The 56,609-nt window shown below is 64.8% G+C and carries 51 protein-coding genes and 2 pseudogenes (2 of these 53 cut by a window edge); 27 read left to right on the plus strand and 26 right to left on the minus strand.

Annotated elements, in window-relative coordinates; genetic code table 11:
* Together AB3X96_RS11775 and AB3X96_RS11780 are read left to right on the plus strand one after the other, a co-directional pair.
* Positions 1–1,142 carry the 3' portion of an SRPBCC family protein gene (locus tag AB3X96_RS11775; RefSeq protein ID WP_368589860.1) on the plus strand. The gene continues 145 nt to the left of window position 1, outside the view, so 1,142 of the gene's 1,287 nt are visible here — the last part of the coding sequence; its start codon lies beyond the left edge, outside the window; it ends in the stop codon at positions 1,140–1,142.
* A 34-nt stretch (positions 1,143–1,176) separates the two neighbouring features.
* Positions 1,177–2,370: a 2Fe-2S iron-sulfur cluster-binding protein gene (locus AB3X96_RS11780; RefSeq protein ID WP_368589861.1), complete on the plus strand. Its 1,194-nt coding sequence runs from the start codon at positions 1,177–1,179 to the stop codon at positions 2,368–2,370.
* Between the two features lie 150 nt (positions 2,371–2,520).
* On the opposite strand, the gene AB3X96_RS11785 is transcribed toward AB3X96_RS11780, so the two are convergent.
* Positions 2,521–2,634 carry a hypothetical protein gene (locus AB3X96_RS11785; RefSeq protein WP_368590143.1) on the minus strand — a complete coding sequence of 38 codons (114 nt, stop codon included), beginning with the start codon at positions 2,632–2,634 and terminating at the stop codon, positions 2,521–2,523.
* On the opposite strand from AB3X96_RS11785, the gene AB3X96_RS11790 reads away from it, so the two are divergent.
* A complete protein-coding gene (locus AB3X96_RS11790) occupies positions 2,599–3,411 on the plus strand; it encodes a glycine betaine ABC transporter substrate-binding protein (protein WP_368590144.1) in 813 nt (270 codons plus the stop codon). The two genes, AB3X96_RS11785 and AB3X96_RS11790, sit on opposite strands and share 36 nt — an antisense overlap.
* A gap of 56 nt (positions 3,412–3,467) precedes the next feature.
* On the opposite strand, the gene purU is transcribed toward AB3X96_RS11790, so the two are convergent.
* Together purU and AB3X96_RS11800 are read right to left on the minus strand one after the other, a co-directional pair.
* Positions 3,468–4,343, minus strand: coding sequence for a formyltetrahydrofolate deformylase (gene purU / locus AB3X96_RS11795; RefSeq protein ID WP_368589862.1), 876 nt, complete (start codon positions 4,341–4,343; stop codon positions 3,468–3,470).
* Positions 4,344–4,479: 136 nt separating this feature from the next.
* Positions 4,480–5,394, minus strand: coding sequence for a LysR family transcriptional regulator (locus AB3X96_RS11800; protein WP_368589863.1), 915 nt, complete (start codon positions 5,392–5,394; stop codon positions 4,480–4,482).
* Between the two features lie 109 nt (positions 5,395–5,503).
* Between AB3X96_RS11800 and AB3X96_RS11805 the strand changes: the two genes are divergently transcribed.
* Positions 5,504–6,145, plus strand: a complete 642-nt coding sequence (locus AB3X96_RS11805) for a glutathione S-transferase family protein (protein ID WP_368589864.1) — start codon at positions 5,504–5,506, stop codon at positions 6,143–6,145.
* A 43-nt stretch (positions 6,146–6,188) separates the two neighbouring features.
* Positions 6,189–7,145: pseudogene (locus tag AB3X96_RS11810) on the plus strand (pyridoxamine 5'-phosphate oxidase family protein); the annotation flags it as partial.
* 70 nt (positions 7,146–7,215) lie between these two features.
* On the opposite strand, the gene AB3X96_RS11815 reads toward AB3X96_RS11810, so the two are convergent.
* Positions 7,216–7,620 (minus strand): helix-turn-helix domain-containing protein, encoded by a 405-nt coding sequence (locus tag AB3X96_RS11815; protein ID WP_368589865.1) that lies wholly within the window; start codon positions 7,618–7,620, stop codon positions 7,216–7,218.
* Positions 7,621–8,325: 705 nt separating this feature from the next.
* On the opposite strand from AB3X96_RS11815, the gene AB3X96_RS11820 reads away from it, so the two are divergent.
* From AB3X96_RS11820 to AB3X96_RS11845, 6 genes are all read left to right on the plus strand, one after another.
* Positions 8,326–8,748, plus strand: a complete 423-nt coding sequence (locus AB3X96_RS11820; protein WP_368589866.1) for a hypothetical protein — start codon at positions 8,326–8,328, stop codon at positions 8,746–8,748.
* Between the two features lie 633 nt (positions 8,749–9,381).
* Positions 9,382–10,197 (plus strand): hypothetical protein, encoded by an 816-nt coding sequence (locus tag AB3X96_RS11825; RefSeq protein ID WP_368589867.1) that lies wholly within the window; start codon positions 9,382–9,384, stop codon positions 10,195–10,197.
* A gap of 260 nt (positions 10,198–10,457) precedes the next feature.
* The gene (locus tag AB3X96_RS11830) at positions 10,458–11,924 is read left to right on the plus strand and encodes an amino acid permease (RefSeq protein WP_368589868.1); all 1,467 of its coding nucleotides are present in this window, start codon (positions 10,458–10,460) and stop codon (positions 11,922–11,924) included.
* A 346-nt stretch (positions 11,925–12,270) separates the two neighbouring features.
* On the plus strand, positions 12,271–13,494 hold the full coding sequence (locus AB3X96_RS11835) for an efflux RND transporter periplasmic adaptor subunit (RefSeq protein WP_368589869.1): 1,224 nt from the start codon (positions 12,271–12,273) through the stop codon (positions 13,492–13,494).
* An 11-nt stretch (positions 13,495–13,505) separates the two neighbouring features.
* On the plus strand, positions 13,506–16,703 hold the full coding sequence (locus AB3X96_RS11840) for a multidrug efflux RND transporter permease subunit (protein WP_368589870.1): 3,198 nt from the start codon (positions 13,506–13,508) through the stop codon (positions 16,701–16,703).
* On the plus strand, positions 16,696–18,201 hold the full coding sequence (locus AB3X96_RS11845) for an efflux transporter outer membrane subunit (protein ID WP_368589871.1): 1,506 nt from the start codon (positions 16,696–16,698) through the stop codon (positions 18,199–18,201). The genes AB3X96_RS11840 and AB3X96_RS11845 overlap by 8 nt, the downstream gene beginning before the upstream one ends.
* 63 nt (positions 18,202–18,264) lie before the next feature.
* Here AB3X96_RS11845 and AB3X96_RS11850 read toward each other — a convergent pair whose 3' ends face one another.
* The gene (locus AB3X96_RS11850; RefSeq protein WP_368589872.1) at positions 18,265–19,683 is read right to left on the minus strand and encodes a Do family serine endopeptidase; all 1,419 of its coding nucleotides are present in this window, start codon (positions 19,681–19,683) and stop codon (positions 18,265–18,267) included.
* A gap of 331 nt (positions 19,684–20,014) precedes the next feature.
* Between AB3X96_RS11850 and AB3X96_RS11855 the strand changes: the two genes are divergently transcribed.
* The 6 genes from AB3X96_RS11855 (at position 20,015) to AB3X96_RS11880 (ending at position 25,336) form a co-directional block, all read left to right on the plus strand.
* Complete coding sequence (locus tag AB3X96_RS11855) at positions 20,015–20,536, plus strand: 2,4'-dihydroxyacetophenone dioxygenase family protein (protein WP_368589873.1); 522 nt, start codon at positions 20,015–20,017, stop codon at positions 20,534–20,536.
* Between the two features lie 83 nt (positions 20,537–20,619).
* Entirely contained in the window at positions 20,620–21,921 is a 1,302-nt protein-coding gene (locus AB3X96_RS11860) for an MFS transporter (RefSeq protein WP_368589874.1), read from the plus strand.
* Between the two features lie 13 nt (positions 21,922–21,934).
* The gene (locus tag AB3X96_RS11865) at positions 21,935–22,663 is read left to right on the plus strand and encodes an SDR family NAD(P)-dependent oxidoreductase (RefSeq protein WP_368589875.1); all 729 of its coding nucleotides are present in this window, start codon (positions 21,935–21,937) and stop codon (positions 22,661–22,663) included.
* Between the two features lie 84 nt (positions 22,664–22,747).
* Positions 22,748–23,605, plus strand: coding sequence for an IclR family transcriptional regulator (locus tag AB3X96_RS11870; RefSeq protein ID WP_368589876.1), 858 nt, complete (start codon positions 22,748–22,750; stop codon positions 23,603–23,605).
* Positions 23,606–23,751: 146 nt separating this feature from the next.
* Positions 23,752–24,795 (plus strand): rod shape-determining protein, encoded by a 1,044-nt coding sequence (locus AB3X96_RS11875; RefSeq protein WP_013091688.1) that lies wholly within the window; start codon positions 23,752–23,754, stop codon positions 24,793–24,795.
* 22 nt (positions 24,796–24,817) lie between these two features.
* Entirely contained in the window at positions 24,818–25,336 is a 519-nt protein-coding gene (locus AB3X96_RS11880; protein ID WP_176105924.1) for an SLATT domain-containing protein, read from the plus strand.
* Positions 25,337–25,377: 41 nt separating this feature from the next.
* Here the strand turns inward: AB3X96_RS11880 and AB3X96_RS11885 are convergent, their stop codons facing one another.
* On the minus strand, positions 25,378–26,073 hold the full coding sequence (locus AB3X96_RS11885; RefSeq protein WP_368589877.1) for a YceH family protein: 696 nt from the start codon (positions 26,071–26,073) through the stop codon (positions 25,378–25,380).
* 132 nt (positions 26,074–26,205) lie between these two features.
* On the minus strand, positions 26,206–26,601 hold the full coding sequence (locus tag AB3X96_RS11890) for a PaaI family thioesterase (protein ID WP_368589878.1): 396 nt from the start codon (positions 26,599–26,601) through the stop codon (positions 26,206–26,208).
* Positions 26,602–26,740: 139 nt separating this feature from the next.
* On the opposite strand from AB3X96_RS11890, the gene AB3X96_RS11895 reads away from it, so the two are divergent.
* Positions 26,741–26,995, plus strand: coding sequence for a BON domain-containing protein (locus tag AB3X96_RS11895; protein ID WP_176369129.1), 255 nt, complete (start codon positions 26,741–26,743; stop codon positions 26,993–26,995).
* Between the two features lie 24 nt (positions 26,996–27,019).
* On the opposite strand, the gene AB3X96_RS11900 is transcribed toward AB3X96_RS11895, so the two are convergent.
* Together AB3X96_RS11900 and AB3X96_RS11905 are read right to left on the minus strand one after the other, a co-directional pair.
* Positions 27,020–28,171 carry an acetate/propionate family kinase gene (locus tag AB3X96_RS11900; protein WP_368589879.1) on the minus strand — a complete coding sequence of 384 codons (1,152 nt, stop codon included), beginning with the start codon at positions 28,169–28,171 and terminating at the stop codon, positions 27,020–27,022.
* A gap of 10 nt (positions 28,172–28,181) precedes the next feature.
* The gene (locus tag AB3X96_RS11905; protein WP_368589880.1) at positions 28,182–30,575 is read right to left on the minus strand and encodes a phosphoketolase; all 2,394 of its coding nucleotides are present in this window, start codon (positions 30,573–30,575) and stop codon (positions 28,182–28,184) included.
* A gap of 223 nt (positions 30,576–30,798) precedes the next feature.
* On the opposite strand from AB3X96_RS11905, the gene AB3X96_RS11910 reads away from it, so the two are divergent.
* A complete protein-coding gene (locus AB3X96_RS11910) occupies positions 30,799–30,927 on the plus strand; it encodes a hypothetical protein (RefSeq protein ID WP_255208912.1) in 129 nt (42 codons plus the stop codon).
* Between the two features lie 114 nt (positions 30,928–31,041).
* Entirely contained in the window at positions 31,042–31,581 is a 540-nt protein-coding gene (locus AB3X96_RS11915; RefSeq protein ID WP_368589881.1) for an ankyrin repeat domain-containing protein, read from the plus strand.
* 75 nt (positions 31,582–31,656) lie between these two features.
* Here the strand turns inward: AB3X96_RS11915 and AB3X96_RS11920 are convergent, their stop codons facing one another.
* The 5 genes from AB3X96_RS11920 to AB3X96_RS11940 form a co-directional block, all read right to left on the minus strand.
* Positions 31,657–32,355, minus strand: a complete 699-nt coding sequence (locus AB3X96_RS11920; protein WP_368589882.1) for an HAD family hydrolase — start codon at positions 32,353–32,355, stop codon at positions 31,657–31,659.
* A 36-nt stretch (positions 32,356–32,391) separates the two neighbouring features.
* On the minus strand, positions 32,392–33,426 hold the full coding sequence (gnd, locus tag AB3X96_RS11925) for a phosphogluconate dehydrogenase (NAD(+)-dependent, decarboxylating) (protein ID WP_368589883.1): 1,035 nt from the start codon (positions 33,424–33,426) through the stop codon (positions 32,392–32,394).
* Between the two features lie 216 nt (positions 33,427–33,642).
* The gene (locus tag AB3X96_RS11930) at positions 33,643–34,986 is read right to left on the minus strand and encodes a sugar efflux transporter (protein ID WP_368589884.1); all 1,344 of its coding nucleotides are present in this window, start codon (positions 34,984–34,986) and stop codon (positions 33,643–33,645) included.
* Positions 34,987–35,221: 235 nt separating this feature from the next.
* Positions 35,222–35,665, minus strand: a complete 444-nt coding sequence (locus tag AB3X96_RS11935) for a hypothetical protein (RefSeq protein ID WP_368589885.1) — start codon at positions 35,663–35,665, stop codon at positions 35,222–35,224.
* A 78-nt stretch (positions 35,666–35,743) separates the two neighbouring features.
* Positions 35,744–36,040: a DUF2628 domain-containing protein gene (locus tag AB3X96_RS11940; protein ID WP_368589886.1), complete on the minus strand. Its 297-nt coding sequence runs from the start codon at positions 36,038–36,040 to the stop codon at positions 35,744–35,746.
* Positions 36,041–36,212: 172 nt separating this feature from the next.
* Here AB3X96_RS11940 and AB3X96_RS11945 point away from each other — a divergent pair, with 172 nt between their 5' ends.
* The 3 genes from AB3X96_RS11945 (at position 36,213) to AB3X96_RS11955 (ending at position 38,085) form a co-directional block, all read left to right on the plus strand.
* The gene (locus AB3X96_RS11945) at positions 36,213–36,533 is read left to right on the plus strand and encodes a thioredoxin family protein (RefSeq protein ID WP_176105935.1); all 321 of its coding nucleotides are present in this window, start codon (positions 36,213–36,215) and stop codon (positions 36,531–36,533) included.
* A 15-nt stretch (positions 36,534–36,548) separates the two neighbouring features.
* Complete coding sequence (locus AB3X96_RS11950) at positions 36,549–36,968, plus strand: secondary thiamine-phosphate synthase enzyme YjbQ (RefSeq protein WP_368589887.1); 420 nt, start codon at positions 36,549–36,551, stop codon at positions 36,966–36,968.
* Positions 36,969–37,065: 97 nt separating this feature from the next.
* Positions 37,066–38,085: a class I fructose-bisphosphate aldolase gene (locus AB3X96_RS11955; protein ID WP_176105937.1), complete on the plus strand. Its 1,020-nt coding sequence runs from the start codon at positions 37,066–37,068 to the stop codon at positions 38,083–38,085.
* Positions 38,086–38,204: 119 nt separating this feature from the next.
* Here the strand turns inward: AB3X96_RS11955 and AB3X96_RS11960 are convergent, their stop codons facing one another.
* Positions 38,205–38,492, minus strand: a complete 288-nt coding sequence (locus AB3X96_RS11960) for a hypothetical protein (RefSeq protein ID WP_176381503.1) — start codon at positions 38,490–38,492, stop codon at positions 38,205–38,207.
* 153 nt (positions 38,493–38,645) lie between these two features.
* Positions 38,646–40,790 carry a response regulator gene (locus AB3X96_RS11965; protein ID WP_368589888.1) on the minus strand — a complete coding sequence of 715 codons (2,145 nt, stop codon included), beginning with the start codon at positions 40,788–40,790 and terminating at the stop codon, positions 38,646–38,648.
* Positions 40,791–41,057: 267 nt separating this feature from the next.
* Between AB3X96_RS11965 and AB3X96_RS11970 the strand changes: the two genes are divergently transcribed.
* The 3 genes and pseudogenes from AB3X96_RS11970 to AB3X96_RS11980 form a co-directional block, all read left to right on the plus strand.
* Positions 41,058–42,683, plus strand: a complete 1,626-nt coding sequence (locus AB3X96_RS11970) for an FAD-dependent oxidoreductase (protein WP_368590145.1) — start codon at positions 41,058–41,060, stop codon at positions 42,681–42,683.
* A 39-nt stretch (positions 42,684–42,722) separates the two neighbouring features.
* Positions 42,723–42,896 (plus strand): hypothetical protein, encoded by a 174-nt coding sequence (locus AB3X96_RS11975; RefSeq protein ID WP_176105940.1) that lies wholly within the window; start codon positions 42,723–42,725, stop codon positions 42,894–42,896.
* A 147-nt stretch (positions 42,897–43,043) separates the two neighbouring features.
* Positions 43,044–43,259 (plus strand): annotated as a pseudogene (locus tag AB3X96_RS11980) (EmrB/QacA family drug resistance transporter); the annotation flags it as partial.
* A 39-nt stretch (positions 43,260–43,298) separates the two neighbouring features.
* Here AB3X96_RS11980 and AB3X96_RS11985 read toward each other — a convergent pair.
* The 3 genes from AB3X96_RS11985 to glgX form a co-directional block, all read right to left on the minus strand.
* On the minus strand, positions 43,299–45,365 hold the full coding sequence (locus tag AB3X96_RS11985; protein WP_368589889.1) for an AI-2E family transporter: 2,067 nt from the start codon (positions 45,363–45,365) through the stop codon (positions 43,299–43,301).
* Positions 45,366–45,459: 94 nt separating this feature from the next.
* Entirely contained in the window at positions 45,460–45,636 is a 177-nt protein-coding gene (locus tag AB3X96_RS11990) for a DUF2934 domain-containing protein (protein WP_368589890.1), read from the minus strand.
* A 162-nt stretch (positions 45,637–45,798) separates the two neighbouring features.
* Positions 45,799–48,012 (minus strand): glycogen debranching protein GlgX, encoded by a 2,214-nt coding sequence (gene glgX / locus AB3X96_RS11995; protein ID WP_368589891.1) that lies wholly within the window; start codon positions 48,010–48,012, stop codon positions 45,799–45,801.
* A gap of 294 nt (positions 48,013–48,306) precedes the next feature.
* On the opposite strand from glgX, the gene AB3X96_RS12000 reads away from it, so the two are divergent.
* Entirely contained in the window at positions 48,307–48,729 is a 423-nt protein-coding gene (locus AB3X96_RS12000; RefSeq protein WP_184227461.1) for a PRC-barrel domain-containing protein, read from the plus strand.
* Between the two features lie 44 nt (positions 48,730–48,773).
* Here AB3X96_RS12000 and AB3X96_RS12005 read toward each other — a convergent pair whose 3' ends face one another.
* The 7 genes from AB3X96_RS12005 to AB3X96_RS12035 form a co-directional block, all read right to left on the minus strand.
* Complete coding sequence (locus AB3X96_RS12005; RefSeq protein ID WP_368589892.1) at positions 48,774–51,035, minus strand: xanthine dehydrogenase family protein molybdopterin-binding subunit; 2,262 nt, start codon at positions 51,033–51,035, stop codon at positions 48,774–48,776.
* Entirely contained in the window at positions 51,032–52,039 is a 1,008-nt protein-coding gene (locus AB3X96_RS12010; RefSeq protein ID WP_368589893.1) for a xanthine dehydrogenase family protein subunit M, read from the minus strand. Before AB3X96_RS12010 ends, AB3X96_RS12005 begins: the two co-directional genes overlap by 4 nt.
* On the minus strand, positions 52,036–52,596 hold the full coding sequence (locus AB3X96_RS12015) for a (2Fe-2S)-binding protein (protein ID WP_368589894.1): 561 nt from the start codon (positions 52,594–52,596) through the stop codon (positions 52,036–52,038). Before AB3X96_RS12015 ends, AB3X96_RS12010 begins: the two co-directional genes overlap by 4 nt.
* Before the next feature lie 155 nt (positions 52,597–52,751).
* Positions 52,752–53,069, minus strand: a complete 318-nt coding sequence (locus tag AB3X96_RS12020) for a hypothetical protein (RefSeq protein ID WP_368589895.1) — start codon at positions 53,067–53,069, stop codon at positions 52,752–52,754.
* An 86-nt stretch (positions 53,070–53,155) separates the two neighbouring features.
* Complete coding sequence (locus AB3X96_RS12025; RefSeq protein ID WP_368589896.1) at positions 53,156–54,022, minus strand: glucose 1-dehydrogenase; 867 nt, start codon at positions 54,020–54,022, stop codon at positions 53,156–53,158.
* A 269-nt stretch (positions 54,023–54,291) separates the two neighbouring features.
* Positions 54,292–54,768, minus strand: coding sequence for a response regulator (locus tag AB3X96_RS12030; RefSeq protein ID WP_176381529.1), 477 nt, complete (start codon positions 54,766–54,768; stop codon positions 54,292–54,294).
* Between the two features lie 441 nt (positions 54,769–55,209).
* Positions 55,210–56,609, minus strand: partial view of an ATP-dependent DNA ligase gene (locus AB3X96_RS12035; RefSeq protein WP_368589897.1) — the 3' portion only. 280 nt of this gene lie beyond the right edge of the window; 1,400 of the gene's 1,680 nt are visible here — the last part of the coding sequence; its start codon lies off the right edge, out of view — the gene reads right to left on this strand; its stop codon occupies positions 55,210–55,212.

Consider the following 56,609-nt stretch of genomic DNA (forward strand, 5'->3'; position numbering starts at 1 on the left):
AGCCCGACGTGCCCGAGCCCGGCGACTACGTGACGGTCGAGATCGGCAACGACTCGATCCTGATCGTGCGCGACGACGACATGCAGGTGCGCGCGTTTCATAACGTCTGCCGCCATCGCGGCGCGCGTCTGTGCAATACCGGCAAGGGCTCGCTCGGCAATATCGTCTGTCCGTATCATAGCTGGACCTACAGCCTGAACGGCGACCTGATGTTCGCCGAGCATATGGGCGAACAGTTCGACCGCTGCAAACATAGCCTGAAAGCGGTGCATGTCGAGAATCTCGCCGGGCTGATTTTCATCTGCCTCGCCGAGCAGCCGCCCGCCGATTTTGCAGTGATGCGCGCCGCGATGGAACCGTATCTGTTGCCGCACGATCTGGCCGGCTGCAAGATCGCCGCGTCGATCGACATCATCGAGGAGGGCAACTGGAAGCTGACGATGGAGAACAATCGCGAGTGCTATCACTGCGTCGCGAACCATCCGGAACTGACCGTCTCGCTGTACGAATACGGCTTCGGTTATCAGCGCACGCCGGCGAACGAGGAGGGCATGGCCGCGTTCGAGGCGACGGTCGCGCGCCGCACCGCACAGTGGGAGGCGATGCAGTTGCCATCGGCGGAAATCGAGCGGCTCGCCGATCTGGTCACCGGGTTTCGCACGCAACGTCTGCCGCTCGATCGCGACGGCGAATCGCAGACGCTCGACGCGAAGGTCGCCTCGAAGAAACTGCTCGGCGGTTTCAAGGAGGCCGATCTCGGCGGCCTGTCGTTCTGGACGCAGCCGAATTCGTGGCATCACTTCATGAGCGACCATATCGTCAGTTTCTCGGTCATTCCGCTGTCGGCCGGCAAGACGCTGGTGCGCACCAAATGGCTCGTGCATAAGGACGCGCGCGAAGGCATCGATTACGACGTCGACAATCTGACCGCCGTGTGGCGCGCGACCAACGACCAGGATCGCGCGCTCGTCGAATATTCGCAGCGCGGCGCGACGAGCACCGCGTATGAGCCGGGTCCGTATTCGCCGTTCACCGAAGGACTCGTCGAAAAGTTCTGCGAATGGTATATCGGCCGTCTCGCGGATTACGACGCGAACCCGCGAGCAGCGCACGACGAGAAAGTCGTGTCGTTCGCGCGCTGAGTGCAACACCGCAATGACGAGCGGGGGAACAACCATGATGCGCGATCAGGCCATGTTTCAACCGGACATCGAGCAGACTTCCGAGAATCCAGCTGGCGCGCCGAGCCGCGTCACCCAGCCGCGCTTCTGGGATGCGCTGCCGGCGCGCTGGAGCAGTGATTCCGACGACACGCTGGAGTGCTGCCAGGTTCGCAGCGAAACGCACGACGTGAAGAGTTTCTTCTTCCGCGCGCCATCCGGCCGGGCGTTCGTGTTCGAGCCGGGGCAGTTCATTACGCTGGAGCTGGAGATCGACGGCGAGCGGGTCAATCGCTGCTATACGATCTCGTCGCCGCCCACGCGGCCCCATACGATTTCGATCACCGTGAAGCGCGTGCCGGGCGGCCCGGTGTCCAACTGGCTCCACGACAATCTGCATGCGGGCATGCAGGTACGCGTGCTGGGGCCTGCCGGTGAGTTCACCTGCGCGCGGCATCCGGCGCGCAAGTTCCTGTTTTTGTCGGCGGGCTCGGGCATCACGCCGCTGATGTCGATGAGCCGCACGCATCATGAACTCGGCGAGGACAGCGATATCGTCTTCGTGCATAGCGCGCGCACGCCGGACGACATCATCTTCGCGCGCGAGCTCGATCTGATCGCCGCGAATCAGGCGCATTTCCGCACAGCGTTCGTTTGTGAGCGCGTGGGCGCGCGCACCAATTGGCCCGGCATCACCGGCTTTCTGACGCTGCCGCTGCTGAAGCTGATTGCACCGGATTTTCTGGAGCGGGAAATTTTCACTTGCGGCCCCGCGCCGTATATGCAAGCGGTGCGCAAACTGCTCGACGAGGGCGGCTTCGACCGCCAGCACTATCACGAGGAAAGCTTCTCGTTCGAGACCGTCAGCGAGGTGGCCGCGCAATTGACCGAAGCGCATGTCGCGGACGCGCTGCGCGATGCGCCGGCGGCGCCGATCGAAACCGGAACGCGCTACAAGGTGAGCTTTACGCGCAGTCATCGCGAGATCGAATGCGGCGCCGGCCAGCATGTGCTCGAAGCGGCGAAGCAGGCGGGCGTGCGGCTGCCGGCGTCGTGCACCCAAGGCATGTGCGGCACCTGCAAGGTGAAGCTCGTGTCGGGCGAAGTGGCGATGAAGCACGCGGGCGGTATCCGTCAGCGCGAGATCGATCAGGGCATGGTGCTGCTGTGCTGTAGCAAGCCGCTGAGCGATCTCGTCGTCGACAAGTAATACGATTGACAACACCACAAGAACACGGCAAATACTGCGCGGATTTGCGTGGAAGTCGCATGCGGACAACTGCATGTCGCAAAACAACGCTACCCGGCAATTCTGGTTGGCGATTCTAAATGCGCGATCTGCGGTTCGATGGCAAACGCGTCAATGGGCAAATGTATCAACGGGAGAACGTCGATGAGACTGATCGGAAAGACAGTGGTGGCAAGCGCGTTGGGGGTGATGCTGGCGGCGGTCAGTGCGGGCGTGTCGGCCGATTCGAAGCCGACCATCAAGATCGGTTACGTGGAGGGCTGGGACGATAGCGTTGCGACGTCGAACGTGGCCGCCGATGTGATCGAAAAACGCCTTGGTTATCAGGTGCAGCTGGTGCCGGTCGCGGCCGGCGTGATGTGGCAGGGTGTGGCGCGTGGCGATCTCGACGCGACGCTGTCCGCGTGGCTGCCGGTCACGCACGGCGCGTACTGGAACAACTTCAAGGACAAGGTGGTCGACCTCGGGCCGAACTTCAACGACGCGAAGATCGGGCTGATCGTGCCGGACAACGTGGACGTGAAGAGCGTCGGCGATCTGCAGGCGAAGAAGGCGGAATTCGGCGCGCGCATCGTCGGCATCGACGCTGGGGCTGGCGTGATGCAGAAAACCAGCGAGGCGATCAAGGCCTATGGGCTCGACTATCAGCTGATGCCGAGTTCCGGCAGCGCGATGACCGCCGAACTGGCGCGCTCGGAGGCGGCCAGCAAGCCGATCATCGTGACCGGCTGGAAGCCGCACTGGATGTTCGCGAAGTACAAGCTGAAATTCCTCGACGATCCGAAGAAGGTGTTCGGTGAAGCGGAGCACGTCGATAGCGTGGTGAATCCGGAACTCGAGAAAAAAGCGCCGACGGTGGTCGCGTTCCTGAAGAAGTTCCAATGGAAGCCGGGCGAAATCGACACGGTGATGCTGGCCACGCAGAACGGCGAAAAGCCGGCCGCGGCCGCCGACGCGTGGATCAGCGCGCACTCGGATCGGGTGGATAGCTGGGTGAAGTAAGCCGGCAAGCGGTGGCGCAGCCTGATGAAACGCCGCTTTTCAGCGGCGTTTTCTGTTTACCTCAGCACGACGGTGCGCTCGCCGTTGATGAACACGCGCCGCTCGACGAACGCCTTCACCGCGCGCGCGAGCGTGATGCATTCGACGTCGCGTCCGGTCGTCAGCAGCCGTTCGGGGCTGTACGAGTGATCGACGGGTTCGACTCCCTGCTCGATGATCGGACCTTCGTCGAGATCGTCGGTAACGAAATGGGCGGTGGCGCCGATCACCTTGACGCCGCGCGCATGGGCCTGGTGATACGGTTTCGCCCCCTTGAACCCGGGCAGGAACGAATGATGGATATTGATCGCGCGCCCGGCGAGCGCACGGCTCGTTTCGGCGGACAGGATCTGCATGTAGCGCGCGAGAATCAGCAGCTCGGCGCCGCACGATTCGAACAGTTCGAGAAGTTGCGCTTCCTGTTGCGGCTTCGTGTCGGCGGTAATCGGCAGATGATGGAACGGCAGGCCGTGCTGACGCGCGAGCGGTTCGAGATCGCGATGATTCGAGCCGATGCCGACGATGTCCATCTTCAGCTCGCCCATGCGCCAGCGAAACAGCAGATCGGCGAGGCAGTGTTCGAGTTTGGACACCATGATCAAGACCTTCGGCCGGAGCGACAGATCGTGGATCGCCCACGTCATCCGGAAGCGTTCGGCGATCGGCGCGAATTCCTGCTTGAGCGTGGCGATCTGCAGCGCGTCGTCGCGATCGACGTGGTGAAACACGCAGCGCACGAAAAAGCGCTCGCTGAGTTCGTCGTCGAATACGGTCAGTTCGTCGACATAGCAACGATGCCGTTCGAGAAAGCCGGCGACGGCGGCAACCTGGCCCGCCGCGCTCGGACACGCGACGGTGAGGACCCCTTGAGCAGGGCGGGAAATGGCGGACATGAGCTCTCCACATTGACGATCAGGCGAGGCCGCGGGGCGCGGCGCGCATCGTCGCAGTAGAGCAAATCGGGCGATCGCGGGGATAGAAGCTAACCGCCGTTGCGCTGGAATGGGAACGCCAGGAGGATCTGCCGCACTAGTCCGCAGCGTCGGCCCCGAGCCTTCGCTTCAGCGTATCGATCAGCGCGCGGACTTTCGCCGGCGGATGACTCGTCGGCGGAAACACGGCCTGGATGCTCGCCGGCGCGGTTGCCCATTCGGGCAGCAGCCGGATCAGCCGTCCCGCAGCGACGTCGTCCGCGATCGAAAAATCCGTCAGCAGACCGATGCCGCCGCCCGCGAGCGTCGCCGCCCGGCAGGCATCGGCCGTGTTGACACGCAGCGCGGACGCGCAGCGCACGCTCGCGGTTTTACCGTCGACGTGCCGCAGATCGAGCGTCAACGGATGCGGCAGCACCGACAACGCGCAATAGGGCAGCGTCTCCAGCGCTGCCGGCGTGTTCGGCACGCCCCACGTGCGCAGGAACTCGGGACTCGCGACGAGCCACTTGACGAAGCTGCCGAGCTTCACCGCGCGATAGTTCGAGTCCGCGAGACGACCAAGCCGGATCGCGACGTCGATGCCGTCGGCAATCAGATCGACGTAGCGGTCACTGCTCAGCAGCTCGACGTCGAGCTGCGCGTGCGTGCGGCGCAATTCGACCAGAGCGGGCGTGACGACGAGCGCGCCGTAGTCGTTCGGCGCGCTGACGCGCAGCGTGCCGCGCACCGGCGAGGTTTCTCCGCCGAGCGCGTTCAGCGCATCCTCGGTGGCGCGCAGAATTTTCACGCTCGCCTCGTAGAACGTGCGGCCCGCTTCGGTGACGCCGAGCCGCCGCGTGGTGCGCACCAGCAGGCTCGCGCCGACCTCCGCCTCGAGCCGCTGCATGTGCGTGCTAACCATCGTCTTCGCGAGTCCGAGCCGAGTCGCGGCGGCGCTCAGCGAGCCCGCGTCGATGACCGCGACGAAGATCGCGAGGCGGTTCAGGTTGACGTTGCGCACATCGGCCATGATCGATTGTCCATTCTCGCTTGACTGTGTTTCCCGGATTATCGGGCTTCCGCGCGACAGTGCCTACGCCCTATGCTGGGCGTGTCATTCAACCTGTCCGGAGACCTCCATGTCCGCCACCCGACCCGCCCAGCCTATCAAGCTCTATACGACACGGCTGTCAGGCCACGGTCATCGCGTGAAGCTGTTTCTGACGCTGCTCGATCTGCCGTTCGAGTTGATCGAGCTGGATATGAAGGCGGGCGAGAACCGCAAGCCCGAGTACCTCGCGCTGAACCCGTTCGGTCAGGTGCCGACGATTCAGGACGGCGAGCTGACGCTGTTCGATTCGAACGCGATTCTCGTCTATCTGGCGAAGCGCTATGGTGATTCGTCGTGGCTGCCGGACGATCCACTCGGCGCCGCGGCGGTGCAGCGCTGGCTGTCGCTCGCGGCGGGCCAGATCGCATACGGGCCGTGCGCGGCGCGGCTCGTTACCGTATTCGGCGCGCCGCTCGACCACGAGCGTGCAAAGCAGATCGCCGTCAAGCTGTTCGACGTGATCGACGCGGAGCTGGCCGGCAAGCCGTTCGTGGCCGGCACGCACGTCACGATCGCCGATATCGCCGCGCACACGTATATCGCTCACGCGCCCGAGGGCGGTGTGTCGTTGCAACCGTATCCCAACATTCGTGCGTGGCTGGATCGAGTGGAAGCATTGCCGCGTTTCATCGCGATGCCGTCGACGAAGGCGGGTTTGCTGGCGGCGTGATACGCGTTTGGAGCCGCTTCAGGTCTTGCAAGGGAGTCAGATCATGTCCGAGTTCGTTCTGTTGAATAACTGGGGAGCCGACGTGTCGCCGTTTCATGCCGGCGAGCAGGATGCGCAACAGCGCGCTGGTGTGCGTGACGTGGCGGAGTCGATGGGGCGTCGGGGCATTCGCCGTTTCATGCCGGAGCAGCATCGCGAGTTCTTTGCCGCGCAGCCGTTCCTCGTGATCGGCGGCGTCGATGCGAGCGGTCAGCCGTGGGCGACGCTACGCGCGAGTTCGCCGGGCTTCGTCACGTCACCGGATGCGCGCACGCTGCGCATCGAAGGCGGCGCATTGGCGGGCGACCCGCTCGCCGCGGTGTGGCGCGAAGGCGCGCAGCTCGGCGCGCTGGGCATCGAGCCGCGCACGCGGCGCCGCAATCGGGTGAATGGTGTCGTACGGTCGGTGCAAGGCGACACGTTGCAGTTCGAAGTCATGCAGAGTTTCGGCAATTGCCCGAAGTACATCCAGAGCCGTACGCCGTCTTTCATCGAGCGGGACCCGGCCGCGACGCGCGCGCAGCCCGAGATCGCCGAGCGTCTGGGCAGTGCCGACCGCGAATTGCTCGCGAGCGCGGACACGTTCTTTATCGCCAGTGCGAATCTGAGCGAGGAAGCGGGGGTGGGGAAGGGGGTCGACGTTTCGCATCGCGGCGGCGCACCGGGCTTCGTGCGCGTGGACGACGCAACTACGCTGACCACGCCCGACTACAGCGGCAACCGCTTCTTCAACACGATCGGCAACCTCGTGCACGATCCGCGCGCGGGCCTGCTGCTCATCGACTTCGCAACCGGCGATCTGCTTTATCTGGCGGTGCGAGCGGAGATCATCTGGGACGGCGACGAACTCGCGGCATTTGCGGGCGCGCAGCGGCTCGTGCGGTTCCATGTGGACGAAGTGCGCCGCAGCCGCGGCGCGTTGCCGTTCCAATGGTCGCGGGTCGAACTCGCGCCGCAGTTTCTGCCAAAGGTCCGGGAAAGCGCCTGAGCCGATGCGCACGCGCGTGCGTTAGCTGGGTGCGGCCGCCGTTTTAGTGTGCATTTCGGCCGAGCCGGTAAGACACGCCAAGTCTGGTGGCCAGTTGCCATACATAGACCCGCGAGTAAGAAATGCCGAACTGACGGCTTATCAACTCGCGCATGCGCGCATTGCTCCAGCCATCGGAGTCGAAGCCATAGTCCCGCGGCGAGGCCCTCAGCGCCTCGGCCAACCAGTCCAGATCCGCCAGCGCGAGCGCGGAATGGCGGCCGCCGACGCTCATGTTTCTGAGCGCTTCGAGACCACCTTGCTCCAATAGCTTGCGATATCGCTCGACGGTGGTCTTTGCCATTCCCATCTGTTTCGCGACCTCGGCCGCAGCAATGCCGTCGAGCAGTTTCTTGCCCGCCGTGAGACGCCGTGCGACGGTCGGTAAATCGTCATTCGGTCGATGCATTGGAGAACTCCGCCGTTGGGTCGCTGCCGGACTGCAATCGGTTGCTGGTGTAGACAGAGAAGAGGGCACGCCACTTACAGATAATCTAAAAGTCGCCCGCTGTGTCTAAAAGAATAAAAAATCAATCGGGTCTTTCCTCTGATAGAAAACGACGTAATCCTCGGCTAAGACGTTCGCACTGTGTTTTCTTTCTTCACGTAAAGATCTTCCTTGCGATTGAATTTCACGTTTGCTAACCTGATTGAACTGATTTAAACAAAAGATCAATCCGGCCTGCCTCGCGCCGCTAGCGCCAATACCTCCAAGCCGCATAGAGCTTGACGTTTGGGGCTTGTTAGTGCACGCGGCATGCCGGAAGACTGAATCGTTTGAATGCGTGGATTTCTGTTTTGCGAATGCAATTCGAATGCATTTTTCGATGCAGGGTGGTGTTCGCTGGAAATCTGCGAAAAATGGGTTCTGAAGATTGAAAACCGTTTTGCAGCGCTTTTCCAGGCGGATTATAGGGAAACGGGACATTCGCGCAGAGTGTCGCTGTGAATCCCGACTCCAGTAACCATCTGCTTAATTTGACTGCGTCGCTCAATACCCGGAAATACTTTTTCGCCGGGCACTTTATGACTCAATACGCATAAATCGATCAAAGGGGACAGCGTTTTCATCGGTGCCATTGGGCATCTGCCAGCAGGCGGTAAGGAGAATGACATGAACACGGATAGGACCCGCGATATCGCCGCGATGCTATTGCGTGCCGCCAGGCGCAAGAGACTCGTGTCTTATCAGGAACTGCACGCGCTTTTCGGTCGCGACGAACCGTTGCAAAGCCGTTATCGCGCGTTGGCAGATGCGGCGCGCTCGCTGAGCGATTGCGCGTCGCTCGACTACGGCTGCCTGATGAGCCTCGCCAACGGCCTGCCGGGCGATGACTTCTTTAATCGTTTCAGGCACGACAGGCCGCATGAATACGAAAAGGTGATGGGCTTCGGATCGGCGGGGCGCTCGACGACCAAGAAACGACTGATTGCGGATGCCGAGCGTCTGCGGGTGTTCGAACATGCATCGCAGACCGAGGCAAATGGGAACGCGGCGACCGCGTTGTGTCCGTACGCCGCGTCGAAATGCACGTAGCGCATGCGCAGTCTCCGAACGCGACGAGACGCTCGCGGGTCGAGAGAATATGCGAAACGTCTCTGAGCCACGATGCAATAGACAACGATTAAAAATCCGCTTGAGCGGCGACAGCGGTATTCGCGTTAGCTTGAAAGCTTATTCTCGTGGTGGACCAAGAAGGACTTAACGATTGTCTAATTGCGGGATATGGCGCGCATGGAATCTCCCGGTCCGCGTGGAGGATGGTAAGTCGTGAAGGATCTGATGGAGCGCGCGGTAAGGTTGACATCAAATTGTCGAGGCAGTCTTGTTGACGATTACTGAACCGTCCAGCATCCGGGTGTCGATTGCGGTATGAAGGAAACGCGCGCTTTGGATGCCTCGCCATCGTGACGGGGCATCGTCGGTGTCCCAGTAGTGGCCGTCTCCGACCGATACTGGATTTGACATAAGATAAATTATCAACATTTGTGATGTAGGTCCCAAATAGAAATGTCGGGTTTCCGCTAAATACAGATGTCGGGTTTGTGGACACCCGCGCGCATCGTCGTAGTCGCAGCCATTTCCAAATTCTCGTAACGTGATTTAGAAAAGCGGTCAGAGAAATCCGACTTTAGATTTAATGATCGGAATCAATCACCCGAGGGCTTTATGTACGCTTCCGCACATTGTGCGCGGCTAGTAGGGAATATTTTTCATTACGGCTGTAGAGCAAAAAAACGAATGGAAATCTGGGCTATGGACACCCTGACAGACGTGCGTGGGCACACTGAGATTAACGGGATTCGAATCGACCAAAGCGTCGCCTTGAAATCTTTTGATGACGTGATTCCGCAGGAGACGATCGCCGAAATCAACCAGTTCATCGACCATCTATTTGACACCACCGCACCGCGCTCGCAATCCGGCGCGAAAATTGCCGAGATTCTGCGTCGCGCTCAGGCCTTTCGCGAACTCGAGCAGTCGATCTGCGCGAATGCGCGCGCAATGGCCGCCAAAATCGGGCAAACAAACTTACCGACCGAGCCGTTCCACGTACTGCGCTGCGCGAGCAAGACTTCGCTGGCGGAAAGCCACTGCCGCCATTACGACTCGCACCTGCTGACGCTGCTGGTTCCGCTTCAGCTCGCACCCGACGGCGTTCACAACGGCGATCTCGTGATGTATTGCAAGCCGCGCCTGTCGGTCACGACGCTGACGAACCTGATCTGCAAGATGCGTCATGGCTTCCTGCATGGCCTGCCGCTCAGTTGGCGCAGCTGGCATACCCTGCATGATCTGCGTGTCGGCAACTGCAAGCGCATTCCGGTCAAACCCGGCAGCGTCTACGAATTCAATGGCTTCGCGCTTCAGCATGCGAACCTCGACGTACAGAACGGGCAGCGGCGCACGCTCCTGATTCACTACTACGACCCCGGTCACTCGCTCGGCCTGAGCGGCGTGCTGCGGCGCGGGCGGATCGGCTGAGATTGCACATCGGCCCGCAGCCCGCCTGCTGCTGCGCGCGCCAGCCATGCCACTGCCCTGTCGCCCCGACGAAGCAAGCCGATTTCACTTTGCTTTTAATCCGGCATAGACTGAATTCAGACTTTTTCCGTTAGCCGCTTTCTTCGCAATTGCCGTGACCGTTGCCGTGCGCGGCGACGGATGTTTTTGTCGTGCTCCGCGAGCCGATGACAGTCTGACCGGTTCGTGCCTAATCAACACTGAAAAAGGGACGACTCATCATGGCCGATACCGGTTACATGGCACGCAAAACCATCGCTGAGATCGTCGCCAGCGCCGACGTCGAAGAAGGCCGCCATCTGTCGAAAACGCTGGGCGCGACGAGTATCACCGCGATGGGCATCGGCGCGATCATCGGCGCCGGCATCTTCGTGCTGACGGGGACCGCCGCCGCGCAGTTCGCGGGCCCGGCCATCACGCTGTCGTTCATCCTGGGCGGCATCGCGTGCGCGTTCGTCGGCCTGTGCTATTCGGAGCTCGCGGCGATGCTGCCCGTGTGCGGCAGCAGCTACACGTACACGTATGCGACGCTCGGCGAAATCTTCGCGTGGATCATCGGCTGGGACCTGATCCTCGAGTACGCGATGGGCGCCGCGACCGTCGCGGTCGGCTGGTCCGGCTATATCGTGAGCCTGTTGCGCAATGTCGGTATCGACATTCCACCTACCCTCGCCGCCGCCCCCGGCACCGTCGTCAAACTGGCTGATGGCTCGACGGTCACCGGCGTGATCAACCTGCCGGCGGTGGTGATCATCGCGATCCTGACCACGTTGCTCGTGTTGGGGACCAAAGAATCGGCGCGCCTGAACAACGTGATGGTCGCGGTCAAGCTGACCGTGGTGGTCGCATTTATCGCGATCGGCCTGTTTTTCATCAAGCCGGAACACTGGCATCCGTTCATTCCTGCCAATACCGGGCAGTTCGGCAGTTTCGGCATGAGTGGCATTCTGCGCGGCTCGGCCGTGGTGTTCTTCGCGTTCATCGGCTTCGATGCGGTGTCCACCGCCGCGCAGGAGGCGCGACAGCCGCAGCGCGACATGCCGATCGGCATTCTCGGCTCGCTGATCATCTGCACGGTGCTGTACATCCTCGTCGCCGCCGTGCTGACCGGCCTCGTTCCCTACACCGAGCTGAACGTTCCCGATCCGATCGCCAAGGGCGTCGACACGATCGGGCTCACGTGGTTCGCGATCCTGATCAAAATCGGCGCGTTGACGGGGCTGACCACCGTGATACTCGTGCTGCTCTATGGACAAAGCCGCATCTTCTTCACGATGTCGCAAGACGGTCTGTTGCCGCACTTTTTCGCGAAGGTGCATCTGCGTCTGCACACACCTTATCTGAGCCAGATCCTGATCGGCACGGTCGTCGCGATCGTCTCTGCGCTGACGCCGATCGGCGTGCTCGGCGAGATGGTCAGCATCGGCACGCTGTTCGCGTTCGTGCTCGTGTGCGGCGCGGTGATCTATCTGCGGCGCAGCGACTCCGAGGCGGCGCGTCCATTCCGGGCGCCCGGCGTACCGGTCGTACCGGTGCTCGGCATCCTGTTCTGCATGCTGCTGATGGTCGGCCTGCCGCTCGTCACGTGGCTGCGGCTCGTCGTGTGGCTCGTGATCGGCATGGCGATTTATCTGTCATACGGCCGCAACCATTCGGTGTTGCGCCATCCCGAGCGCAAGCGTACGTGACTGTTATTGGGTGACAATTGCATGCCTTTAAATAGCGGCGATTGCCGGATGGTAATTGACATGTAATTGACGATTGCCATTCACCCTGCCGGTCTCTTTGGACATGCGCGCCGCGTCTCTGTTCGGCAACCCACGCGGTGTCTCGCTTGCGAGCGGCAAGCCCTGCCCACTCGCGACCACCAAGAATAAATTGACAAGCCACCCAGACGCGGTAGGATCAACGGAAATATTTTCCCGCGCATTAACGCGCCCACACTCGTTCCGAATAGTTAATTCGACCGCAAACCGGCAAAACCGTCACCGATCTCACGCGCAAAAAAGACTGCCTTGATCAAAGGAGTTTCTCTTGCCTTGCTCCGCATTCCGCCTGCGTAGTCGTGCCGTATCGCTGCTGATCACCGGTTTGCCGTTCCTGCTTGCCGCCTGCAACGACCGGTCGCAGACTCCCACCGCCGCGTCGATGCCGCCGCCGGTTCCCGTGCTGGTCGAAACGATTTCCACCACCCCTGTCGCCGATGTCGTCGAGTTGCCGGGCCGCATCGAGGCCGTGCGCACCGCCGAGATTCGCGCGCGCGTCGATGGCATCGTCGAGCGGACGCTGTATCAGGAAGGCACGGACCTGCCGGCCAACGCCCCGCTCTTCCAGATCGACGCCAGCGACTATCGCGCGCAGTTGCAGCAGGCGCAGGCCGCGCTCACGCGCGCGACCGCCGTGCGAGACAACGCGGCGTCGGTCGTGGAGCGGTTCAAGCCGCTCGTCGGCCGTCATGCGGTCAGCGCACAGGAATACGACGCCGCGCTCGCGACGATGCAGCAGGCTCAGGCCAATGTCTCCGATGCGCAAGCCGCGGTCGCGCTTGCGCAACTGCGGCTGGATCGCTGCATCATACGCACGCCGATCGCCGGGCGCGCGGGCCGCGCGCTCGTCACCGAAGGCGCGCTCGTCAGCGCGGGCGCGGCCACGCTGCTCACGCAGGTCAATCAGCTGACGCCGATCAACGCGGTGTTCACGCAGTCGAATACCGTGATGCTCGATGTCGAGCAGCAGATCCAGTCGGGCGCGCGCAAGCCGACCAGCATGAAGCACGTCGAGGTGCAACTGATCCTTGCCAACGGCCAGGTCTACAACGAGCGCGGTTTTCTCGACTTCGCCGATCTCGTCATCGATCCATCGACCGGCACGCAGACGGTGCGCGCGCGCTTCGCGAATCCGGACCGCACGCTGTTGCCGGGGCAGTTCGTGCGCGGGCGCATCATCGCGGCGGGCACTCTGCAGGGCATCCGTATTCCCGAGCGGGCGGTGCAGCTCGACAACGGCGTTGCGAGCGTCGCGCTCGTCGCCGACGACGGCACCGTGGTTCGCCGCAACATCGATCTCGGCGAACAGGGCGAAGGACGCTGGACCGTGCGCGGTGGTCTGAAGCCCGGCGAGCGCCTGATCGTCGACGGCTGGCAGAAGGTGCAACCGGGTCAGCATGTCGACGCGCGGCCCGCGCCCGATGCTTCGTCGGCGGCGCAGCCGGCCGCGCAGTTGGCCAAGCCCGCCGCCCCCGCTTCTGCCGCGCACTGACGGGCGGCCCGATGAATCGATTCTTCGTCGCCCGGCCGGTTTTCGCGTGGGTCATCGCGCTGTTCATCGTGCTGTTCGGCGCGATCGCGCTCGCGCTGCTGCCGGTCGAGCAGTACCCCGACGTCGCCCCGCCGTCGCTCAGCATCACCGCGGTGTACAGCGGCGCCGACGCGAGCACGCTCGAGCGCACCATCACGTCGATCGTCGAAGACGAGATGAACGGCATCGACAATTTCCTGTACATGTCGTCGGTGAGCCGCTCGAACGGCACGATGCAGATCACCGTGGTGCTGAAGCCCGGCACCGATCTCGACATCGCGCGCAGCCAGGTGCAGGACCGTCTGAGCCGCGTCGAGCCGCGCTTGCCGCTCGAAGTCCGGCAGGTCGGCGTGCGCGTGACGAAGGCGTCGTCGGGCTTTCTGATGCTGCTTGCGCTGCAGGCGATCGACAGATCCACCAGCGCCGTCGCGATGGGCAACTTCGCGTCGAACAACATCGTCAACGAGTTGCGCCGGATCGACGGCGTCGGCGACGTGCAGTTGTTCGGCTCGTCGTATGCGATGCGGATCTGGATCGATCCGCGCAAGCTCGCGGGCTTTGGTCTGTCGGCAAGCGAAGTGCTGCAGGCGATCCAGGAGCAGAACAGCCAGACCGCCGGCGGCGGCCTTGGCGATCAGCCGATCGCGCCTGGCTCCGAATTCACCGCGCAGATCGTCACGCAAAGCCGCTTCACGACGCCCGAGCAGTTCCGCGAAATCATCGTGCGCGCGAATCCGGATGGTTCGACCGTGCGGGTGGGCGACGTCGCGCGCGTCGAACTCGGCAACGACAGCTACGGCAACCGGCTCACCGTCAACGGCAAGGCGTCGGCCGGCATCGCGATCCAGCTGGCGAGCGGCGCGAACGCGCTCGCGGTCGCCAACGCGGTGCGCCAGCGCATGCGCGAATTGCAGCCGATCTTCCCGCGCGGCGTCACGTGGACCGTGCCGTTCGACACCACGCCGTTCATCACGACCTCGGTGCAGGGCGTGATCCGCACGATGGTCGAGGCGCTGCTGCTCGTGACGGTCGTGGTGTTCCTGTTCCTGCAGGACTGGCGCGCGACCGTGATCCCGACGATCGTCGTGCCGATCGCGCTGATCGGCACGTGCGCGGGGCTCTATCTGTTCGGGCTGTCGATCAACATTCTGTCGCTGTTCGGCATGGTGGTCGCGATCGGTATTCTCAACGACGACGCGATCGTCGTCGTCGAAAACGTCGCGCGCATCATGCGCGAGGAAGGGCTCGGCGCGCCGCGCGCAACGGTGAAAGCGATCGGGCAGATTTCGGGCGCGGCGATCGCGAGTACGCTGGTGCTCGTCGCGGTGTTCATTCCGATGGCGTTCTTTCCGGGCTCGACGGGCGGCATCTACCGGCAGTTTTCTGTCACGCTCGCGGTGTCGATCCTGCTGTCGACGGTGCTGGCGCTGACACTCGGCGCGGCGTTGTGCGCGGCGATGTTGCGCAGCGAGGCGGCGTCAAAGGAACGGCCGAAGAACCCGGCCTCACGTCTGCTGCACGGCGTGTTCGGCGGCTTCAATCGCGGGCTCGAAGCGGGCACCACGCGCTATATCGGCGGCGTCGATGCGATGTTGCGCTCGCCGCTGCGCTGGCTGCTGGTGTTCGTCGCGGCCTGCGCGATCACCGTGTTTTTCTTCACGCGGCTGCCGACCGGCTTTCTGCCGACCGAGGACCAGGGATACATTTTCGTCACCTATACCGGGCCGCCGGGTTCCACCGACCAGCGCACCCAGCGCGCAATCGATCAGGTCGAGGCATTTCTGCGAACGCAGCCGCAGGTGCGCAACGTCGCATCCGTGACGGGCTTCAGCTTCTTCGGCCAGGGGCAATCGGCGGCGCTGTCGTTCGTCGATCTGAAGCCGTGGGACGAGCGCTCGGGCGAGGAGAATTCGGCGAGCGCGCTGGTGCGTCGCGCGAACGCCGCGTTCCGGCAGATTCCCGAGGCGATCATTTTTGCGCTCGATCCGCCGCCGATTCCGTCGCTCGGCACCGCGACCGGCTTCACGATGAAGATCCAGGATCGCAGCGGCGTCGGCGGCGAAGCGCTGCAACAGGCCGCGCGGCGCATGATGATCGAGGCGTCGCAAAGCCCTCTTCTCGCGGGCGTGCGTGCCGAGGGCATGCCGGAGGCGCCGCAGCTGTATGTCGAGATCGATCGCGTGAAGGCGCGCGCGCTCGGTCTGCAGATCGGCCAGGTGAACCAGGCGCTTGCGCTGACGTTCGGTTCGAACTACGTGAACGACTTCGTGTTCGAGGGCAACGTGCTGCGCGTGCTGTTGCAGGCGGACGCCGAACAACGCATGCGCGCCGAGGACGTGAGCGCGCTGCGCCTGCGCAACAACCGCGGCGAGATGGTGCCGTTCTCGGCGTTCTCGCACGTGCGCTGGATTTCCGGGCCGCAGCAGCTCGAACGCTATAACGGCTTTCCGTCCGCGACGCTGTCGGGGCAGGCCGCGCCCGGCCGTTCGAGCGGCGCGGCGATCGCCGAGATGGAACGCATCGCGTCGCGCGTGTTGACCGGCAGCCTGAGCTACGAATGGACCGGCACCGCGTTCGAGGAAAAACAGGCGAGCGGCCAGATCGGCATGCTGCTGGGGTTGTCGCTCGTGGTCGTATTCCTGCTGCTCGCGGCGCTGTACGAGAGCTGGGCGATTCCGGTCGCGGTGTTGCTGATCATCCCGTTCGGCGTGATCGGCGCGGTAGTGCTGACGATGCTGCGTGGACTGTCCGCGGACGTGTACTTCAACATCGGCCTCGTGACGATCATCGGCCTTGCCGCGAAGAACGCGATTCTGATCGTCGAGTTCGCGATCAAGGAGGAAGCCGCAGGAAAGGACGCGCTGGCCGCCGCGAAGAACGGCGCGCAGCAGCGTCTGCGCCCTATTCTGATGACTAGCGTCACGTTCGTGCTGGGCATGCTGCCGCTCGTGCTCGCGACCGGCGCGGGCGCTGCGAGCCGGCGCGCGGTCGGCACCGGCGTGATGGGCAGCATGCTGAGCGCGACGATGTTCGGCATCTTCTTTACGCCGTTGTTCTATGTCGCCGCGCGTCGCTGGCTGAGCCGCAAGAAGCGCAGCATCGATCTGGACGATGACGATCGGCCAACGGCCACGCCGGGCGAATTGGGTGGAGGGCAGCGCGATGCGTAAGAGCCTTCATCGGTGCCTTCATCGGTGCCTTGATAAGCGCCTGCTGCTGCCCCTCTTCTGCTGCTCGCTCGCCGCCTGCAACTTTGCGCCGAAGTATCAGCAGCCCTCACTGCCGATCGCCGATCATTTCGACACGACGGAGACCGCCAATCCGGCCACCGCGCATCTGGCAAGCGAAGTCGACTGGCAGACCTTCTTCGCCGATCCGCAACTGAAGCTGCTGATCGAGGCCGCGCTCGAGCACAACCGCGATCTCGCCGCGTCGGTCGCGCGCATCGAGCAGGCGCGCGCGTTCTATCGCATCCAGAACGCCGCGCGTTTGCCGCAGGTCAATGCGAACGCGGCTGCGACCCGCACGAAGGCGCCGCTCGGTTCGATCGATCCCGAGTTCGACAACACGGACATCTCGGTCCAGTTCAACCAGTACAACGTGCAGGCCGCGGTGACGTCGTTCGAACTCGACTTCTGGGGGCGCGTGCGCAACACCAGCGAAGCGGCGCGGCGCCGGTATCTGGCCACCGTCGACGCGCAGCACGCGTTCCGTTTGTCGCTGATCGGCAATGTCGCGTCGAACTACTACGCGATCCGTTCGGGGGAAGAAGGCATCGCGCTCGCGCAACAGACGCTCGACAGCCGGCGCTACGCGCTGGAAGTCGCCAAGATGCGGCTCGACGCGGGCGTCACGTCGATGGTCGATTACGACCAGGCCGCCATTCTCGTCACGCAGGCGCAAACGCAGCTCGCGGAGCTGCAACGGACCACCGCGCAGCAGCGCAATCTGCTCGAGGTGCTGATCGGCGGGCCGCTGAACGAGGCGCTACCACAAGCGCCGCCTATCGCCGACGCCGCGCAGTTTCGCGAACTCGATGCCGGCCTGCCCTCCGCGTTGCTGATCGACCGGCCGGACATCCAGCAGGCCGAGCAGCAGCTGCGCGCGGCCAATGCCGACATCGGCGCCGCTCGCGCGGACTTTTTCCCGCGCATCGCGCTGACGGGCAGCTTCGGTTATGTGTCGCCCGAACTCGGCGATCTGTTCGTGCCGGCCAAACAGGCGTGGTCGTTCGGCGCGCTGGTCGGCATGCCGATCTTCGATGCGGGACAGCGCCAGGCGCAACTCGCGCAGGCGCGCGCGCGGCGCGACGAACTGGTCGCCGACTATCAGCGCACAGTGCAGAACGCGTTTCGCGAGGTCTCCGATGCATTGGTCGCACGACAACGCTACAAGGAGCAGATCGCGGCGCAGGAACAGGCGGTGCAGGCGCAGCGGCAGCTCGCCGAAACGGCGGAGCTGCGCTACGAAAACGGGATCTCGATCTATCTCGAGGTTGTGGATGCGCGACGCAATCAGTTTGCCGCCGAGCAGCAGCTGATCCAGCTTCGGGCGACGGCCTTGCAGAATGGCGTGTCGCTTTACGTCGCGTTGGGGGGCGGACCCGACGAGCCGCCGGACGTATCGCACAGCACGTCACACGCGGACGGGGTCCAGCGGTCCAACTGAGGCACGCGCGCTGCATCAGCGCGTCGTGCCCGCCGCCGGCATTGCACCGGCGGGTTCTACTCATCAGCCAAGCGTCACGTCGACCGACGCCTGTTCACCGTCGCGCACCACGGTGACGGACACGCTGTCGTCCGCCTGCGCGATCATGCGGCGCAGCTGCTCGACGCCGCGAATCACCTTGCCATCGACGGCAACGATGATGTCGCCCGCCTGAATGCCTGCCTCGGCGGCCGGACCGGTGGCCTGCTGCACTACCACGCCGCCCGGCAGCTGCGCTTGCTGCAGTTCGTCGCGGGACAGCGGGCGCACGGCGACGCCCAGACGCGGACGGTTTTGCTGCTGCGGTTGCTCCTGCTGCTCTTCGCGCGGCTCGGCCGACGCCAAGTCCGACGCTTGCTGCGTGCCCACCGTCACCGACAGCTTGTTTTCGCTGCCGTTGCGCCACACGCTGATCGTCGCTTTGCTGCCCGGCGACAGTTGCGCAACCTGACCGACCAATTCCCTGGTGTTATCGATATGCTTGCCGTTCACGCCGACGATCACGTCGCCCTGGCGCAGACCGGCTGCGTGCGCGGGACCATTCGGATCGACGGAGCGGACCAGTGCGCCGCCCGCGGAGTCGAGGCCGAGCGCCTTCGCCTTGTCGGCGCTGAGCGGCTGCACGGCCACGCCGATGCGGCCGCGAGTCACGTGACCAGTGCTCACGAGCTGGTCTTTCACGTGCATCGCCGCATCGATCGGAATTGCGAACGACAGACCCTGGAAGCCACCAGTGCGCGAGTAGATCATCGAGTTGATGCCGATCACTTCGCCATTCAAATTGAACAGCGGACCACCCGAGTTGCCCGGATTGACCGGCACGTCGGTCTGGATGAACGGGATCGGGCTATCGTCGGACATCGAGCGCGATTTCGCGCTGATGATGCCCGAAGTCACCGTGCTGTCGAAGCCGTAGGGCGAGCCAATCGCTACGACCCATTCGCCGACCTTGCTGCTGTCCGGGTTGCCGATCTTCACCGTCGGCAGATTGTTCGCGTCGATCTTGACGACGGCGACGTCGGTGGTCTTGTCCTTGCCGATCACGCGGGCGCGGAATTCACGGCCGTCGGTGAGCTTCACGCTCACGCTGGTCGCGCCGTCGACGACGTGATTGTTGGTCAGAATGTACCCGTCCTGGCTGATGATGAAGCCCGAGCCGAGCGCTTCGCCGCCGCTCTTGCGTTGACCGTTCTCGTCGATCGACGCGGCTTCCTTGACGCCGATATGCACGACCGCCGGACCATAGCGCGTGACGATGCTGGAGAAGTCGGGCGCCGACGAGCGCGAGCCGACGATATCGGACACCGCGTGCAGCGACGACGTCGAGCCCTGCGTGCTGCTCACGGATGCATCGGCACTGCGATGGCTCAGTGCATACGCGCCGCCAAAGGCGAGTACTACGCAAATCGCAGCGCTACCGCTCCAGTATTTTTTCGTGGTCATAGTCAAGGGAATATTGCCGAAAATTTCGAGATGGATGCGTAATGTAGTGGCCTCCTCTTAAACAAGGCTTAAAGATGGTGCTCGATCAGAACAGGCAAAGAAGCCTTGATTTATGGGTTATTTGCGCGTCGTGCGCGCTCGTGGCCATAGTTGCCCGTGCATCTGTCCCGCGGTGTGAGGATTAATTCACGAGTGGCTTATCGTCCCCGACCAGTGATTTCCCCAGGATTGACCCCGCCGAAACCGGTTCCGATAATGACCATATCGTAGACTTGCTATCCACAATGTGGACATCAAGTTCTTTTGGCACGCTTCGCGAGGAATTTCCCCCATGCCAGAGGCCAATCAATCCGATTTGACGCCGTACCAGCTGCCGTTCCCGAAGGAAGCGCAACAGGAAATCGTCGTGCCCTTCGCGATTCCGACCGACGAACGCGTGTGGGTCCCGCAGGCCGAAAACGTGTCGTTCCGTCCGCTGTGCCTGAATGCGTCGCAGGGATACTGGATGAATCTGCTGCGCGTGCGCCGCTCCGGTGTGCTGAGCCGGCATCGTCATCCCCAGGCCGTGCACGGCATGGTGCTCAAGGGCCACTGGCGCTATCTCGAACATGATTGGGTCGCAACCGAAGGCAGCTATGTGTACGAGCCGCCGGGCGAAACGCATACCTTGTATGTGCCCGAGGACGTCGAGGAAATGATCACGTACTTCCAGGTCAACGGCGTGATGTTCTATTGCGATCCTTACGGCAACCACACCGGCTACGAAGACGTGTTCACGAAGATCGACATGTGCCGCAAGCACTACGCGGCGGTCGGGCTCGGCGAAGACTACGTCGATCAGTTCATCCGGTAAACAACGCGCCCAACGACTCTGCAATACCAGGCGTCGCAGCAACACCATCCCACCCAGCAGGACACATTGCGCAGGAGACAAGCATGCTTCAGAAGTCGCAACGTCTGAAACGTATCCAGGTGGTCGCCGTCGTCTTCCTGACGGTTGCGGGCATCGTCAATTATCTCGATCGCAGCACGCTGTCGATCGCGAATCATCTGGTCAGCGAGGAGTTGCATCTGTCCGCTTCGCAGATGGGCTTGCTGCTTTCCGCGTTCTCGTTGTCGTATGCGTTTGCGCAGTTGCCGGTCGGAGCACTGCTCGACCGTTTCGGCTCGCGCGTGATGCTCGGCCTCGGCATGCTCGTGTGGTCGATCGCCCAGGTCGCGGGCGGCTTCATCCAGACGCTCAATCACTTCCTGAGCGCGCGCGTCGTGCTCGGCATCGCCGAGGCGCCGCTCTTTCCGGCAGGCGCGAAAGTCGTCAGCGAATGGTTCGCGTTACGCGAGCGCGGCACGCCGATCGGCACCTTCATCTCGTCATCCACCATCGCGCCGATGATCGCGCCGCCTCTGCTCACGGTGCTGATGCTGGCCTTCGGATGGCGAACGATGTTCGTCATCATGGGCGTGGTCGGCATAATCGTCGCGCTCGCGTGGTACGTCGTCTATCGTAATCGCAGCGAAATCGCGCTGACCGAAGCCGAAACCGCGCATTTGAACGAAGGCGCAACCGCCCAGGAAAACCCGCAGGGCCTCAGCTGGTCCGAATGGGGCGCGCTGTTCAAGCTGCGCAATACGTGGGGCATGATCTTCGGCTTCATGGGCGTGATCTACATGGTGTGGCTCTATCTGACCTGGCTGCCCGGCTATCTGGAGCGCGAGCGTCATTTGAGCATCGCGCACACCGGCTGGCTCGTCGCGATTCCCTATGTGTTCGGCACGATCGGCATGGCGAGCAGCGGCGTCATCGCCGACTATCTGTTGAAGCGCGGCATGGCGCCGATCCGCAGCCGCAAGTGGCCGCTGTGCATCGGCCTCGTCGGCGCGGCCGCGTTCACGGTGCCGGCCGCCTACACGCCGAGCACGACGCTCGCGATCGTCTACGTGTCGCTCGCGATGCTGTTCGTGAACCTGTCGAGCGGCAGCGCATGGGCGCTCGTCAGCGTCGCCGCGCCGCGCCATCTGGTGGCGTCGCTCGGCAGCATGCAGAACTTTGGCGGCTATCTGGGCGGCTCGTTCGCGCCGGTGATCACCGGCATCGTCGTCGATCAGACGCATTCGTTCGTCAACGCGCTCCTGATCAGCGCGGCGGTTGCGTTCGCCGCGGCGCTCGTCTATCTGTTCGTCGTCAAGGAAGTCGCGCCCGCGCCGCTCGCGAGTTCGATCGAGACCCAACCCACCTGACGCGGCTCCTCACATGACATTCCAGAACCAGCTACTCGAGGGCAAGACCGCACTCGTCACCGGCGGTTTGTCCGGCATCGGCGCGGCGATCGCCAACGCGCTCGCGCAATTGGGCTCGCACACGGTCGCGGCCGGTTTGGCGCTGCCCGAAGGCGCGCCCGACACACTCAATCGCGAGATCCGGCGCGTCACGCTGGACGTGCGCTCCGGCGACGCCGTCAGCGCCGCGGTGAACGCGTTCGAGCGTCTCGACATCGTGATCAACTGCGCGGGCGTGATCAGCCGCGTCGAAGAACATCGGCTCGACGTGTTCGAACGCGTGCTGGACATCAATCTGAACGGCACGATGCGCGTGTGCGCGGCCGCGCGCGAGTTGCTGAAGGCGTCGGCGGGCTGCATCGTGAATACCGCGTCGATGCTGAGTTTCTTCGGCGGCGGCCTCGTGCCCGCTTACAGCGCGAGCAAGGGCGCGGTGGCACAGCTGACCAAGTCGCTCGCGATCGCGTATGCGGCCGACGGCATTCGCGTCAACGCGATCGCGCCGGGCTGGATCGCAACGCCGCTCACGCAGGCGCTGCAGGACGACGACGGCCGCTCGCAGGCGATCCTCGAACGTACGCCGCTGCGCCGCTGGGGCACGCCGGAAGAAGTCGCGCAGGTCGCGGTGTTTCTGTGCACGCCGGCGGCGTCGTTCATGACCGGCGCGATCGTGCCGGTCGACGGCGGATATCTGGTCGCATGATCGAGCCGTGCGTGGAGCGGCATCGCTTGCGGTCGATGCCATCGATCAACGCATAATTGCGAACCCCTGCCCTGCCTTCGTGCCATGTCGAGTTCCGCTTCCAGATCCTCTTCTCGCGCCGGCGCCGCCGGCCATCGCGCTGCCGGGCAAGTCGAATCCAAAGCCGACGCCAAGGCCGTTGCCGGCGCCGCCGCATTCTCGAAGTTCATCGCGGTACTGCAACTGATCGCCGACGCCCCAACGCCGCCCAACGTCGCGAAACTGAGCGTGTTGAGCGGCTATCCGCGCCCGACCGTGCATCGCATCGTCGCCGCATTGCAGGCCGAAGGGCTGATCATCGCGAGCGGCAGCGGCAACACCTTCGGCCTCGGACCGCGCCTGATCAATCTCGCGAGCCATAGCTGGGAGCGCTCGGACCTGCGGCTCGCGGCCGTCGATGCGTTGATGGCGTTGCGCGACCTCACGTCGGAGACGATCCACCTCGCGGTGCCGAGTCAGGGCGAGATGGTCTACATCGAAAAGCTCGAAAGCCCGCACGCGGTGCGCATGGCCTCGCGCATCGGCACGCGCGTGTCGCTGACGTCGAGCTCGGTCGGCAAGGCGTATCTGGCGACACTCACGTTGCCCGAGCGCGAGGCGCTGCTGAAGAACGCGCCGCTCGCGCGTTTCACCGAGCACACGCTGACCGACCTCGACGCCGTGCGCCGTGAGATCGATGCGACCGCGCAACGCGGCTACGCGGAGGATCGCGAGGAGAACGAAACATCGATCTGCTGCTACGGCGCCGCGATTCTCGGCCCGGACGGCCGCGCGGCCGGCTGCGTGAGCATCAGCATGCCGACCTTCCGCCGTCGCGACGATGTGCAAGCTACTTACATCGAGCCGCTGCTTGCGGCATGCCGCACGATCGCGGCGCGGCTGGGCCCGGCGAGCGGCAGATAGCGGACGATAGTGCGGCCGCGGCCGTCGATAAACTGCTATTCTTGCTGTCGCGCGGCCGCTCTGGCCGCCCGCCGCGTGCAAGCGGCAGACCCCGACAAGCTCCCGGCGGCGCTCGCGCGCCCGCCTTCGCAAAGACAGGAATACGCATGTTCGGTTTTCTGCGCGGCTACTTTTCCAACGACCTCGCTATCGACCTCGGCACGTCGAACACGCTGATCTACATGCGCGGCAAGGGCATCGTTCTCGACGAGCCGTCGGTCGTGTCGATCCGCCAGGAAGGCGGGCCGAACGGCAAGAAGATCATCCTCGCCGTGGGCCGTGAAGCGAAGCAGATGCTCGGCAAGGTGCCGGGCAACATCGAGGCGATCCGGCCGATGAAAGACGGCGTGATCGCCGATTTCAACATCACCCAGCAGATGATCAAGCGCTTCATCCAGATGGCGCACGAGTCGCGGCTCTTTGCACCATCGCCGCGCATCATCATCTGCGTTCCATGCGGTTCGACCCAGGTCGAGCGTCGCGCGATCAAGGAGGCCGCGCATAGCGCGGGCGCCTCGCAGGTCTATCTGATCGAGGAACCGATGGCCGCCGCGACGGGCGCCGGCCTGCCGGTGTCGGATGCGACCGGCTCGATGGTCGTCGATATCGGCGGCGGCACCACCGAGGTTGGCGTGATCTCGCTAGGCGGCATCGTGTACAAGGGATCGGTGCGCGTCGGCGGCGACAAGTTCGACGACGCCATCGTCAACTACATCCGCCGCAACTACGGCATGCTGATCGGCGAGCAGACCGCCGAGGCGATCAAGAAGGAAATCGGCTCTGCGTTTCCGGGGTCCGAGGTCATGGAGATGGAGGTCAAAGGCCGCAACATGTCCGAGGGCATTCCGCGCAGCTTCACGGTGTCGAGCAACGAAATTCTCGAAGCGCTGACCGATCCGCTGAACCAGATCGTGTCGTCGGTGAAGATCGCACTGGAACAGACGCCGCCGGAACTCGGCGCGGACATCGCCGAGCGCGGCATCACGCTCGCCGGCGGCGGCGCGCTGCTGCGCGATCTCGACCGTCTGCTCGCCGAGGAAACCGGCCTGCCGGTGTTTGTCGCCGAGGCGCCGCTGACCTGCGTCGTGCGCGGCTCGGGCATGGCGCTGGAGCGGATCGAGAAGTTCGGCAGCTCGTTTTCCTACGATTGATGTGCGTGCCGACCACTGAACGATGACGACCCTGCCCGCCTACGAGCCGCCCGTCGACGAAACCGAGTTGCTGTTGAAATGGATTCGCCGCGCGCGCGAATCGCAGATGAGCCATTACGACATGGCGGATCTGCTGTCGGCGCGCGAGCGCCGCATGGGCTGGCTCGTGACCGCGCTGACCGCGTTCGTCGGTACGGCGGTGTTCGCGTCGTTGAGCGTGCCGCCGGTGTCGTTCGAGATGCGGATATTCGTTGGGCTCGTCAGCGTGACGGCGGCGATTTCCGCGGCGTTGCAAACGTTCCTGCGCTATGCGGAGCGTGCCGAGAAGCATCGCGCGGCCGGTGCGCGCTATGGCGCGGTGCGCCGGCGGCTCGAAGCGGTGTTTGCCGGCGACGCCGATGCGCGCGAAGCGCACTACCTCACCGGGATCCGTACCGAACTCGACCGTCTCGCAGAAGACTCGCCGAACGTGCCGCCGCGGATCTTCTATCGCACGCAGCGCACGTTGCTGGCGGACAGGCCGCGTCGGCGCGATGCGTGAAACGGGCGGCTTTACGTTTCCGTTTCCGTCTGCAATTCAGATCACAAATCGTCCGCGCTGATACCCAGCTCGGACGCCATGCGCCGCACGACGGCCTGCAGACGGCTGACTTCATCGGCGAGACGCTTCTGCTCGGCCCTCAGCGCCTCGAATGCGGACAGCGGCACGCTGTCGTCCTCGGCAACCGCCGACTGCGCGGCTTCGCTGATGCTGACCTCGCCGCACAACAGATGCATCCAGCGATTCTCGCGCTCGCCCACCATGCGCGGCAGCCGGACGACGCGAGGCGGATCGTTCGCGGCCAGCTCGTCGAGAAACGCTTCGACCGACGAGATATCGGCGAAACCATGCAGACGCGCGCTGTTCAGGCGCAATTCGGCGGCCGTTTGCGGGCCGCGCAGCAGCAGCGTGGTCAACAGCGCGATCGACTGTCCCGGCAGTCCGAGCACGCGGTTCATGTTGTGCTCGAAGCGCGGCACGCGGCTGCTGCTGCCCTCGAACACGAGGCTCAGGCGTTTCAAGCCGTCGATGGCGGTCAGCACCTCGGCCTCGGTCGCGTTCATCACCGGCGCGCGGCCGGTCTTCTGATTGCAGCCGAGCGTCAGCGCGTTCAGCGATAGCGGATAACTGTCGGGTACTGTGTTCTGTTTTTCGACGAGCACACCGAGAACACGTCCTTCGAGCGCGGTCAGCGCGCGCAGCGAGGGTCGGGAAGGAGCGTCGGGAGTCGAATTCATGGGGATGCGAGGTCTCGTGGAAGATGCGCGCGCCGTTCGCGGCTGGACGGCGCGTTCTGTCAGGTGGCCACTATGATAAACGCGGCGCGGTTCGCGCGGTGCGGGAATCTGCGCTGCCGGCGCCGGCGCGCGTCAGGCGGTCTTCGAATACTTGAAGGTGCCCTGCGCGCTCGCGATCAGCAGCTTGCCGTCCATCCACGCTTCGGCGCGCGAAAAGAAAATGGAGCGGCCCGACCGTTCGAGAAAGCCCTTCGCGGTGACCGTCGCGCCGAGCCCCTTGTCCAGATAGTTGGTAGTCAGCGACAGCGTGAAGCCATGCCGGGCCGGCTGTCCCGGCTGCGCATACAGGCCCGCGTAGCCCGCGGCGGCATCGAGCAGCGTCGCGATCGCGCCGCCTTGCAGCACGCTCTGACGATTGAGCTTGCTCGCGTCGATCGGCATCAGCAGCTCAGCGTAGCCGTCGCGCCATTGCGTCAGACGCACGCCGAGCGATTCGAGAAACGGGTTGTCGATGGGAAAGTCGGACATGATTCGGGCGTGGGCTCGGTCGGAACGAACCGTGAGCATACCCTTGAAACGCCCGCGGCAGCGGCCAGGCGCGCACGCGGGCAAATCCCGCCGCATCTGCTAGTGTGAAGGGATGGACATTCTGTTTCGTGGAGACTCGATGCGCTCCGCTAGCTGGAAATCTGGCGAGCCTGCCCGCCTGACCGACGCTCAGATCGCCGCTGAAGCGGCGCGCCGTCTCGCGTGGGACTCGGCCGTGCCGCCGCGCGCGGTGCGCGTGAAGGTCACGCACGGACGCATCACGCTGTCGGGTGAGCTTCAGCGCGAAGCACAGCGCATCGCGATGCTCGAAGACGTGACGCGGTTGTTCGGCGTCACCGGCATCGCGGACCGGACCGTCGTCAAATCGGCATAGCGCGGCCCAGGCGGGTCAGGTCGTTCAGCTCAGGCCTGCTTGCAGCAGTTCCCGGCAATGCCGCGCGATCTGCTTCTCCTCCTCGGTATGCAGCACCCTCACCTTGCCCGCCGGATCGCCCTCGACCAGCCCAAGAAACGCAAGACCGTCGCATACGCGCCGCCGAACCTCGGCGCTGTGCTCGCCGATCCCGCCGGTGAACACCAGCAGATCGATGCCGCCAAGCAGTGCCGCGTATCCGCCGATCGTCTTGCGCACTCCGGTCGCAAACGCATCGAGCGCGAGCGACGCGCGCGCATCGCCGGCCGCCGCGCTTTTTTGCAGCGCTTGCATGTCGCTTTCGCCGTCCGCGTAACCGGCCAGACCGCTCTGGCGATTGAGCAGCGTGTCCAGCGCATCCGCGTCGAGCCGTTCCGCGCGCATCAGATACAGCAGCACGCCCGGATCGAGGTCGCCGCTGCGCGTGCCCATCGGGATGCCGCCGGTCGGCGTCAGGCCCATCGTCGTATCGACCGAGCGGCCGTCGAGCAGCGCGCACAGGCTCGCACCATTGCCAAGATGCGCGAACACCGCGCGCGACGGCAAAGCCGCGCCGAGTTGCTTGACCAGCGATTCGTACGACAGCCCGTGAAAGCCATAGCGGATCACGCCGGCGTCCGCATAACGGCGCGGCAGCGGGAGCCGCGCGGCGCGCGGTGGCAGCGTCGCGTGAAACGCGGTGTCGAAGCACGCGTAATGCGTAGCGTCGCGGAAAATCTCCGTGGCTTCGTTGATCAACTCGAGTGCCGGCGGGATATGCAGTGGCGCGAAGTGCAGCGCGTCGAGCAACTGACGGCGCACGTCGTCGGTGATGCGCTGGTGCGTGCGCAGATGCGGGCCGCCATGCACGACGCGATGCCCCACCGCCGAGGGCCGCGCATGATGCTGTTGCACGAGCAGTTGCGAAAGCTGTTGTAGCGCCTCGGTCTGCGAGTCGAGCTTCTGGTCCTGCTGCAACAGCACGCGGCCATCGGCCGCCTTGATCCGCAGGCGGCCATCGGTGCGGCCGATGCCCTCGGCCGCGCCTTCGAGCAGCAGCGTTTCGTCGTCGGCCGAGGGTGCGAAAAGCCCGAACTTCAGCGACGAGGACCCGCTGTTCAACACGAGGATCGTGCGTTCCTGATCGTGGTCGTGCATGGTGTCCCCCTCAGCCTTTCCACGTCCAGTTGCGGATTTCCTCCTTGTCGATCCCCTCCTCGTGCGCATACGCGAGATGCTCGATGATCTGCCCGCGCAGCCACTCCTTCGTATGATCGCCGACACCGCGCAGCGTCGGCACGCGATCGATCGCATCGATCGCCAGCGTGAAGCGGTCGACGCCGTTGATGATCGCGAGTTCGAGCGGGGTATTGATGTTGCCCCTCTCGTTGTAGCCATGCACGTGCATGTTGCCGTGGTTCTTGCGGTTGTACGTGAGCTTGTGCACGAGCGCCGCATACGCGTGGAAGTTGAAGATCACCGGTTTGTCGGTCGTAAACAGCGAATCGAAATCGCGGTCGGACAGTCCATGCGGATGCGCACGCTCGGGCATCAGGCGGAACAGATCGACCACGTTGACGAAGCGGATCTTCAGCGTCGGGCAGTGCTCCTTCAGGATCTGCACGGCGGCGAGCGCTTCCATCGTCGCGATGTCTCCCGCGCACGCCATCACGACGTCCGGCTCGGCGCCCTGGTCGGTCGACGCCCAGTCCCAGATGCCGATACCTTTGGTGCAATGAATGACGGCCGCGTCCATGTCGAGATAATCCAGATGCGGCTGCTTGTCGGACACGATCACGTTGACGTAGTCGCGCGAGCGCAGGCAGTGGTCGCCAACGCTCAGCAGACAGTTCGCATCGGGCGGCAGATAGATGCGCACCACATCCGGGCTCTTGTTAGTGACCACGTCGAGAAAACCGGGGTCCTGGTGCGTGAAACCGTTGTGATCCTGGCGCCACACGATCGACGTGATCAGCAGATTGAGCGATGGCACCGGCTGCCGCCAGCCGAGCTCGCGCTTGGATTTTTCGAGCCATTTCGCGTGCTGGTTGAACATCGAGTCGATCACGTGCACGAACGCTTCGTAGGTCGCGAAGAGCCCATGACGGCCGGTCAGGTTATAGCCTTCCAGCCAGCCTTCGAGCGTGTGCTCGCTGAGCATCTCCATCACGCGGCCGTCGGGCGACAGGTAGCCTCCGTCGGCGTCGCTCGGTTCGAGGGGATCGAGCCAGGTCTTGCCCGACACTTCATAAACCGCATGCAGCTTATTGCTCGACGTTTCATCGGGGCCGAACAGCCGGAAGTTCGACATGTTCTTGCGCATCACGTCGCGCAGGAAGGTGCCAAGCACCGCGGTCGGCGACGTATACGCCGCCGCCGGTTTCTTCACGGCCACCGCGTAATCGCGGAACGACGGCATGTCGAGCATCTTGCACAGCAGGCCGCCGTTCGCGTGCGGGTTGGCGCTGATGCGGCGCGCGCCTTCGGGCGCGAGCGCACGCAGTTCTTCGACGAGCCGGCCATTCGCATCGAACAGCGTTTCAGGACCGTAGCTGCGCAGCCAATCCTCGACGATCTTCAGACTCTTGCGATTGGTCACCGCATCGGCCACCGGCACCTGATGCGAGCGCCACGAGCCTTCCACCTTGTGACCGTCCACTTCTTTCGGCCCGGTCCAGCCCTTCGGCGAGCGCAGCACGATCATCGGCCAGCGCGGCCGCGTGGTGTCGTTGTTCTGCCGCGCGTTCTGCTGGATCGCGCGAATGTCGCTGATGCATTGTTCGAGCGTCGCGGCCATCTGCTGATGCATCGTGTCGGGATCGTCGCCTTCGACGAAATAGGGCTTGTGCCCGTAACCGACCATCAATGCTTCGAGCTCTTCACGCGGAATGCGCGCGAGCAGCGTCGGATTGGCGATCTTGTAGCCGTTCAGATGCAGCACCGGCAGCACCGCGCCGTCGCGGATCGGGTTCAGGAATTTGTTCGAATGCCACGAGGTGGCGAGCGGCCCGGTCTCCGCTTCGCCGTCGCCGATCATCACGGTGACGATCAGCTCAGGATTGTCGAACGCGGCGCCGTAGCCGTGCGACAGGCAGTAGCCGAGCTCGCCGCCTTCGTGAATCGAGCCCGGCGTTTCCGGCGTGCAATGCGAACCGATGCCGCCCGGGAACGAGAATTGCCGGAAAAAGCGCCGCATGCCGTCTTCGTCCTCGCTGCGGTCCGGATAGACCTCCGAGTAGGTGCCTTCCAGATAGCAGTGCGCGAGACTCGCCGGCGCGCCGTGACCGGGGCCCGACAGAAAGATCATGTCGAGATCGTATTTGCGGATCAGCCGGTTCAGGTGCACGAGCACGAAGCTCTGGCCGGCGTCGGAACCCCAGTGGCCGAGTAGCCGGTTCTTGATGTGCTCGGGCTTCAGCGGTTCGCGCAGCAGCGGGTTGTCGCGCAGATAGATCATGCCGACCGACAGGTAATTGCATGCGCGCCAGTAGCGATCGAGGTTGCGCAACGTATCGGGGTCCAGAACTTGCGGTGGGGTGGGATGCGAGGTTGCTTCGGCCATGGCGTCACTCCTCGAAAAGAACTGTCAGGCTGGTTGGCGGATGATGCGGTGCAATCGAAACGAAGCCGTAGGGCACGGGTCGAATGTACTAAGCTGCTCAAACCGGGGGCGAATGTTTTTCTACCCCTCGCAGTATCTCGCGCTGAATGTGGCATTCGTACTGCAATTGCCTTGCGCTGTCTGCTTTCTTTTCGTGATCCTCTGTCTCAGGTCAATGGCCGCCATGTCGAGATCTCCCAGTGCGCTCAAAGTGCTTAAGGTTCTGGTCCTGACGCTCGTGTTGACGTTCGTGGCGGTCGGAATACCGATAGGCGTATTCGGGCTGCTGGTCAAGCTGTTCAGCCACGCCTAGCACAGCGGCGCCGCTGTCGGCACGCGGACGCGAGCGCCGCGGAATGTGTATGCTCTTTGCAAGACCTGGCGTGACATTTGCCTCGCGCCGCTCATTCAACGCAAGGAGAGAGCTTTGGCCCACCACAGCGACCCCACCAACAACCCGCCCGCTTCGCAGCCCGATCCTGAATTGCAGGCGCTCGCCCGCGAAGTCTTCGACCTCGCGCGACGCGGCGATGCGACGATGCTTGCCGCCGTCATCCAAAAAGGCGTACCGCCGAATCTGCGCAACGAACGCGGCGACAGCCTGCTGATGCTCGCGAGCTACCACGGCCACGTCGACGCGGTGCGCACGCTGCTCGAACAGGGCGCCGATGCGAACCTGCGCAACGATGCGGGACAGACGCCGATCGCGGGCGCCGCGTTCAAGGGCTTCGACAACGTGATCGAAACCTTGCTCGCGCATGGCGCCGACGTCGAAGGCGCATCGCCCGATGGCCGCACCGCGCTGATGATCGCCGCGATGTTCAACCGCACCGCAATCGTCGATCTGCTGCTCGCGCACGGTGCGGACCCGCATGCGCGCGACGCGAACGGCGTCAGCGCGGCCGATGCCGCCGCACGGATGGGCGCCGCCGATACCCAGGCGCGCCTGAAAGCGCTGGGCGCTTGATTTCGCGACCTCACCCGCGACTTCACCCGCGGCTTCACCCATGAAGCGGTGCCCGCACATCGCGCGCGGCGCCGCCTAGTTGCCCTTCCCGCGACGCAACAGCGTCTCCACGTCGATCTCCGCCAACTCGCCGATTCGCCCGACGCTCACGTCCGCGGGCGGATTGTTCGCGATCTCCTTCGCATCGAACGCATAGTGTCCCTGGCGCGGAAACACGGTCGTCAGCTCCGCGCCCCATGCCTTCTTCATCGCGCCCAGAATCCGCAGCTTGTCGTCGACCATCACGTAATGGCGCGCCGGATAGCAATCCATCACCTGATCGAGCATCAACTCCTTGTGGATGTAGATCAGCACGCGTCCTTCGACTTCGTCCCACAGGCCCGAGCGCGAAATCTTGCGCGGCTGGAACACGACGTCGCCGTCCGACAGGATCACCGTCGGCCCGTACTTGCCGACATGCCGCAGCGCGTCGAGCGCCCCCGGATAGAGCCGGTTCGCAAACGGATACTCGATCAGGAACGACGACATCAGCAGCAGGCGCGTGTCGCGTGGATGCTCGGTCCGGTAGCGCTGCAGCGCGCCGAGGTAGTCGGCGTAGCCGAGTTCGGTGCGCAGGTTCTCGAAGATTTCCCAATAGCGCGCACTGTTCTCTTCGCCGAACTGCCCCATCATGTGCGCGCGCAGATCCTGCAGCACGTGATCGTTGTCGAGCAGCGTGTTGTCGCAATCGAATAGAAAGACGACGTCGTGCGGCGTGGCGGAAGTGACTGGCATCGCGGTTCCTCGTGGCAGGTTCGTGGATCGCCTCGGCTACTTCAGTCCGCCGTCCGGCGCGACGGGCTTTTCCGCATGGCCGCCGAAATCGTGCCGCATCGCCGACAGCACGCGGTTCGCAAAATCGGCTTCTCCGCGCGAACTGAAGCGCGCGAACAGCGCCGCGCTGAGCACCGGCGTCGGCACGCCTTCGTCGATGGCCGCTGCGACGGTCCAGCGCCCCTCGCCCGAATCCGATACGCGGCCCGCGTAGCCTTTCAGCTCTGTGTCGCTGGCGAGCGAGCCGGCGATCAGGTCGAGCAGCCACGAGCCGATCACGCTGCCGCGCCGCCACACCTCCGCGATGTCCGCGAGATTCAGATCGTACTGATACTGCGCGGGGTGGCGCAGCGGCGACGTCTCCGCATCGGCTTCGCGCGCGTGGCGGCCGGCGTCGGCGTGGCGCAGCACGTTCAGGCCCTCGGCATAAGCGGCCATCAGCCCGTACTCGATGCCGTTATGAACCATCTTGACGAAATGCCCCGCGCCTTGCGGTCCGCAATGCAGAAAACCCTGCTCGGCGGTGCTCGCGCCCGCCACGCGGCCCGGTGTCGCGCTCTCAGTGCCGACGCCGGGCGCCAGCGCCGAGAAGATCGGTTCGAGCCGTTTCACGACCTCGGCCTCGCCGCCGATCATCAGGCAGTAGCCGCGCTCGCGCCCCGCCACGCCGCCGCTCGTGCCGACGTCCACGTAGTGAAGCTGGTGCGCGCCGAGCTGCTGGCCGCGGCGGATGTCGTCGTGATAGTAGGAGTTGCCGCCGTCGATCACGATGTCGCCCGGTTCGAGCAGCGGCACCAGCTTGTCGAGCGTCGCGTCGACCACCGCGGCGGGCACCATCAGCCACACGGCGCGCGGTCTGGCGAGCTTCGCGACGAGGTCTTCGAGCGAGCTGGCGCCGGCCACGCCTTCCTGCTTCAGCCTGTCGACGGCCGCCGGCTGCACGTCGTACACGATGCATTGCTGAGCGCCCCTGGTCAGGCGCCGCACCATGTCGGCGCCCATCCGTCCCAATCCAATCATGCCTAGCTGCATAGCTCGCTCCGGAAGATGCTGCGTTGCGCTGTCCGATTTTCTGGTCGTCGTGTTGCGGCGGCGTGGTTGCCCTTAAGCATAGGCGCTGTGTCGCGAGGTGCGCCGAATGGGTCGAAATAAGCCGCACTTTTTTGCGGAGGTGCGGCACGGGTCAAAGTTCCGCGCGGCTGGAGGCGCGCCGCATCCGCACGAAGGCGGATGCGGCGGTGTCGCGCTTCATTCGCTGCGCTCGGGCAGGCGCGTGCCGCGGCGCGCGGCCAGCTTCGCGTATTGCTCGGCCGCGAAGCGCTTCACCGCGCGCCACATCACCGGATAACGATAGCCGGGCACCGCGAACAGCACGAGCGCGCACAGCCCCAGCAGTCCGCAAAACAGGAACGTGCCGCGATAGCTGAACGCCTGCACGAGCAGCCCGGACAGCACCCCCGACAGGATCGAGCCGACCCGCGCCGCATTGAAGAACAGCGCGGTCGCGCGCCCGGGCGAATGCGGCATCAGATCCTGCACGTAGGTCATGCCGAGGCAGGAGGTCACGGCGACCACGAACGCGTTCAGCATCTGCATCGGGATCAGCACGCCGACGTTGCCGGCGAGCGACATCGCGACGAAGTACACCGCATGCACGGCCGCGCACGCGGCAAGCCAGTTCGGCTTGTGCAGCGACGACGACTTCGCGCCGAGCGCGAGCATCATCGGGATCTCGGTCAGCGCGCCGAGACCGAGCATCACCGACACGTCGAGATGCGTGCCGTTCAGCCCGTGCACGATGTAGAGCGGCAGCACGATCATCGTCGCGTTCGCGGCGAGGCCGAGCAAGGTCAGCGCGGTCACCGAGCGCAGGATGTCGTTCGCCGACGCGACCGGCAGCGTCTCGTGCGCATCCTCGCCGGGTTGCCGCAGCGGCGGCACCGTGATCGACGCGGATGGCTCGGACGCGGTGTCCTCGACCGTGTGATCGCCGAGATGGCTCTGCGGCTCCTGCATGCGCCACACGATGAAGCCACAGGTCGCGAAGCTAGCGGCCGCGAACAGGAACAGCCCGGTGAAGCTCGTCGCGGCGAGCACCAGCGCGCCGACCGACGGCCCGAACACCCATGCGGCCGACAGGATCGTGCGCAGCGTCGCGCTCGCGAACACGCGTTCGGCCGGGTCTGGCACCGGCAGCGCCGCGCGGCTGAACGAGAACACCATCGAAATCGCCGAGCCGCCCGCGCCGATGAAAACGATGCCGACCACGAGCAGCAGCCGGTAATCTCGCACCACGCACAGACACAGGTAGCCGAGCGCGGCCAGGATCAGCGCCGCCAGCAACAACGGCCGGTGCCGCCCGCTCCGGTCGCTCCAGCGCCCGGCGGCCGTGCTCGCGAGCACGCCGCTCGCGGCGATCAGCGTCATGAATACGCCGAGCCGGAACGGCGGCATGCCGGCGCGTTCGATACCGAACAGAGACAGATACGGTGCGGTGAAGGACATCGCCACACCGAGCATCAGGGTGGCGGCAGCGAGCGGCTTGAAGCCAGGAATGCGAAGCAGGTCGAAAAAACGCGCAGTTTTCAACACGGGGACGGAGGGTCAGGTGGAGCGGGCCTCGCTGCGCTTCGATGCGCTCGACGGCACGATGGGCGTCGCGGGCTCGGGGCCAAAACGACCGGGGCATTATCGACCCGGAGCGCGGCTCGCGTAAACCCGCGCAAAGCCGTCCCAAATGTGGAATGCGCGCGCGTGTGTGCAGCGCTGCTCGCGCCGTGACGCGCCGATGCGTGCCGTTAGCGGCAAGCTGCCGGCACGCTCGCCGCTACTTGCCCTCAGTTGCGCGCATTTGCTGCGCCTGCGCCTTGTAGTCGTAGGTCGGATAGAACTCGGTGTGATAGCCGCCCCACGCGGTCGATTCGATCGCACGGTTCACTTCGCGCAACCGGCCCGCGGGCACGCGCAGCGTCACGACCTGTCCGATGCCCATCATCACGTACCACGACACGACTTCGATGCCGGGCGGGGGAAAGGTCTTGAAGAAGCCCTGCTCGCGCAGTTGATCGTTGATCTTCGGCAGCGGCTTCGATTCGTCGTGGCGCAGGAAGATCGTCAGCAGGAAGGTGTCGTCGGCGGGAGCGGACGCTGGTGTGGCGGGGGTGGCGGCGAGCGTGGCAGGGGGCGCCGCGTCGGCGGCGTGGGCGCGCGGCGCGATGGCCAACATCCCCAACCACATGGCGAGACCAGCGACTGTCGATCCAATGAGCATGAAACGCCTCCATCACGGATTGAACTCAGCTTCGATCACACGTCTGCGCGCAGCAATCCCCGCTCCAGCGCGAACGTATCACACGGTCACGTAGCCGCGCTGTTCGAGCGTCCAGCGATGCCAACGGTTGCCATACGCGCCGCACGCGAACGCGAACAGGATCGACAGCACGAAGCCGATCAGGTCGGCCGTCTCGCCCCACAGACCGATGCCGAGCAGAATCACGTTGATGCCTAGCATCACGAACGCGGCGAACCACATTCTTTTCGACAGCGCCCAGATGAAGCCGAGCAGGCACGCGCCCCAGCTGAAGCCGGTCGCGACCGCGATTGCGTCCTTGTGCTGCGGATGTTGCAGATAGATTCGGGCGTTCATGTTTTGCGAGGTTCCGTGCGATCACGCGGCGCGTCGATCGGTCGAGCACGCGCGCACCGCTTTTTAACATGCCGCGGCGACATCACGCGCATCGGCTGCATACGGCCGCTGCGCTGACGATCCGCAGCATAGCTGCTACCCTTGGCAGATCAAGATCAAGAGCGGAGCACGCATGACCTCCTCGACAGCTTATTCCCCGAAAGCCCCTTCCCGCGCCGAGCTCGACTCGCTGCCCGGCGCCACCGTCGTCGAATTCGGCACCGACTGGTGCGGCTATTGCCAGGGCGCGCAGGCCTCGATCCGGCAGGCGCTCGCGCCGCACGCGGGCCTGCGGCATCTGAAGATCGAGGACGGTCCCGGCCGCCCGCTCGGCCGCTCGTTCAAGGTCAAGCTGTGGCCGACGCTCGTGCTGATGCGCGACGGCGCCGAGGTCGCGCGCGTGGTGCGGCCTCGCAGCGCCGAGGACATCGAGGACGCGTTCGCGTCGCTCTGACATTCGAGCTCCATCATGCGCCAGGTCATCCATCATCTGCGTGTCCAGGCCCGTGGCCGCGGCCTGGTCGAATTTACCGACGACGCGCGCCGCTTCGTCGACGATACGGACATCCGTACGGGTCTCTTGACGGTGTTTTGCCGGCACACGTCGGCGTCGCTGCTGATTCAGGAGAACGCCGATCCATCGGTGCGGCGCGATCTGCAGCGCTACTTCGACAGCCTCGCGCCCGAGGACGACACGCGCTACGAGCACGACACCGAAGGCCCCGACGATATGCCCGCGCATTTGCGCACGGCACTCACGCAGGTGCAGCTATCGGTGCCCGTCGAGCATGGAAGAATGGTGCTCGGCACATGGCAGGGGCTCTATCTGTTCGAACATCGGCGTCAGCCACAGCCGCGCGATATCGTGTTGCATCTGCTCGGCGAATAAAGTCCGCTTTCGCATCCACCCGTCACGCAAAGGAAACCGTCACCGGCACTTCTCCGCACACCGCATCGTACGGAGCCTACCCAAGGGAGCACACCTCATGGACACCCGTAGCGAGCTGCAAGCCACCGTCAAGGCGATGATTCAACCGGGCAAGGGGCTTCTCGCCGCCGACGAAAGCGGCCCGACCATCGCCAAACGCTTCAAGACGATCGGCCTCGAATCGACCGAAGAAAACCGTCGCGCGTATCGCAACCTGCTGCTGACGACACCCGGCCTCGGCGAGTTCGTGAGCGGCGTGATCCTCTACCAGGAAACGCTCGGCCAGAAAGCCGACGACGGCACGCCGTTCCCGCAAGTGGCCGCGGCGAACGGTATCGTGCCCGGCATCAAGGTGGACCTCGGCAAAGTGCCGCTCGCGCTCGCTCCGGGCGACGAGATCACCGAAGGCCTCGACGGTCTCGCCAAACGCTTCGTCGATTACAAGCGGCAAGGCGCTCGCTTCGCGAAGTGGCGCGCGGTCTACAACATCAGCGCGAGCCTGCCGAGCCGCCTCGCGATCGAGGCGAACGCCGATTCGCTCGCGCGCTACGCGGCGATCAGCCAGGAAGCCGGCATCGTGCCGATCGTCGAACCCGAGGTGCTGATGGACGGCGACCACACGATCGAGCGTTGCGCCGAAGTGACCGAGGCCGTGTTGCACGAGGTGTTTCATGCGCTGCATCGGCATCGCGTCGTGCTCGAACATATCGTGCTGAAGCCGAGCATGGTGCTGGCCGGCTCCGAGCATGAGCAGCAGTCGAGCACCGCGCATATCGCGGCGGCGACCGTGCGCGTGCTGATGCGCACGGTGCCCTCTTCGGTGCCGGGTCTCGTGTTCCTGTCGGGCGGACAGTCGCCCGAGGAAGCTACCGCCAATCTCAGCGCGATGAACCGGCTCGGCGCGCTGCCGTGGAATCTGAGCTTTTCGTATGGGCGCGCGTTGCAGGAGCCGCCGTTGAATGCGTGGCGCGGCCAGCCGGGCAACGTAAAGGAAGCGCAGCAGGCGCTGCTCAAGCGCGCGCGTCTGAATGGCGCGGCCGCGCTCGGCAAGTACGACCCGTCGATGGAAAAGGATTGAGCGCTGGCGGGCGCAGCGCGAATCGCCCGTCAGCACGCTTGTGCACAAAAACGCAGAAGCCGACACGCCGGGGGACCGGCGCGCGGCTCCTGCCGTCCTTCTGCCTCGATACGCGGCGCTTACTGCCCCTTCGTATCGCTGCTCGCGTCGGCGCCCGGCATATTCGTCGAGTCGGTCATGGGCTTCTTCGACTTCGAGTGCTTCTTCATGTGATGGTGGGTCGCAGGCGTAGCCGTCGTCGCCGGGCCCGCATCGCCGCCCTCGCGCGACGAGGTCGCGGCGTTGGTGTTCGGGTCGGTGCCGGCCGGCCCCCCGCCGCCGCCGGCGCCACCGCCGGCACCTTGGGCCATCGCGAGCGAGGAAGCCGCGAGCAAGGTGGAAACGAGCACTGCGTGTCTGATCTTCATGGCGATTCTCCTTGGTGTCGAGAGTGTCGAAACGAAGTGGGCGCGCGGCAGCCGCACGCGCAAACCTCGCACTCTTTTCAGCAAGTGCTGTGCCGCAGCACAGCACGACAGGAAAAGCCCAAGCACGCAATGTGCGAACGGCGTGCCGCGGCTTCAGGGGCCGCACGCCACCAGCGCATGCAATTCGTCGATATTGAACGGCTTCGCGAGGATTGCGATGCCGAGCCGACGCGCGCGGTCGAGCTCGTCGGCGTAACCGGTCATTAGCGCGATCTTCTGCGACGGCCACGCGCTGCGGATCTTCTCCGCGAGGTCGATACCGTTCAGCTTGCCCGGCATCTGGATGTCCGACAGCACGAGCTCGAAGCGCTCGCCGGCGCTCAGCACGTCGAACGCCTGGTCGGCGGTCGGCTCGTGATGGACCTCGCAGCCGAAGGTTTCGAGCACCGCGGTCACGCCGGCCGCGACGTCCTCGTTGTCCTCGACGAGCAGTATGACCCCGGCCGCGCTCGGCAACGGCTGGCGCGCATCGACGCCGGCCGTTGCGGCGCGCTCGCGATAGCGCGGCAGAAACATCCGTACAGTCGTGCCGCTGCCCAGCACGCTGTCGATCTTCGCGGTGCCGCCGGCCTGCTCGGACATCGACAGCACCTGGGCGAGCCCGAGGCCGGTGCCCGAACCGCGCAGCTTGGTCGTGAAGAGCGGCTCGAACGCGCGTCGCGCGACCGATTCGGGCATCCCTTCGCCGTCGTCGGAGCAGGCGATCAGCACGTACTCGCCGTCCGGCAGCAGCGTGTCGCTGCCGACCAGCCGATTGTTCTGGCAGCGGATCACGAAGCGCCCGCCGCGCGGCATCGCATCGCGCGCGTTCATCGCGATGTTCACGATCGCGAACTCGAGATCGGTCGGATCGACGAGCACCTGCCACAGGCCCTCAGGTATGCGCAGCGCCAGCTCGATCGTGTCGCCGAGCGCCGCGTTGATCAGCGGCACGGCGGCCGGCAGCCAGCGTGCAAGCTCGACGGGCTCCTGCTTCAGCGGCTGCTTGCGCGCGACGCTGAGCAGACGCCGTGTCAGCGCTTGGGCCGTGGCGGTGGCACGCTCGACCGCTTGCACTTCCTTCTCGAGATCGTTGTAATGCTTGAGCCGCGCTAGCTCGGTATTGGCCGACACCACCATCAGCAGATTGTTGAAATCGTGCGCGACATTGGCGACCAGATTGCCGAGCGCGCCCATGCGCTGCAGTTGCCGGCTCGACGCTTCGGCCGACAGACGCATTGCGACCTCGCCCTGCCAGCGCTCCCACGCGCGGCGCTCCGCTTCGAGCTGGCGCAGCGAATACAGCACGAGCGCCCAGATCGCGATACAGGGCACCGCCGTCAGAGCCGCGATCAACAGAAAGTGCATGCGCCATGCCGCGACGATCGACGACGTCGCGTACGCGCTCATCACATACAACGGGTAGTCGCCGACGCGGCGAAACGCGAGCAGCCGCTCGACGCCGTCGACGGTCGAATTCAGACGCACGTGGCCGAACAGCTGTTTGTCGCGCAACGCGGACATGAACGCGCTGTGCATCGACGGCCGCGCGCCGGCCGGCCATGGCGGATAGCGCACCAGCAGATTGCCGTCCTGCCGATAGAGTGCGAGCGCGAGCGACGGATCGCCGTTGGTCAGTTCGTGATAGAAGCGCGAAAAATATTCGTTGCGCAGCGCGACCGTGACCGCGCCGAGAAACCGGCCGTTCGCGTCCGAGCGGCCGATCGCGGTCGTGAAGACGTCGACCTTCGAGAGTGGGCCGAACATCGGCAGCGAGTAATACGGCTGCGGACGCATCGCCTTCGCGGCGAGAAAATCGTCGCGCTGGCCGGTCTGCAGCGCCGGCGCCGGATACGCGAGGCTCGATACGAGCAGCTCGCCGTTCACGCCGAGCAGCGCGATCGATGCCACCTGCGGAAAGTCGCCGCCGATGCTCTGCAGGCGCTCGTGCAGTTCGCGCTCGCGCGCACGGATCTGTGCATCGTCGGAATCGCCGAGCAGCTCGATCACGCGCGAGGCCATCTGCCGGTTCAGATCCAGCACCTTGACGGCCTGCTCCTGCGCCACGCGCGCGAGGCGGTCGATCATATCGTTCGCATCGGAGATCCGGCGCTGGTAGTCGAAGTAGCCGTAGCCCGCGAGGCAGGCCAACGGAAACACGATCGACACGGCCAGCACGATCAGCAACATGCGCCGTGTCGCAGCGAAGTTGCGTGACGGCATCGGTACATCGACTGCGACACGTTCTGCACGCTGCACGGTCACCCGCTCCATCAAAGTTGCCTACGGTCAGGAAAAGGCATTGCCTGTGAATTCGCACGTCGCTGTTCGCGCGCTAATTCCCCTGCCTCGAAATTTACCGCAACTCGGCCTATCTTCCCAAGCGGGTTCGCTGCATCACTTCGCTAAGCCCGTCGGGCACACCGATTGCTGCCTTATCGCTGCTTGATGGCAAGCCTACTTCCGTTCCTGCTCGCGACGCGCCTCGATGCGCTGCGCGAGCCTTTCCATGCGCGAGGCCTGACCATGTCGACGACTGCCCGCCGCGTTGCGCGGCTATCGGAATTGCCGGCGGAGCGCGCGGTGCGCGTCACCGTGGACGACACGCCGGTCCTGCTCGTGCGTGACGGCGACACCGTGCGCGCGTACTCACCGGATTGCCCGCATGCGGGGGGCCCGCTCGAAGAGGGAGCGCTGTGCCACGGCCGCATCATCTGTCCGTGGCACAAGGGCACCTTCGATGTCGCGACCGGCAACGTGCTGGAGCCGCCCCCGCTGCTGCCGCTCGATCGCTACCCGGTCACGCTCGATGGCGACGACGTGCTCGTATCGGCGGAAAAAATCGCCGCGCCGGATGCGGCGGCGCGCACGCCCGCGCTCGATGCCGCCGCGCAACGCAAGCACTACGTGGTGATCGGCGCGGGCGCGGCCGGCGCCGCCGCCTGTGCCGCGTTACGCGAATTCGGCTTCGAGGGCCGCATCACGCTGATCGGCGACGAAGCGCACGCGCCGTACGATCGCACCTCGCTGAGCAAATTCGTTCCGTCGTTCGAAATGCCACCCGCCGACGTGCCGCCGCTGTTGCCGCCCGATTGGCTGCACACGCACGGCATCGAACGGATCGTCGCGAAGGTCGCGCGGCTCGACGTGCCCGCGCGCACGATCCATTTCGAAGCCGGCGCGCGTAATGGCGGGCAGAGCATCGAGCCGCTCAAATACGACACCGCGCTGCTCGCCACCGGCAGCGTGCCGAAAGTGCCCGACATTCCAGGCTGCGAACTCGGCGGCGTGCACGTGCTGCGGCACCTCGACGATGCCGCCGCGTTGATCGACGCGCTCGGCGACGATGCATCGCATACCCGCGTCGCGATTCTGGGCAGCAGTTTCATCGGCCTCGAAGTCGCATCGGCGTTGCGCAAGCACGGCGTGCCCGTCACCGTGATTTCGCGCGACAAGGTGCCGTTCGTGAAGCAGTTCGGCGAGCGCGCGGGCCAGATGTTTCGCGCGCTGCACGAAAGCAATGGCGTGAAGTTTTATCTCGACGCGAAGGTCGCCTCGCTCGAGGGCGAGGAAGGCAACGTGCATACGGTGATGCTCGCGGACGGCGAAGCCATCGCCGCCGATGTCGTGCTGCTAGGCACGGGGGTTGCGCCGGCTACAGGGTTCGTCGAAGGACTGCCGTTGCAGAAGGACGGCGGCGTGGTCGTCAATGCCGGCATGAGCGCCGCGTGCGGTCTGTACGCGGCCGGCGATATCGCCGTGTTCTCGCTGCACGAGAACCAGGAGCCGCTGCGTATCGAACATTGGCGCGTCGCGCAGCAGCATGCGCGCATCGCCGCGCAGAACATGTGCGGCTTGCGTACCCGCTATGCGGACGTGCCGTTCTTCTGGACCTATCACTACGGCAAGAACTTCGAATACCTGGGTCACGCGAGCGAGTGGGATGAGATCGTCGTCGATGGCGACTTCGATCATCACCAGTTCATCGCGCTGTACGTGCGCGACGGCAATGTCGACGCGGTGTTCGCCTGCGAGCGCGACGCGCTGACCGCGCGGCTTTCGGACGCGATGCGCGGCGGGCTGTCGCGCGCCGAGGCGCTCACGATCATCGGCGCGACGGCCGGCAGCGCGCCGCAAGCGGCGGCGTCGTGAGCCGTCGTCTTGCCGTTCAACCTTGAGGAAGGAGCCACCATGACGACACACAAGGAACAGCATCCGCACTCGGAAAAGAGCGAGCAGCAGATCGACGAACAGGTCGAGGACAGCTTCCCGGCTAGCGACCCGCCTTCGACCGGCGGCACCACGAAGATCGAGCCGGAGCAGGACAAGGCAAAGGCCGGGCACGACAAGCCCGCCGGTCAATAGGCGCGTGGCGGCGCGCTGCGCGCTGCCCGTGTTTCCCGAGCGCCCGCGGCCTCGTGCATTGCTGTGATCACGGCGGCCGCGGGTGGCATCCTCGACCAGCTGCATCACCGCGAGCGAGGTCAGCACGCCGAACGGCACGTTCACGAGGAGTCGCTCGCGATCGGCTTCCTGTTCGTGCCGATCACGACGCTTGCGTATCTGACGGTGCCCCCGCGACTCAACGACGACGCGTCCGCGCTGTTCACGATGTTCCGCAACGTTGCGGGTTCGATCGGCATCTCGCTGTCGACCGCGATGGTTCGCGAGCGCACGCAGGCGCGCATGGCGCACCTGTCGGAGTTCATGTCGCCGCTTTCGCAGAATGGCGGATAACCGGCCGCGATGCGGCGAGGCCGCAAGGCGTCAGCCATGCTCGAACTGCGGCTCCTCAATCACCTTTCGCGTCGCATCGAGATGACGGCACGCGGCTAGCATCTGCTGCAACGACGTCACCGCGCAATCCGCTTCCAGCGACTCTTGCTGTTCCGCGCTCCACTGCTGCGTATCCTCGGGCGCCCAAAGGCCGACCACGATCGACACGTTCGGCAAGCGCGCGCGGATGCGCCGGATCAGATTGCGCAGGTGCGACGGAATGCCGTCGATCTGCAGATACAGAAGGCAGACGATGCCGACGTCGCCAGCCTCGAGACTATCGATCGACGCGCGCGACACCGCCTCGTGCGGCAGCGAGCGCGCCGCGAAGCCGTGCTTGCCGAGCAACTGCAGCAGGATGATCGTCGCGAGCGCGTCGAGCGGGCCACGGCCCGGCAGGCACAACACGCGGCTCGTCGGCGCATGCCACGCGAATACGGGCTCTATGACGGACGGTTCGCTGCCCGGCTCCTGCTGCGGGCCGTGGGTCTGCTCCGGCGTGACCGTCGCGGCGCTCATGCCATTGTTCGCCGTGTCGAGCGATCGTGGCATCGCCCGCGCGGCCCGCGTTTCGTCGGAGGGCGCGAGCGGCCCCGCCGCGCCCCAATTCGACTGCGTCGCGAGCGGTGCGGGCTCGCGATCCTCGTAGCCGTCGAGGCCGTCGACCAGCTCGTTGGTCGTCGATTCGATGCGCGCGAGCTGTGCGCTCGTCACGCTGCCGCTCGTTACGTCGCTGGCCGCGAGCCGCAAGGCCCCGATCGCGACTTCGTCGTAATAGGCCGACAACGAGCGATCGCGCAGCAGCACTTCGGCCTGCTCGATCGGTTCATCCGGATCGCCGGCGAGCGCGCGTTGATAGAAGTTTTCGACCGGCGTCAGCGGGGGCTGATCGCCGAGCAGCACGTCGAGAAACTCGAGACGCCGTACATGCCGGCCGAGCACCAGCAGACACAGCGTCAACGGTGTCGACAGGATCAGTCCGATGGGCCCCCAGATCCAGCTCCAGAAGATCGCCGCGACCACCACCGAAAACGGCGACAGGCCCGTGCTGCGCCCATACAGCAGCGGCTCGACCACCTGCCCCACTGCGAGCTCGGCGACCACGAACAGCACCAGCGACCAGATCGCCATCTCCCAGCCGGGACTGACCGCGGCCGCGAGCGCGGTGGGCAGTATCGCCGCGATCCAGATGCCGACGTAGGGCACGAGCCGCAGCAGCGCCGCCAGAATGCCCCACAGGACCGGGCTCGGCACGCCGATCAGAAACAGCCCCGCGCCGATCACGGCGCCGACGCCGGTATTCACGCCGAGCTGCGACACGAAGTAGCGGCTCAGGCGCCGCGCGGTCTCGTCCATCACCGTGGTCGTGTGATGCAGATCGCGCGAGCCGAACAGCCGGATCGCGCGATCGCGCAGGTCGTCGCGTTGCAGCAGGATCACGATCGTGACGACGAACACGATGAACGCGGTTTCCAATGGACTGATGGCCGGCGACAATACGCGTCGCGCGAGCTCGAACGGCGTCGGCACCGGCTCGCGCACTTCCACCGGCACCGCCGTCGATGCCTGCGGGCTCGCCGCGGCGGCCGCGCCGTTCGGCGCTGGTAATTGCGGCGGCTCGATCGTCGCGCGCTGCAACGCCTGCCCTGCCTCGCTCGCGAAACGGTTCAGCTTGCCGATCGTCAGGCTGTGCACGGTATCGAGCTTGTGATGGATGGTCGCCTGATAGCGCGGCATGCCGGCGGCGAGATCGGTCAACTGTGTGGCGATCACCGCGCACAACAGCGCGATGACCGACACCGAGATCAGCACCGCCGCGCACACCGATGCGACATGGCCGAGTTTGAGCCGGGCCAATGCATCGGCGAGCGGCGCGACGAGAAAGCTCAACAGGATCGCGAGCGTGATCGGAATCATCACCGCGCTCGCGAAGTACAGGCATGCGACCGCGATCACCGCGACGACGAATGTGACGAGGCCCTCGATACCGAATGCGGCGGTCGCTGCCTGAATTCGCGCTGCGGGGCTCGTGGCGCGCGGCTCGGGTGTGTCGTTCATCTTGTGAAGGAAGATCGGGCATGGGAAAGCGGTCCCCGAGCCGCGCGCGATGCGCCGGCTCAGAGTCTCGTTACTCCGGAAGGCTAAGTAACGCCTATTTCATCGTGTCGCCCGACACCGGCCCGCTCTCGACCGGTGGTGCCTCCTTCTCGATCTCACTGCGCGCCTGCTCCCAGTATTGCTCGGGCTTGCCCTTCGGCTCGGCCGCCTGCTCCCACAGATAGTAGGCGCGCACGCGGATCTGCTCGTCGACGCTCGGTTCCTGTTCCATTTGTTCACCCCAGCCTGGCTGTTTGCGTTCGCGCGTCTATCGTCGCGAAGAACGGAGACGCGTGCATGTCGTCAACCACAGAGGGAGCAAACGTTGTACCCGAGCTGCGGCCCGCTTGTACAACGGAGTGCAACGGAACTGGCGTCGCTCACTCACCAGGACCTAGCCTGGCGCGGAGTCGCCTTCGTCGGAAGTCAACTGCTCTTCGAGGCGGTCGAATACGCGCTGGGTCGCGCGGCTCGGCGCTTCGAGCGCGAACAGCAGCAGCGAGCGGCCCGTCACCTGGTACGCATCGCCCGCGCTGAATTGCGGCAGCTCGGCGCGCACCGGCATGTTGGTGTCGACGAGGCAGGTCCAGCGCTCGCCCTCGGGAATGTCGGGCAGCGTGAAGTTGACGACGTCGTGATGCGCGTTCAGCACCAGCAGCAAGGTCGCGTCGGAAGCAAGACGGCGAATGCCGCTCGCCTGCGCGCGGCCGTCGATCACGAGGCCGAAGCAGCGCATCGCCGGATCGGCCCATTGCTCGGCCGTGATGTCGGTGCCGTCCGGCGATAGCCAGCGCGTGTCGGTCACGTCGAGCGTCTCGTTGTATTCGCCAGTCAGAAACCGGCCGCGCCGCAGCACCGGCAAGCGGTGGCGCAGCGTGGTCAGCTTGTGCACGAACTCCGTCAGCGCGCGGCCGTCGTCGTCGATCGCATCCCAATCGACCCAGCTGATCTCGTTGTCCTGGCAATACGCATTGTTATTGCCCTGCTGCGTGCGGCCGAATTCGTCGCCGGCGAGGATCATCGGCGTGCCCTGCGACAGCAGCAGCGTCGCGAGCAGATTGCGCTTCTGGCGCTCGCGTTGCTGGCGGATGTCGGCGTCGTCGGTCGGTCCTTCGACGCCCATGTTCCACGACCGGTTGTCCGCGTGGCCGTCGCGGTTGTCCTCGCCGTTTGCGTCGTTGTGCTTGTCGTTGTACGAGACCAGATCGTTCAGCGTGAAGCCGTCGTGCGCGGCGATGAAGTTCACGCTTGCCCACGGCCTCCGGCCGCGGTGATTGAACTTGTCGCCAGACGCGGTGATGCGTGTCGCGAGATCCGCGGCGGTGCTCTCGTCGCCCTTCCAGTAGGCGCGCGTGGTGTCGCGGAAGCGATCGTTCCATTCGGCCCACCCCGGCGGAAAACCGCCCACCTGATAGCCGCCCGGGCCGCAATCCCACGGCTCGGCGATCAGCCGGATGCTGGAGAGCACCGGGTCCTGGCGGCAGCTGTCGAGAAAGCCGCCGCCTTCGTCGAAGCCGTGATCTTCGCGGCCGAGGATCGTCGCGAGATCGAAGCGGAAACCGTCAACTTTCATTTCGGTGACCCAGTAGCGCAGACTGTCGGTCACCATCTGCAGCACACGCGGATGCGACAGGTTCAACGTGTTGCCGGTGCCGGTGTCGTTGATGTAGTAGCGCGGCTCGTCGGGCATCAGCCGGTAGTACGACGCGTTGTCGATGCCCTTGAACGAGATCGTCGGGCCGCGTTCGTTGCCTTCGGCCGTGTGGTTGTACACGACGTCGAGTATCACTTCGAGGTCGGCCTGGTGAAAGCGGTCGACCATCTCCTTGAACTCGCCGACCGACTCGGTCGACGACGCGAAGAAACGCGGATCGGCCGCGAAAAAGCCGATCGTGTTGTAGCCCCAGTAGTTCGTCAGCCCCTTGTCGAGCAGATGTTTGTCGTTGACGAAGGTCTGGATCGGCATCAGCTCGACCGTGGTTACGCCGAGGCTGCCGATGTGGTCGAGCACCGGCTGCTGCGCGAGACCCGCGAACGTGCCGCGCAAACGCTCGGGCACTTGCGGATGACGTTTCGTATAGCCGCGCACGTGCGTCTCGTACAGAATCACGCGCTCCCACGGCAGCGCGTTACGCTCCGGATGACTCCACGAAAAATTCGCGTCGACCACCTTGCATTTCGGCACGAAGGGCGCACTGTCGCGCTCATCGAATGACAGGTCCAGCTCTTCCGAATCGAGCGTATAGCCGAAAATTTCCGGCGCCCATTTCAGCTCGCCGATGTGCGCCTTCGCATACGGATCGAGCAGCAGCTTGTTCGGATTGAAGCGATGCCCGTTCTGGGGCTCGTAGGGACCATGCACACGATATCCATAGACGGCACCCGGTTTCAGATTCGGGACGAACACATGCCATACCTCGTCGGTGTACTCGGGCAACTCGATGCGTTCGAGTTCGTGCTGGCCGGATTCGTCGAACAGACACAGTTCGACTTTCGTCGCGTGCGCGGAGAACAGCGCGAAGTTGACGCCGCTGCCGTTCCATGTCGCGCCGAGCGGAAAAGGCGTGCCTTCGGAAATGCGCGTCGAGTAGCTGGCTGGGGATGACATAAGTGTTCTCAGTGGATGCAAGGAGGCTGGTATCTCGGGGGCATGCATGTGCTTTTTTCAACTGCCTTCCCATGTGTTCCGGGCTGCTCGCTATTCAAGTTTAGGCATTTGGGGCGAACGCGCCGGACATTACACAGCGCGCACCTAGCAGGCGAGTTCGAACAGCAACTTTTGGGCCCGACGGGCTTGCTTTCCCTCAGATCAGAAGTCGCGGCATGAGATTTGCAGCATAGCGGCAAGGCGCACGCGTTCCGCGCCATCGAAAAGCCACGACAGCAATCAGGGAGAACACAGATGATGCGCAACACGCAGATCAAACCGCTGGCCGCTTCCGCATCGCTTCTCGCCGCCATTACGCTGATTTCCGCGTTGGGTCCGTGCGGCAGCGCGTTCGCGCAAGGCGCTCCGCAAGCGATCACCGAAAAACGCACCGACGTCGTGCAGCTCGCGAGCGGATATCGCGCGTCGAAGCTGTCGGGCGCGGACGTGTACAACCGCAACAAGGACAATATCGGCACGCTCGACGATCTGATCGTATCGCCGGGCACCGAGCGCACCACCTACGCGATCCTGTCGGTCGGCGGCTTTCTCGGCCTGGGCAAGCATCTGGTCGCCGTGCCGTTCAATGATCTGCAGATCGACAACCGGCGTATCGTGCTGCCCGACGGGACGAAGAAATCGCTCGAGGCGTTGCCGGAGTTCAAGTACGCGGATTGAGCGCGGCGCTGCCGCGTCGAATCGATCGACGCGGCTAGGGGCCGTCAGCCGAGCAGCTTGTCGGGTGTAATCGGCAAATCGCGGATGCGTTTGCCGGTCGCATGCCAGATCGCGTTGCAGACCGCCGCGGCCACGCCCACCACGCCGATTTCGCCGACGCCTTTGACGCCGAGCGGATTGACGATGTCGTCACGCTCGTCGACGAATAGCACGTCGATCTGGTGAATGTCGGCATTCACGGGCATATGGTATTCGGCGAGGTTGTGATTCATCTGCCGTCCGAGCACGTGATCGAACTGGCCGTGCTCGTGCAGCGCCATGCTGATGCCCCACACGACGCCGCCCGCGATCTGATTGCCCGCCGTCTTCGGATTGACGATGCGCCCCGCCGCGACCGCGCTGACCACGCGCGTCACGCGCACGGTGCCGAGCGCTTCGTCGACACGCACTTCGGCGAACACCGCCGAATGCGTGCCCATCGAATACGCCTGCTGCTTTATGTGCGGCTGCACGCTCGCCTGCTCTTCGAGTTCGTCGAGGCCCGCGCGTTCGAGCAGCGTCGCGATCGCAATCGAGTCGTCCGCGTGCGGCCCGCACACGAGCCGGTTGCGCTCGCGCCGCACTGCTTCGCGATCCACCGACGCGAAGCGCGCACCGCCATGTTCGCGCGCGAGTTCGACGAGACGATTGTGCAGGCGCGTGCAGGCCGCATCGACAGCGCTGCCCACTGACGACACCGTCCACGATCCGCCCTCGATCGGCGCCTTCGGCAGCCGCGTATCGCCGAGTTCGAAGCTGACGTCCGCGAGCGGCACGCCGAGCGCATCGGCGGCGATCTGTGTCATCGCGGTGTAGGTGCCGGTGCCGATATCGGCGGTCGAGCTCGACACCCTGACGCAGCCATCGGGCGTCAGCACCGCACGGGCGGCCGCTTTGTTCTGCATCGCGTCCCACGCACCGGTCGCCATGCCCCAGCCGATCAACTCGTTGCCTTCGCGGCGTGCACGCGGTTCGAGCGGCCGCCCGGCCCAGCCGAAGCGCGCCGCGCCTTCGCGATAGCAGTCGCGCAGCGCCTTGCTCGAAAACGGCAAGTTCTTGTTCGCGTCGCGTTCCGCATAGTTGACGAGCCGCAATTCGAGCGGGTCCATCCGCAATGCCTCGGCGAGTTCGTCCATCGCGACTTCGAGCGGAAAGAGCCCTTGGGTCGCGCCGGGCGCGCGCATGTCGGCCGGCGTCGGCACGTCGAGCTTCGCGACCTTGTAGCCCATCGACACGTTGTCGCATCGATACAGCTGCCCGGCCCAGTTGACCACCACGTCGCAGAACTCCTCATAGCGCGAGGTTTCCGACACCGCCTCGTGGATCACCGCCTGCAGGCGGCCATCCGCCGACGCGCCGAGCGCGACGCGCTGCACCGATTGCGGCCGATGCGCGAAGGTGAACATCTGCTGCCGGGTCAGCGTGATGCGCACGGGTTTCTTCAGTTCGCGCGCGGCCATCACCGCGAGCGCCAGATGATATTGCGGCCGCAAGCCGGAGCCGAACGCGCCGCCGACGAACGGCGACACCACCTGCACTTCGTCGTCTTTCAAACCGAACACGCGCTGCAGATAGCCTTTCGTATTGACGACGCCCTGAGTTTTCTCGTAGACGGTCAAGTGTCCTCGCGCATCGGGCACCACGGTGCAGCCGTGCATTTCCATCGGATTGTGGTATTGCGCGGGCGTGGTGTAGAACGCGTCTACGCGCACCCTGGCATCGGCCAGCGCTTTGCGCGGGTCGCCGCGCTCGGGCGGCGGCGGATCGAAGCCGCCCTTCTCCGCCGACGGCGGCACGGCGCTCATCAACGCCGCTTCGATATCGGTCTGATGAGAAGCGGCCTCGTAGCGCACCCGCACCAGCGACGCCGCGTAGCGCGCGAGTTCGAGCGACTGCGCGACCACCAGCGCGACCGGCTGCCCGCTGTACCACACGCGCTCGTCCCACAGCGGTCTCAATGGCGTGCCGGCCGGCGCGATCATGTCCTTGAACGCATCGACGTCCGATGGCAGCGCCGGGCGCTTGCGATGTGTGAGCACGAGCAGCACGCCGGGCAGCGCTTCGGCGGCCGAGGTATCGATCGAGACGATCTTGCCCGAAGCGATCGTGCCCGACACGACCACGCCATGTACGAGCCCTTCGGCGCAGAACTCGGCCGCATATTGCGCGGCGCCGGTCACTTTGGCGAGGCCGTCGACACGCGAGTGCGGCACGCCGATCGCGTGCTTTGGGCTGCCTGTCGATGGCAAGGTTTCGGCACGGTTCATCGCGCGGTCTCCTCGAACGAACGTTGTGTGGCCTCGCCGAAGGCGCGCACGATCACGCGCGCCGCGAGTTCGATCTTGAACGCGTTGTCGCGCTGGGGGCGCGCATCGCGCAGCAGCGCCCCCGCGAAATCGCGCACCGTCCGCGCGTTCAGCGTCTCGCCGCGCAGTGCGGCTTCGGCGGCGGGATCGCGCCACGGCTTGTGCGCGACGCCGCCGAGCGCGCAACGCGCATCGACGATGCGCGAGTCGTCATCCAGTTCGACACCGACCGCGGCCGACGCGAGCGCGAACGCATACGATGCGCGGTCGCGCACCTTCACGTATGCGTGATGCGCGGCAAAGCCTTCCCGCGGCAGCTCGATCGCGGTCACGAGTTCGTCGTCGCGCAGGTTGGTATCAAGATGCGGCGTGTCGCCCGGCAGCCGGTGAAAATCCGCGAACGGCAGCGTGCGTGCGCCGTCGTTGCCGATCAGATGCACGGTGGCGCCGAGTGCCGCCAACGCCACGCACATATCGGACGGATGCACGGCGATGCAATGTTCGCTCGCGCCGAGGATCGCGTGAATGCGGTTCACGCCGTGCAGCGCCGGGCATCCGCTGCCGGGTTCGCGTTTGTTGCACGGCGTACCCACGTCGTAGAAGTAGTAGCAGCGCGTGCGTTGCAGCAGATTGCCGCCGATCGTCGCGACGTTGCGAATCTGCGGCGACGCGCCGGCCAGGATCGCTTTCGCAAGCAGCGGGTAGCGCGCTGCGACGGTATCGTCATACGCGAGCGCGCTGTTCGTTACGAGCGCGCCGATCATCAGGCCGCCTTGCGCCGACGCTTCGATCCGCCTGAGCGGCAAACGGTTGATGTCGACGAGCAAAGCCGGCCGCGCCACGTCTTCGCGCAGCAGGTCGACGAGATTCGTGCCGCCCGCGATAAACGCGGCGGCCTTGTCCGAACGATGCCGTTCGAGCGCATCCTGCACCGCCTCGGCGCGCGTGTACGAGAAGCGGTTCATGGCCGCACTCCGCGCTGATTCGCGACCGGACTGGCTTGCCTTGCATCCTCGTCGCCGAAATGCGCCGCGTCGAGAATCGCTGCGACGATATTCGTATATGCGCCGCAGCGGCACAGATTGCCGCTCATCTGCTCGCGCACGTCGTCCGCGCAGCGCGCATGGCCTTCTTCGAGCATCGCGTACGCCGAGCAGATTTGCCCCGGCGTACAGTAGCCGCACTGGAACGCATCATGTTCGATGAACGCTTGCTGCAATGGATGCAACGTATCGCCGTTCGCGAGACCTTCGATCGTCGTGATCGATGCACCGTCGTACACGACCGCGAGCGCGAGGCAGGTATCGATCCGCTGACCATTGACGAGCGCCGTGCACGCGCCGCATTGGCCGTGATCGCAGCCCTTCTTGGTGCCGGTCAGGTGCGCATGCTCGCGCAGCAGATCGAGCAGCGAGGTCCACGCCTGAACGTCGAAGTGCCGCGTCTCGCCGTTGATCTCGAACGTCAATGCATGCGACGCGGGCGCGTCGGCCTGCGCGGTTTCAGCATCGGGGGTAGCCATCGGATTTCCTCCTCACAAGGCGTCGCGCAAGCAACGCGGCGCGCAACGAAACTCCATGCAACTCGAACCCATGCAAAACGGCGGCAGCGCGCGAGCGCGATGCCGCCGCGGCGTGCGGCGCGTCGCGACGCAGCTCGACGCGCCCGGCTGAACGCTTATTGCCCCGCCGCGCTACCCGCGCGCGGCGGCGTCGCGCCTTTGAAGCGCTTGTCGGTGGTGGTGCGGCCATTGCCGCCGCCGGCGACACCATTGGTCGCGCCCCCCGACTCGCCGACATTACCGTTCGCGTCGTTCGTACTGGTCGTATCCGGCGTGCGCGATTCTTCCAGACTTGCGCCCGGTTTTGCGGCGGACTTTCCGGGTTGCGTAGACGGATTGGAACCGGTCTGCGCGAAGCCCGCCTGCGCAAAACCTAGCGCAAGGCAGCCCGACACGAGCGCGGCCCCCAGTTTGACGGATACATCGATCTTCATGTCACTCTCCCTTATGACGTTATGGAAACCACTGCGAGAAGCCGCCATGCGCTCGCCGGCAGCCTCGCCGCCTTCGGTTCGACCACCTAAATAATCGGCGCGCCGCCTGTCACGGCAATCGTCGCGCCCGAGATATAGCTCGCTTCGTCCGACGCGAGCATCACATACGCGGCAGCGAGCTCCGCCGGTTGTCCGGGGCGCTTCATCGGCACCTGCTTGCCGAACTGCTCGACCTTGTCGGGCGGCATCGTCGATGGGATCAGCGGCGTCCAGATCGGTCCCGGCGCCACGCAGTTCGCGCGAATACCCTTTTCCGCGAGCAATTGCGCGAGGCCGCCGGTGAAGTTCTGAATCGCACCCTTGGTGGTCGCATAGGCGATCAGGCCGGGGTTCGGATGATCGGCATTGATCGACGACGTGTTGATGATCGCGCCGCCCGGCTTCATATGGCGGACCGCCGCACGCGTGATTCTGAACATCGCGCCGATGTTGGTATCGAAGGTCTTGTCCCATTCTTCGTCGCTGATCGCGTCGAGCGACGGATAGCTCATCTGATACGCCGCGTTGTTGACCACCACGTCGAGCCGGCCGAAAGCCTCGATCGCCTTGTCGACGATCGCATCGCAATGCCGGCGATCGCGGATATCGCCGCCGACCAGCACCGCCTTGCGACCGGCGTCCTCGACCCAGCGCGCGGTCTCGCGCGCATCGTCTTCTTCGTCGAGATAGGCGATCAGCACATCGGCGCCTTCACGCGCGAACGCGATCGCGACCGCACGGCCAATGCCGCTGTCGCCGCCGGTCACGATCGCTGCCTTGCCAGCGAGCCGCCCCGAACCTTCGTAGGTTTTCTCGCCGTGATCCGGTTGCGGGTTCATGCCGGCCGTGCGGCCGGGCGTCTGGTCCTGCTGCTGTTCAGGAAACGGCGGTGCCGGGCGTTGCTTGTCGCTCATGTCTGATCTCCCTCGTTGCAAATGATCCTCGACGGCGCGCACGAGCGCGCCGCGTCATCGGTCTTTCAGCAACGAGTGGGCCTGCGTGTGCGAGCGAAGTGAAACCCCTGCGTGAACTGCAACGTAGGGGCTCGCATGGCTAGGGAAGCTGCGGCGGATAGAACTGTGGCAGCCAGATGGCAAACAAATGACAAGCGGATTCGCACCGCGCCGAGTGCGATTTCCGACGGCGACCCTGCAGAAATGACAGAACGGTCAGCAAGTTTTCGCTAACAGCCTGATTCAGATGATGGCTCCGCCGCATGCAACGCGGCCGCCGATTCGAGCACGCGCAACAGACGCTCGGGCGTCAATGGTTTCGCGCAATGCGCATCGAAGCCAGCCGCCTTGGCGAGCGCGCGATCCTCACGCGACGCGAACGCGGTACACGCAACCAGCAGCATATGCGCAGTCTGCGGATGCGCGCGCAGCCGCCGCGCAAGTTCGAGCCCGTCGAGCCCCGGCATCTTGATATCGAGCAGCACCGCAAACGGCTGCCACTCGCACGCGGTCTGACACACGGCATACGGATCGTCGAGCGCACGGCACTCGAAGCCGTCGGCCGTCAGTAGCATTTGCAGCGCGTCCGCTGCTTCCCGGTAATCGTCGACTACCAGCACGCGGCGATGCGCGGCCATCGCATAGCGGATCGGCCGCCATACGAGCACGTCGTCGCTGCTGTCCACGCTGTCGTTGAACACAGTCATTTTTTCTCGCCCTTTTTCATTCGCCCTGAAGGGCATCTCGCGCCACGCGCGCAAGATTCGATCCCATTGCGTCTGCCGGACTGCGGCCAGGTTTTTTATTTCCGCTTCATTCGGACGATGCGCGGCCGGCACGCGTCGTCCCGCACTCCAGCGTTGCAATTACCTGGTATGCGGGATTCAGCGTGCCCATACATCACGGCGTTTGAATGACGGCGACTGCGATGTGCGTGCTGCGCAACATCGTTTGACGCACTGTCCTTGTGCGATCCGCCTCACTCAGGGGCGTCGCTCGACATCGGTATTCCAACGGATTGAGGGGGCCACGCAATGCATGCCGCGAGCGCTCTTATGGCGCGAATCGATGACGCGGTCATAAACAAAGGATAAGCGACGATGCCGATAAAAAAATGCTCGACGTGTTAGGGGTTTGTGCTCTGCGGGTTATCCCGCACGATTATCGATAAAGCCTTTCAGCATCGCGAGCGTGTCGGCGTCGTCGATATGTTTGTCGGTACGCCAGCGCAGCATGCGTGGAAAACGCACGGCCACGCCTGACTTATGGCGCGAACTCGCTTGTATCCCTTCGAAGCCGATCTCGAACACGAGCGTCGGCGTTACGCTGCGCACCGGGCCGAATTTATCGACGGTGGTCTTGCGCACGATCGCATCGACGCGATGCATCTCTTCGTCGGTAAGCCCTGAATAGGCCTTCGCGAACGGCACGAGCGTGCGCACGCCGTCGGCTTCGTCCCACACCGCGAATGTGTAGTCGGTGTAGAGACTCGCGCGACGGCCATGACCGCGCTGCGCGTACACAAGCACAGCGTCTACCGCATAGGGCTCGATCTTCCATTTCCACCACGTGCCCGATGCCTTGGTGCGGCCGACGCCATACATCGATTCGCGCTCCTTCAGCATCAAGCCTTCGACGCCGCGCGCGCGGCTCTCTTCGCGCAAGGCCGCGAGCGCGCTCCAGTCCGCGCCGTGGACGAGCGGCGATACGCGCAGCAGACCGCGCGCGAGCGTGCCATCGACCGAAGCGCTCAACGCATCGAGCCGCGCGCGCCGATCAACGAGCGGGCTCATGCGCAGGTCCTGGCCGTTCGCTTCGAGCAGGTCGTACGCGAGCAGCGCTGCCGGCGAATCCGCGAGGATCTTGCGAGTCAGCGTCTTGCGCGCGATGCGCGGTTGCAGTCGCGCGAACGGCAACGGCGCGGCCGCGCCGGGTTCCCAGGCGAGAATCTCGCCATCGATCACACAGCCATCGGGTAAGGACTCGCCCAATGCCGCGACCTCGGGAAAACGATCGGTGATCAGATCCTCGCCCCGCGACCACAACCACACGCGCCCGCCGCGTTTGACGAGTTGCGCGCGTATGCCGTCCCACTTCCATTCGATCAGCCAATGCGCGGGATCGCCGAGCGTCGCCGGATCGGTCTGCAACGGATGCGCGAGAAAGAACGGGTACGGCAGGCCCAGGTCGCTATCGTGTTGACGCGCATGCGCTTGCGCTTGCGTATCGTCGTCGGTCTGCGGCGCGATCAGACGCAGATAGCGCGCCGCATCGGGCTTCTGTCGCGAATCGGTCCAGCCGACCATTCGTTGCGCGATCCGCTTGTGATCCACGCCGGCCACTTCGGCGAGCGCGCGCACCACCAGTTGCCGCGCGACGCCCACACGAAAGCCGCCGCCGATCAGCTTGGTCAGCAGGAAGCGGCCGCCCCAGTCGAGTTCGTCCCAGTAACCGAGTAGACGCGTGCGCAACTCGTCGGGCGGCAGGCCGCGCAACGGCAGCATGCGTTGCTCGATCCATTGCGTGAGACCCAGCTCGGAGTCGCGCG

The sequence above is a fragment of the Paraburkholderia sp. BR13439 genome (assembly GCF_040948805.1).
GTDB classification, from domain to species: Bacteria; Pseudomonadota; Gammaproteobacteria; order Burkholderiales; family Burkholderiaceae; genus Paraburkholderia; species Paraburkholderia youngii.

Excerpts from the sequence above, each read along its gene's own strand:
- AB3X96_RS12005 (WP_368589892.1), bottom strand. The coding sequence starts at position 51,035 with ATGAACCGTGCCGAAACCTTGCCATCGACAGGCAGCCCAAAGCACGCG.
- AB3X96_RS11865 (WP_368589875.1), top strand. The coding sequence starts at position 21,935 with ATGACATTCCAGAACCAGCTACTCGAGGGCAAGACCGCACTCGTCACC.
- AB3X96_RS12010 (WP_368589893.1), bottom strand. The coding sequence starts at position 52,039 with ATGAACCGCTTCTCGTACACGCGCGCCGAGGCGGTGCAGGATGCGCTC.
- AB3X96_RS11920 (WP_368589882.1), bottom strand. The coding sequence starts at position 32,355 with ATGCCAGTCACTTCCGCCACGCCGCACGACGTCGTCTTTCTATTCGAT.
- AB3X96_RS11970 (WP_368590145.1), top strand. The coding sequence starts at position 41,058 with ATGTCGACGACTGCCCGCCGCGTTGCGCGGCTATCGGAATTGCCGGCG.
- AB3X96_RS11945 (WP_176105935.1), top strand. The coding sequence starts at position 36,213 with ATGACCTCCTCGACAGCTTATTCCCCGAAAGCCCCTTCCCGCGCCGAG.
- AB3X96_RS11855 (WP_368589873.1), top strand. The coding sequence starts at position 20,015 with ATGCCAGAGGCCAATCAATCCGATTTGACGCCGTACCAGCTGCCGTTC.
- glgX (WP_368589891.1), bottom strand. The coding sequence starts at position 48,012 with ATGTCATCCCCAGCCAGCTACTCGACGCGCATTTCCGAAGGCACGCCT.
- AB3X96_RS11790 (WP_368590144.1), top strand. The coding sequence starts at position 2,599 with ATGCTGGCGGCGGTCAGTGCGGGCGTGTCGGCCGATTCGAAGCCGACC.
- AB3X96_RS11825 (WP_368589867.1), top strand. The coding sequence starts at position 9,382 with ATGTACGCTTCCGCACATTGTGCGCGGCTAGTAGGGAATATTTTTCAT.
- AB3X96_RS12000 (WP_184227461.1), top strand. The coding sequence starts at position 48,307 with ATGATGCGCAACACGCAGATCAAACCGCTGGCCGCTTCCGCATCGCTT.
- AB3X96_RS11820 (WP_368589866.1), top strand. The coding sequence starts at position 8,326 with ATGAACACGGATAGGACCCGCGATATCGCCGCGATGCTATTGCGTGCC.
- AB3X96_RS11935 (WP_368589885.1), bottom strand. The coding sequence starts at position 35,665 with ATGCTCATTGGATCGACAGTCGCTGGTCTCGCCATGTGGTTGGGGATG.
- AB3X96_RS11830 (WP_368589868.1), top strand. The coding sequence starts at position 10,458 with ATGGCCGATACCGGTTACATGGCACGCAAAACCATCGCTGAGATCGTC.
- AB3X96_RS11840 (WP_368589870.1), top strand. The coding sequence starts at position 13,506 with ATGAATCGATTCTTCGTCGCCCGGCCGGTTTTCGCGTGGGTCATCGCG.
- AB3X96_RS11870 (WP_368589876.1), top strand. The coding sequence starts at position 22,748 with ATGTCGAGTTCCGCTTCCAGATCCTCTTCTCGCGCCGGCGCCGCCGGC.
- AB3X96_RS11990 (WP_368589890.1), bottom strand. The coding sequence starts at position 45,636 with ATGGAACAGGAACCGAGCGTCGACGAGCAGATCCGCGTGCGCGCCTAC.
- AB3X96_RS11780 (WP_368589861.1), top strand. The coding sequence starts at position 1,177 with ATGATGCGCGATCAGGCCATGTTTCAACCGGACATCGAGCAGACTTCC.
- AB3X96_RS11960 (WP_176381503.1), bottom strand. The coding sequence starts at position 38,492 with ATGAAGATCAGACACGCAGTGCTCGTTTCCACCTTGCTCGCGGCTTCC.
- AB3X96_RS12015 (WP_368589894.1), bottom strand. The coding sequence starts at position 52,596 with ATGGCTACCCCCGATGCTGAAACCGCGCAGGCCGACGCGCCCGCGTCG.
- AB3X96_RS11880 (WP_176105924.1), top strand. The coding sequence starts at position 24,818 with ATGACGACCCTGCCCGCCTACGAGCCGCCCGTCGACGAAACCGAGTTG.
- AB3X96_RS11950 (WP_368589887.1), top strand. The coding sequence starts at position 36,549 with ATGCGCCAGGTCATCCATCATCTGCGTGTCCAGGCCCGTGGCCGCGGC.
- AB3X96_RS11985 (WP_368589889.1), bottom strand. The coding sequence starts at position 45,365 with ATGAACGACACACCCGAGCCGCGCGCCACGAGCCCCGCAGCGCGAATT.
- AB3X96_RS12030 (WP_176381529.1), bottom strand. The coding sequence starts at position 54,768 with ATGACTGTGTTCAACGACAGCGTGGACAGCAGCGACGACGTGCTCGTA.
- AB3X96_RS11890 (WP_368589878.1), bottom strand. The coding sequence starts at position 26,601 with ATGTCCGACTTTCCCATCGACAACCCGTTTCTCGAATCGCTCGGCGTG.
- AB3X96_RS11975 (WP_176105940.1), top strand. The coding sequence starts at position 42,723 with ATGACGACACACAAGGAACAGCATCCGCACTCGGAAAAGAGCGAGCAG.
- AB3X96_RS11875 (WP_013091688.1), top strand. The coding sequence starts at position 23,752 with ATGTTCGGTTTTCTGCGCGGCTACTTTTCCAACGACCTCGCTATCGAC.
- AB3X96_RS11900 (WP_368589879.1), bottom strand. The coding sequence starts at position 28,171 with ATGCACGACCACGATCAGGAACGCACGATCCTCGTGTTGAACAGCGGG.
- AB3X96_RS12025 (WP_368589896.1), bottom strand. The coding sequence starts at position 54,022 with ATGAGCGACAAGCAACGCCCGGCACCGCCGTTTCCTGAACAGCAGCAG.
- AB3X96_RS11905 (WP_368589880.1), bottom strand. The coding sequence starts at position 30,575 with ATGGCCGAAGCAACCTCGCATCCCACCCCACCGCAAGTTCTGGACCCC.
- AB3X96_RS11845 (WP_368589871.1), top strand. The coding sequence starts at position 16,696 with ATGCGTAAGAGCCTTCATCGGTGCCTTCATCGGTGCCTTGATAAGCGC.
- AB3X96_RS11860 (WP_368589874.1), top strand. The coding sequence starts at position 20,620 with ATGCTTCAGAAGTCGCAACGTCTGAAACGTATCCAGGTGGTCGCCGTC.
- AB3X96_RS11955 (WP_176105937.1), top strand. The coding sequence starts at position 37,066 with ATGGACACCCGTAGCGAGCTGCAAGCCACCGTCAAGGCGATGATTCAA.
- AB3X96_RS11800 (WP_368589863.1), bottom strand. The coding sequence starts at position 5,394 with ATGGCCGATGTGCGCAACGTCAACCTGAACCGCCTCGCGATCTTCGTC.
- gnd (WP_368589883.1), bottom strand. The coding sequence starts at position 33,426 with ATGCAGCTAGGCATGATTGGATTGGGACGGATGGGCGCCGACATGGTG.
- AB3X96_RS11850 (WP_368589872.1), bottom strand. The coding sequence starts at position 19,683 with ATGACCACGAAAAAATACTGGAGCGGTAGCGCTGCGATTTGCGTAGTA.
- AB3X96_RS11815 (WP_368589865.1), bottom strand. The coding sequence starts at position 7,620 with ATGCATCGACCGAATGACGATTTACCGACCGTCGCACGGCGTCTCACG.
- AB3X96_RS11805 (WP_368589864.1), top strand. The coding sequence starts at position 5,504 with ATGTCCGCCACCCGACCCGCCCAGCCTATCAAGCTCTATACGACACGG.
- AB3X96_RS11885 (WP_368589877.1), bottom strand. The coding sequence starts at position 26,073 with ATGAATTCGACTCCCGACGCTCCTTCCCGACCCTCGCTGCGCGCGCTG.
- AB3X96_RS12020 (WP_368589895.1), bottom strand. The coding sequence starts at position 53,069 with ATGAAGATCGATGTATCCGTCAAACTGGGGGCCGCGCTCGTGTCGGGC.
- AB3X96_RS11895 (WP_176369129.1), top strand. The coding sequence starts at position 26,741 with ATGCGCTCCGCTAGCTGGAAATCTGGCGAGCCTGCCCGCCTGACCGAC.
- AB3X96_RS11940 (WP_368589886.1), bottom strand. The coding sequence starts at position 36,040 with ATGAACGCCCGAATCTATCTGCAACATCCGCAGCACAAGGACGCAATC.
- AB3X96_RS11910 (WP_255208912.1), top strand. The coding sequence starts at position 30,799 with ATGTCGAGATCTCCCAGTGCGCTCAAAGTGCTTAAGGTTCTGGTCCTG.
- purU (WP_368589862.1), bottom strand. The coding sequence starts at position 4,343 with ATGTCCGCCATTTCCCGCCCTGCTCAAGGGGTCCTCACCGTCGCGTGT.